This is a genomic window from Vibrio sp. R11-SG3-ISO3-SZ (assembly GCF_059834345.1).
Genome location: NZ_JCBDGX010000046.1, coordinates 1 through 45,828, shown reverse-complemented (window position 1 = coordinate 45,828; position 45,828 = coordinate 1). Strand labels below are relative to the sequence as shown.

At 49.2% G+C, this 45,828-nt stretch carries 37 protein-coding genes; 16 read left to right on the top strand and 21 right to left on the bottom strand.

The window, feature by feature from the left end:
• The first annotated feature begins 85 nt into the window (after nt 1-85).
• Entirely contained in the window at nt 86-1,375 is a 1,290-nt protein-coding gene (locus AC6R1O_RS06140; RefSeq protein ID WP_334552508.1) for an NAD(P)/FAD-dependent oxidoreductase, read from the top strand.
• Between the two features lie 65 nt (nt 1,376-1,440).
• Here AC6R1O_RS06140 and AC6R1O_RS06135 read toward each other — a convergent pair whose 3' ends face one another.
• The 5 genes from AC6R1O_RS06135 to AC6R1O_RS06115 form a co-directional block, all read right to left on the bottom strand.
• Nucleotides 1,441-1,713 carry a DUF4282 domain-containing protein gene (locus tag AC6R1O_RS06135; RefSeq protein ID WP_500630287.1) on the bottom strand — a complete coding sequence of 91 codons (273 nt, stop codon included), beginning with the start codon at nt 1,711-1,713 and terminating at the stop codon, nt 1,441-1,443.
• Between the two features lie 144 nt (nt 1,714-1,857).
• Nucleotides 1,858-2,397 carry a GNAT family N-acetyltransferase gene (locus tag AC6R1O_RS06130; protein ID WP_500632669.1) on the bottom strand — a complete coding sequence of 180 codons (540 nt, stop codon included), beginning with the start codon at nt 2,395-2,397 and terminating at the stop codon, nt 1,858-1,860.
• Nucleotides 2,398-2,430: 33 nt separating this feature from the next.
• A complete protein-coding gene (locus AC6R1O_RS06125) occupies nt 2,431-3,243 on the bottom strand; it encodes a peptidoglycan binding protein CsiV (protein WP_500656710.1) in 813 nt (270 codons plus the stop codon).
• 99 nt (nt 3,244-3,342) lie between these two features.
• A complete protein-coding gene (gene mfd, locus AC6R1O_RS06120; RefSeq protein WP_500632667.1) occupies nt 3,343-6,798 on the bottom strand; it encodes a transcription-repair coupling factor in 3,456 nt (1,151 codons plus the stop codon).
• Nucleotides 6,799-6,806: 8 nt separating this feature from the next.
• A complete protein-coding gene (locus AC6R1O_RS06115; protein WP_500632666.1) occupies nt 6,807-7,373 on the bottom strand; it encodes a PilZ domain-containing protein in 567 nt (188 codons plus the stop codon).
• Nucleotides 7,374-7,536: 163 nt separating this feature from the next.
• Between AC6R1O_RS06115 and lolC the strand changes: the two genes are divergently transcribed.
• From lolC to lolE, 3 genes are read left to right on the top strand one after another with little or no spacing between them, the layout of a single operon-like run.
• Nucleotides 7,537-8,745 (top strand): lipoprotein-releasing ABC transporter permease subunit LolC, encoded by a 1,209-nt coding sequence (lolC, locus tag AC6R1O_RS06110; RefSeq protein WP_500632665.1) that lies wholly within the window; start codon nt 7,537-7,539, stop codon nt 8,743-8,745.
• Complete coding sequence (lolD, locus tag AC6R1O_RS06105; protein ID WP_500630281.1) at nt 8,738-9,424, top strand: lipoprotein-releasing ABC transporter ATP-binding protein LolD; 687 nt, start codon at nt 8,738-8,740, stop codon at nt 9,422-9,424. The genes lolC and lolD overlap by 8 nt, the downstream gene beginning before the upstream one ends.
• Complete coding sequence (gene lolE / locus AC6R1O_RS06100) at nt 9,425-10,669, top strand: lipoprotein-releasing ABC transporter permease subunit LolE (protein WP_500632664.1); 1,245 nt, start codon at nt 9,425-9,427, stop codon at nt 10,667-10,669.
• 135 nt (nt 10,670-10,804) lie between these two features.
• Here the strand turns inward: lolE and AC6R1O_RS06095 are convergent, their stop codons facing one another.
• Entirely contained in the window at nt 10,805-11,335 is a 531-nt protein-coding gene (locus AC6R1O_RS06095) for a DUF2062 domain-containing protein (protein ID WP_334552499.1), read from the bottom strand.
• Nucleotides 11,336-11,397: 62 nt separating this feature from the next.
• On the opposite strand from AC6R1O_RS06095, the gene AC6R1O_RS06090 reads away from it, so the two are divergent.
• The 5 genes from AC6R1O_RS06090 to kdsB are packed head-to-tail and all read left to right on the top strand — an operon-like array spanning nt 11,398 to nt 17,273.
• The gene (locus tag AC6R1O_RS06090; RefSeq protein WP_500632663.1) at nt 11,398-13,572 is read left to right on the top strand and encodes a DNA internalization-related competence protein ComEC/Rec2; all 2,175 of its coding nucleotides are present in this window, start codon (nt 11,398-11,400) and stop codon (nt 13,570-13,572) included.
• A 32-nt stretch (nt 13,573-13,604) separates the two neighbouring features.
• Entirely contained in the window at nt 13,605-15,353 is a 1,749-nt protein-coding gene (gene msbA / locus AC6R1O_RS06085) for a lipid A ABC transporter ATP-binding protein/permease MsbA (RefSeq protein ID WP_500632662.1), read from the top strand.
• A gap of 3 nt (nt 15,354-15,356) precedes the next feature.
• Complete coding sequence (gene lpxK / locus AC6R1O_RS06080) at nt 15,357-16,364, top strand: tetraacyldisaccharide 4'-kinase (protein ID WP_500632661.1); 1,008 nt, start codon at nt 15,357-15,359, stop codon at nt 16,362-16,364.
• The gene (locus AC6R1O_RS06075) at nt 16,345-16,524 is read left to right on the top strand and encodes a Trm112 family protein (RefSeq protein ID WP_005474972.1); all 180 of its coding nucleotides are present in this window, start codon (nt 16,345-16,347) and stop codon (nt 16,522-16,524) included. The genes lpxK and AC6R1O_RS06075 overlap by 20 nt, the downstream gene beginning before the upstream one ends.
• Nucleotides 16,524-17,273: a 3-deoxy-manno-octulosonate cytidylyltransferase gene (gene kdsB, locus AC6R1O_RS06070; RefSeq protein WP_500632660.1), complete on the top strand. Its 750-nt coding sequence runs from the start codon at nt 16,524-16,526 to the stop codon at nt 17,271-17,273. Before AC6R1O_RS06075 ends, kdsB begins: the two co-directional genes overlap by 1 nt.
• Before the next feature lie 118 nt (nt 17,274-17,391).
• Here the strand turns inward: kdsB and AC6R1O_RS06065 are convergent, their stop codons facing one another.
• The 3 genes from AC6R1O_RS06065 to AC6R1O_RS06055 all read right to left on the bottom strand — a co-directional run bounded on the left by AC6R1O_RS06065 (nt 17,392) and on the right by AC6R1O_RS06055 (nt 22,221).
• A complete protein-coding gene (locus tag AC6R1O_RS06065; protein WP_500632659.1) occupies nt 17,392-18,936 on the bottom strand; it encodes a SpoVR family protein in 1,545 nt (514 codons plus the stop codon).
• A gap of 9 nt (nt 18,937-18,945) precedes the next feature.
• Nucleotides 18,946-20,217, bottom strand: a complete 1,272-nt coding sequence (locus AC6R1O_RS06060) for a YeaH/YhbH family protein (RefSeq protein ID WP_487901151.1) — start codon at nt 20,215-20,217, stop codon at nt 18,946-18,948.
• A gap of 69 nt (nt 20,218-20,286) precedes the next feature.
• Nucleotides 20,287-22,221 carry a PrkA family serine protein kinase gene (locus AC6R1O_RS06055; RefSeq protein WP_334552492.1) on the bottom strand — a complete coding sequence of 645 codons (1,935 nt, stop codon included), beginning with the start codon at nt 22,219-22,221 and terminating at the stop codon, nt 20,287-20,289.
• A gap of 460 nt (nt 22,222-22,681) precedes the next feature.
• Between AC6R1O_RS06055 and AC6R1O_RS06050 the strand changes: the two genes are divergently transcribed.
• Nucleotides 22,682-24,568 (top strand): methyl-accepting chemotaxis protein, encoded by a 1,887-nt coding sequence (locus AC6R1O_RS06050; protein WP_500627972.1) that lies wholly within the window; start codon nt 22,682-22,684, stop codon nt 24,566-24,568.
• Between the two features lie 102 nt (nt 24,569-24,670).
• On the opposite strand, the gene AC6R1O_RS06045 is transcribed toward AC6R1O_RS06050, so the two are convergent.
• From AC6R1O_RS06045 to pflA, 3 genes are all read right to left on the bottom strand, one after another.
• Nucleotides 24,671-25,171 carry a YfbU family protein gene (locus tag AC6R1O_RS06045; protein ID WP_500626135.1) on the bottom strand — a complete coding sequence of 167 codons (501 nt, stop codon included), beginning with the start codon at nt 25,169-25,171 and terminating at the stop codon, nt 24,671-24,673.
• A gap of 137 nt (nt 25,172-25,308) precedes the next feature.
• On the bottom strand, nt 25,309-25,974 hold the full coding sequence (locus AC6R1O_RS06040) for a hypothetical protein (protein WP_500632657.1): 666 nt from the start codon (nt 25,972-25,974) through the stop codon (nt 25,309-25,311).
• A gap of 73 nt (nt 25,975-26,047) precedes the next feature.
• Nucleotides 26,048-26,788, bottom strand: a complete 741-nt coding sequence (gene pflA, locus AC6R1O_RS06035; RefSeq protein WP_500632656.1) for a pyruvate formate lyase 1-activating protein — start codon at nt 26,786-26,788, stop codon at nt 26,048-26,050.
• A gap of 225 nt (nt 26,789-27,013) precedes the next feature.
• On the opposite strand from pflA, the gene AC6R1O_RS06030 reads away from it, so the two are divergent.
• A complete protein-coding gene (locus tag AC6R1O_RS06030) occupies nt 27,014-28,894 on the top strand; it encodes a methyl-accepting chemotaxis protein (protein ID WP_500632655.1) in 1,881 nt (626 codons plus the stop codon).
• Between the two features lie 2 nt (nt 28,895-28,896).
• Here AC6R1O_RS06030 and AC6R1O_RS06025 read toward each other — a convergent pair whose 3' ends face one another.
• From AC6R1O_RS06025 to AC6R1O_RS06015, 3 genes are all read right to left on the bottom strand, one after another.
• Nucleotides 28,897-29,898, bottom strand: coding sequence for a lipid A deacylase LpxR family protein (locus AC6R1O_RS06025; protein ID WP_500632654.1), 1,002 nt, complete (start codon nt 29,896-29,898; stop codon nt 28,897-28,899).
• Nucleotides 29,899-30,078: 180 nt separating this feature from the next.
• Complete coding sequence (pflB, locus tag AC6R1O_RS06020) at nt 30,079-32,355, bottom strand: formate C-acetyltransferase (protein ID WP_500630270.1); 2,277 nt, start codon at nt 32,353-32,355, stop codon at nt 30,079-30,081.
• A gap of 312 nt (nt 32,356-32,667) precedes the next feature.
• A complete protein-coding gene (locus tag AC6R1O_RS06015) occupies nt 32,668-34,215 on the bottom strand; it encodes a DUF3360 family protein (RefSeq protein ID WP_500633768.1) in 1,548 nt (515 codons plus the stop codon).
• Between the two features lie 780 nt (nt 34,216-34,995).
• Between AC6R1O_RS06015 and AC6R1O_RS06010 the strand changes: the two genes are divergently transcribed.
• From AC6R1O_RS06010 to AC6R1O_RS05995, 4 genes are all read left to right on the top strand, one after another.
• Complete coding sequence (locus AC6R1O_RS06010) at nt 34,996-35,766, top strand: ABC transporter ATP-binding protein (protein ID WP_500626141.1); 771 nt, start codon at nt 34,996-34,998, stop codon at nt 35,764-35,766.
• A 77-nt stretch (nt 35,767-35,843) separates the two neighbouring features.
• Nucleotides 35,844-36,614, top strand: a complete 771-nt coding sequence (locus AC6R1O_RS06005; protein WP_334552482.1) for an ABC transporter substrate-binding protein — start codon at nt 35,844-35,846, stop codon at nt 36,612-36,614.
• Between the two features lie 118 nt (nt 36,615-36,732).
• A complete protein-coding gene (locus tag AC6R1O_RS06000) occupies nt 36,733-37,473 on the top strand; it encodes an ABC transporter permease (RefSeq protein WP_334552481.1) in 741 nt (246 codons plus the stop codon).
• Nucleotides 37,474-37,476: 3 nt separating this feature from the next.
• Nucleotides 37,477-38,154: an ABC transporter permease gene (locus AC6R1O_RS05995; protein ID WP_500633769.1), complete on the top strand. Its 678-nt coding sequence runs from the start codon at nt 37,477-37,479 to the stop codon at nt 38,152-38,154.
• 91 nt (nt 38,155-38,245) lie between these two features.
• On the opposite strand, the gene AC6R1O_RS05990 is transcribed toward AC6R1O_RS05995, so the two are convergent.
• Both AC6R1O_RS05990 and AC6R1O_RS05985 read right to left on the bottom strand, forming a co-directional pair.
• Nucleotides 38,246-39,928 (bottom strand): aspartate:alanine antiporter, encoded by a 1,683-nt coding sequence (locus AC6R1O_RS05990; protein ID WP_334552479.1) that lies wholly within the window; start codon nt 39,926-39,928, stop codon nt 38,246-38,248.
• Between the two features lie 185 nt (nt 39,929-40,113).
• Nucleotides 40,114-40,380, bottom strand: a complete 267-nt coding sequence (locus AC6R1O_RS05985) for a GrxA family glutaredoxin (RefSeq protein WP_334552478.1) — start codon at nt 40,378-40,380, stop codon at nt 40,114-40,116.
• Between the two features lie 264 nt (nt 40,381-40,644).
• Here AC6R1O_RS05985 and AC6R1O_RS05980 point away from each other — a divergent pair, with 264 nt between their 5' ends.
• Nucleotides 40,645-41,895 (top strand): iron-containing alcohol dehydrogenase, encoded by a 1,251-nt coding sequence (locus AC6R1O_RS05980; protein WP_500656709.1) that lies wholly within the window; start codon nt 40,645-40,647, stop codon nt 41,893-41,895.
• A 52-nt stretch (nt 41,896-41,947) separates the two neighbouring features.
• Here the strand turns inward: AC6R1O_RS05980 and AC6R1O_RS05975 are convergent, their stop codons facing one another.
• From AC6R1O_RS05975 to AC6R1O_RS05960, 4 genes are all read right to left on the bottom strand, one after another.
• Complete coding sequence (locus tag AC6R1O_RS05975) at nt 41,948-42,802, bottom strand: MurR/RpiR family transcriptional regulator (protein WP_334552476.1); 855 nt, start codon at nt 42,800-42,802, stop codon at nt 41,948-41,950.
• 282 nt (nt 42,803-43,084) lie between these two features.
• A complete protein-coding gene (panP, locus tag AC6R1O_RS05970; protein WP_500653642.1) occupies nt 43,085-44,731 on the bottom strand; it encodes a pyridoxal-dependent aspartate 1-decarboxylase PanP in 1,647 nt (548 codons plus the stop codon).
• 160 nt (nt 44,732-44,891) lie between these two features.
• A complete protein-coding gene (locus tag AC6R1O_RS05965) occupies nt 44,892-45,404 on the bottom strand; it encodes a hypothetical protein (protein ID WP_334552474.1) in 513 nt (170 codons plus the stop codon).
• Between the two features lie 153 nt (nt 45,405-45,557).
• A partial coding sequence (locus AC6R1O_RS05960; RefSeq protein ID WP_500656708.1) for a LysO family transporter occupies nt 45,558-45,828 on the bottom strand: 271 nt, incomplete at its 5' end.

Genomic DNA, 45,828 nt, shown 5'->3' with positions numbered 1-45,828 from the left:
TGAGTAACCGCATGGCAAGAGAGAATTTTCTCGAGCTGAGTAATCGGCTCGAATCATGATTATTTATATTTAGAGGAACGTTATTGTGACACGAATTATCGTTGTAGGCGGTGGTGCAGGCGGCCTGGAGCTTGCTACCAAACTGGGTCGTACATTGGGCCGTAAAGGCCGTGCGCAAGTCACCTTGGTTGACCGTAAGGCAAGCCACTTGTGGAAACCCTTGCTGCATGAAGTTGCGACAGGTTCACTGGATGAAGGTGTGGACGCGCTAAGCTACCGTGCGCACGCCAAAAATCACCACTTTGATTTCCAAATGGGTGCGCTCAAAGACATTGACCGCGAGCGTAAAGTGATCACACTGCACGAGCTGAAAGATGAGCATGGCGAACTGCTGATGCCAACGCGTGAGCTTGAGTACGATCTTCTGGTGATGGCCATTGGTTCTACCTCCAATGACTTTAACACGCCGGGCGTGCGTGACAACTGCATCTTCCTCGATAGCCCAGAGCAAGCGCACCGTTTCCGCACCGAAATGAACAATGAATTCTTAAAGCTGCACGCGAAAAATGGTCAAGGCACCGTGGATATCGCGATCGTAGGTGCAGGTGCAACCGGTGTTGAACTTTCTGCTGAGCTGCACAATGCAGTGAAAGAGTTGCGCACTTATGGTTTTGGTGACTTGGACTCAAGCAAGCTCAACGTCAACCTTGTTGAAGCGGGTGAGCGTATTCTTCCGGCTCTGCCGCCACGCATTTCAAGTGCTGCCCATCAAGAGTTGACTAAGCTTGGCGTCAACGTGCGCACCGCGACTATGGTGACCAAAGCGGAAAAAGATGGCCTAGTGACCAAAGAGGGCGACAAAATCCCAGCGCAAATCATGGTTTGGGCTGCGGGTATCAAAGCGCCAGATTTCATTAAAGACATTGCAGGCTTAGAGACTAACCGCATCAACCAATTGGTGGTGAAAAGCACCTTGCAAACGACGCGTGACGATGACATTTTCGTGATTGGCGATCTCGCGCAATGCACGCAAGAAGACGGCTCGTTTGTGCCACCTCGTGCCCAGGCTGCACACCAAATGGCAAGCTGTGCGTTTTCCAATATTGTGGCGAAGATGAACGGCCGAGAGCTCAAGCCTTATGTCTACAAAGACAAAGGTTCACTGGTCTCTCTCAGCCGCTTCTCGACCGTTGGTAGCCTAATGGGCAACCTAACCAAAGGCTCAATGATGGTGGAAGGCCGTATCGCTCGCGTAGTTTACATTTCGCTCTACCGCCTACACCAAATGGCACTACACGGGATGTTCAAAACCGCGCTCATCATCCTCATGGGCCGCATCAACCGCGTGTTGAGACCCAACCTTAAGCTTCATTGATCAAAACAAGAAGAGCGCCGATTGGCGCTCTTCTCTTATACGGTTTTGAACTCAACGAATCAGTGTTAGACGTTTGATTCGTCTTTTGCCTCTTTTAGTGCCTGCAAATTTTCGTTGATCTTGAAGATAACAATCATCAATTCACACCAAATGCGAGCGCCAATCGCCCCACCAACCATCGTTAGCAATCCCAGCATAAAGGTTTGAAAGGTCACACCGCCGTATCCACTAAACATGGTTCCAATGCCAGAGATAATCGCAATGAGAAGCAGCAACCAGTAAAGTCCGGTGACTAGCTTTGGAGTGAGCATAGATTTAAACGAAAATATCGATTCCATTCTTAGATTTCCTTTCATAGATAAAGGGAGTAATCATGCCACAGTTTATGGCTCAACCTAGGACAAAGAGTCTGACGCCTGACACGAATTTGGCGTAAGTTATTGGCTAATCAGTAATTAACTGCTTTTATGATGAGGTTAAACTCAACCTGGAATCATTGAAAACACCACCCCCTCTTTAGGCTGGCCTTGGAAGACAAAGCGATTTTTCGCCCGAGCTTCCAGTGTTGCGCCGCACTTAATGGCGAGGTGTTGACTGGGGAGGTTGTCTGGGTCGCAGACGATTTCGACACGGGTCAGTTTGAGTTGGGCGAAGCAGAACTCCACAAGCGCATTGAGCGCTTCTTGGCCGATGCCCTTGCCTTGGAACTCATCGGCTATCCAATAACCGATACTCGCCATGTTGAAAGTGTGGTAGAGCTCATTGATGGCGACCATGCCCACCAAAGCGCCGGTTGCGCGTTGGAACACGCCAAAACCGTAGGCTTGAGATTTCACCCAGTTGAGTCGGGTTTGCAACAAGAAGGCTTCAGCGTCCTCAAGGGAGAACTCGGGGTGGCACCAGTCAATCCATTGGTGCAGGCTTGCAGAGTGCGCAACCAGATGCTGAAAAATCTCAGCATGCTCAGCGTCAATCAAGCCAAGTCGCAGGTTCGGGGTGATGATTTGGTAATCGGGTGACATAAACAACAGCCCTCACGAGGAGGACTGACAGTATTACTGCGCGACGCGGCGAACTTGGATAATCACGCCTATGAGAGGGTGATCTAAGTAGTGTGTTTCGGTACTGCGCATGCGGCGCTTTTGGTCGAAACGGTAAGACTTCAAGAAAGCCTGGGTTTCGACGGTTGGTGTGATGTCTTCCATCAAGCCCGCTTGGACCACCGCATTATCTTGCATACTATCTTGTGTGGCTTCTTGTGTGGCTTCTTGTGTGGCATCTTGTGTGGCAACGTTGGTTTGGATCGGTGCATCAAGAACCACTTCACGTACGCTTGGCGCTTTTAAATCAAGCTCGACATCGGCGTAAAGGTAATGCTCAACATACACTTGAAATGTACCGTCGAGTTCAAACAGCGGCGCTGGAATACTCTCTTCGGTTACCCCATCAATGACACTGGAGGTGGCATTACTGCCCGCAGGTGAGCCATCAACATTAAACTGATTGGAGTAATCTTTTCCTGCTTGAATGTGAAACACCGGCGCACCGAAACGGCCTTGGTCGCCTTGACGCCAAGCGGTGTGCATCAGTACATCAAAGCCCGCGTGACGTTTCAGCTTTTGCACTTGCTCACCAAGTTTATACTGTGAGTAAGGCAGTAACGTGACCTGCTTACTGGCTCTGAAACTGGCATCAGAAAATTTGCCCGCGCGCTCAAGACTGATCTCTGGCGGGTTATTCGGCCAAGATTCCGCAGTCATTTCTGGGTTGACGGCACGTTTAAAGATGATCACTTCAATATCAAATTGACGCTCGGCCCAAGAAGGCATCGCGACGAAAAAAAGCAGCAGGGTAATCAGCTTTTTCATTCCAACTCCATTGAAGAGGTAGCGTGTACCTCAAAATTGTTCATAGTCCGCAAGCGGCGCGCATTGCTGTTTCTTAATTCAAGCCCTGATGCCGAATGCTTAGGGCAGTCGATTTTGCTTGAATTCGCCTAGCATATCACTAACAAACTGAATTCGCTTGCGTCTGTCGACTAATGGTAGCGTAAACTTGAATTTGGTTGGGCCATCCATTGCGAATTTTTGCGGTTGTGATTGCAGTAGTTTAACCAGATAGACGGGGTTAATGTCAGCATCCGGATAGAACTCGATAAAACCGCCTTTTTCATGCGCTTCGATCTTCTTCACTTTAAGTTGCGCCGCTTCAATTTTTAACGCGGCTACCGAAAGCAGGTTTTTGGTGGCATCGGGCAGTGGACCAAAACGGTCTATCAGCTCAACTTTTAGCTCATCTAACTCATCTTGACTGCTGACGCTGGCGATCTGTTTGTACATCGACAGGCGCGTATTAACGTCAGGCAAGTAATCATCCGGCAGTAAGGCGGGTAGACGCATTTCCACTTCGGTTTGCTCGCGCAGTAGATCATCCAACGAAGGCTCTTTACCCTCCTTGAGCGCCTCGACCGCTTGTTCGAGCATTTCCATGTAGAGAGTAAAGCCAACCGATTGAATTTGGCCACTTTGCTCATCACCCAGCAATTCACCTGCACCGCGGATCTCTAAGTCATGGGTGGCAAGGGTGAAGCCTGCTCCTAAATCTTCCAGCGAGGCGATGGCTTCAAGACGTTTGACGGCGTCCTTGGTCATGGCTTTAGGGTGAGGGGTCAGCAAGTAGGCGTACGCTTGATGATGCGAACGTCCGACACGGCCGCGTAATTGGTGCAACTGCGCAAGACCTAGGTTGTCCGCGCGGTCCATGATGATGGTGTTGGCTGTCGGGACGTCGATACCAGTTTCAATGATGGTGGTACAGACTAAAACGTTGAAGCGCTGATGGTAGAAGTCATTCATGATGCGCTCAAGCTCGCGCTCACGCATTTGACCGTGTGCAGTAGTAATACGCGCTTCCGGGATGAGCTTTTCAAGATCCGCCGCCACTTTATCGATGGTCTCGACTTGGTTGTGCAAGAAGTACACCTGACCACCACGCATGATTTCACGCAGCACGGCCTCTCGAATCGTCGCATCGTCATTTTGACGGACGAAGGTTTTGATCGCTAAGCGTCTAGCAGGTGGCGTGGCAATGATTGACAGATCGCGCATGCCACTCATCGCCATGTTCAAGGTGCGAGGGATAGGCGTTGCGGTCAGCGTTAGGATGTCGACATCCGCGCGCATCGCTTTCATTTTCTCTTTTTGACGCACACCAAAGCGGTGCTCTTCATCGACAATCAATAGGCCTAAATCGTTGAAGACAATATCATTTGAGAGCAATTTGTGCGTTCCGACTACAATGTCTACTTTGCCATCTTTGACATCTTGTAGCACTTGCTTTTGCTCTTTGGCGGTTTTAAAGCGCGACAGCACTTCAACGCGAATCGGCAGGTTGGCAAAGCGGTCACGGAAGTTTTCAAAATGCTGCTGCGCCAGTAGGGTGGTTGGTACGAGCACCGCAACTTGCTTGGCGTTGTCCGTGGCAACAAACGCCGCACGCATGGCGACTTCGGTTTTACCAAAGCCAACGTCACCACAGACCAAACGATCCATCGCTTTGGCTTGGCACATGTCAGACAGTACCGCGTTAATCGCCATCGCTTGATCGTCGGTTTCCTCAAATGGGAAGCCCGCTTTAAACGTTGCGTATTGTTCACGGTCAAGGGCAAACTTATGCCCGGGTTTGAGCTCGCGCTTGGCATAAACATCCAGCAATTCGGCGGCAACATCACGCACTTTCTCTGCGGCTTTACGCCGTGCTTTGCTCCAAGCATCGCCACCGAGTTTATGCAGCGGCGCTCCGTCCTCGGCACCGCCAGAGTAGCGGCTAATAAGGTTAAGCGAGGCAACGGGGACGTAAAGTTTGGCTTCGTTTTGGTACTCTAGCGTCACGTATTCAGTGACCATCCCACCTGCTTCAAGGGTTTGCAGACCGATGTAGCGGCCGATCCCGTGGTCGATGTGTACCACAGGTTGACCCTCTTTCAATTCGGCTAGGTTGCGAATGACCGCATCGCTGTTGGTGACTTTGCGATCTTTGCGGCGGCGCTGTATGACGCGATCGCCCAATAAGTCGCTTTCACAGACGAGAGCGACTTGCTCATCGCCAAACAAAAAGCCATGTTCAGAGGCGCCGATGACTAAGGTATGTTTGTCCTTACTCTCTAGCGCGTCGGAAAAACTGTGCTTAAGTTCAGGGCGCAACTTGATACGTTGCAATAACTCAAGCAGTGCCTCGCGGCGACCTTCTGACTCCACCGAAAAGACAATCTTACCGCGATAGTGTTCGACGAAATGCCTCAATGCGGCTAAAGGTTCTTTGTGCTGATGCTGCACAAAGAGATCGGGTAAAGGCTCAATGTCTACATTGGCTCGGCCTTGCTTGGCGGTGATGGGCTCGACAGAGAGCTCAACTTGGGCAAGGGGTTTAAATTGGCTAAACAGTTCGTCTTTTTTCAGCCACAACTCTTGTGGCGGCAATAACGGACGCAAAGGATCGACTTTGCGCTGTTCATAACGGTAGTCGACATCGGTTAAGAAGGTATCGATGGCTTGCTCTATATTGCCCACCGTCAACAGTTGGCTACCCTCTGGTAGGTAGTCAAACAGGGTTTCGGTGTGATCGAAAAAGAGTGGCTGCCAATACTCTATCCCCGCTGGCCAAGTACCTTTAGAGACTTGCATGTAGACAGACTCGGGCTCGCGGCGCGCTTCAAAGCGCTGACGCCATCGGATGCGAAAATCTTCAATCGCGGCTTCGGTAGTGGGGAACTCATGCGCTGGTAGCAGGCGGATCTCTTTGCGCTCTTCAATCGAGCGTTGGTTCTCCGGATCGAAGGTGCGGATAGTGTCGATTTCATCATCAAAGAAATCAATTCGGTAAGGATCGCTTGAGCCCATAGGGAAGAGGTCCAAAATCGAACCACGACTCGCGTATTCGCCGGGGCCAAACACTTGCTCAACGTGGCGATAGCCGGACTTCTCCAGTTGCAGGCGCAGTTTGTCGAGTGAGTACAAGTCTCCAGTTTTGACCATCAAGGTGTGGGCAAGCAAAAACTCACGCGGCGATTGGCGCTGCAGCAAGGTGTTCACCGGCACTATGGTGATGCCCGCGTTCAGCGTTGGCATTTGGTACAGGTGCGCTATGCGATCCGAGATGATTTCTTGATGGGGCGAGAAGCTGTCGTAAGGCAAAGTTTCCCAATCGGGGAAGAGGGCGACCGACTCACGAGTAAACTGCTCGATTTCTTGTAGCAATCTCAGCGCCGTTTGTGGATCGGGCACGGCTAACAGTGTGTGGCCTGAGTGTTGATTCGCCAACTCAGCAATCGCAAGTGGTAAGCTGGCGCCCTTGAGGTTACCAATCCGTTTCTTGTCCCCAGCACCTTGTGCTGATGCTAAGTTCAATAAAGATAGTTGTGGCATAGCAGTCGTTATTTTTCTCGATTGATGGAGCGTTGGCGCAGTAGCTTTTGTTGCTGCAACAAGGCGGCTTTAATCAGCAGATCTTGGTCGCTATCACGCAATAAGTCGTATTTGACTGTAATGAGGTAGCCATTATTGTCTGCCTCGCATTGAGTGACGTGCCCGTAGCAGTAGATGGCCGCCGCTGGGCTATCTAAAAAGAGTTTCAGGCGTAACTTGCTGTTGAGCGCAAGCGCGGTTTGTGCTTGATAGCTCAACTGGCTGGCACCAAATGCGCTGGTGTGAAAACGCAGGGCTTGATCATCTTGCTGAGAGAGCATAAAGGTCAACAGTAGGTTGAGCTTTGAGTTCTGCGTGTCGAGCAGTTCAATGACATGTTTGAAATCGCTGTTTTTTAGCTCACTGCGCGCGTGATCGTTGAGTAAATCCAGATGGCTAAATTCACTCGCCACTAAAAAGGGGGCGGGAATCTCGCGCTCAAACTGGTCAAAGCAAGGAAAGTCAGCACCTGCCTCTAGAGCCTCGACATTGATGGCGAGCGCGTGATTGACGGTGAAATATTCTTGTTCTGACATGCGTTTTCCTTGCGAGTTTTTTCTGATTATCGTCATACCAGAGCGTTTATCAAGGTATGCCTTTGTTTATTCCACATTTTCACCGCCATTTTGCAATTAAACACTACAACCCACGCAGATTAATGGGTAGAGTAAACGCCATCAAACATTGATGGTTGGTTTTATGTTTCATCCAGTCTCGACCTTTATCGGGCTTCGTTATTTACGTGGACGATCGGGTGACCGGTTCAGTCGCTTCGTCTCTTATATGTCAACCGCGGGCATTACTATTGGCGTGATGTCGCTGGTGACGGTGTTGTCGGTGATGAACGGTTTTGAGTCGCAGCTTAAAAGTCGCATCCTTGGTGTTCTGCCGCAAGCCATCGTCTCGAATAGTGATGGTCATACTGTTCGTTCGGATACGCCGCCTGAGTTTGTTCGTGCGCTTTCTCCGTCTTCTACGCCGACGCCGATCGTTCAGAGTGAGGCGGTGATTCAAAGCGCAGAAAGTTTGAGTGCTGGCTTGATGGTAGGCATCGACCCGAATCTTGACCGTTCGATTGCCACGCACCTGTACGCGGGTTCGGCAGGGGAGCTGCAAACCGGGGCTTACCGCATCCTGATTGGCCAAACCTTGGCGCGAGGGTTGGATGTCTCGGTGGGTGACAGAGTGCGTCTGATGGTCACTGGCGCCAGTCAGTTTACGCCGCTTGGTCGTATTCCTAGCCAGCGTCTGTTTACGGTGGCAGGGATCTTTAACACAGGGTCAGACATCGATGGCCAACTGATGATGGTGCACATTGACGATGCCGCCAAACTGCTGCGCATGAAAAGTGATGAGATGTCAGGCTGGCGACTCTATTTCGACGACCCATTTATCGTCAGTGAGCTTGGGCAAAAGTCTCTACCAGAGCTGTGGCAGTGGCAAGATTGGCGTGATCAGCGTGGGGAACTGTTCCAAGCGGTACGAATGGAAAAAAACATGATGGGGCTGATGCTAGGCCTAATCGTTGGTGTGGCAGCATTTAACATTATTTCCGCCCTTATCATGGTGGTGATGGAAAAACAGTCGGAAGTGGCCATCTTAAAAACGCAAGGCATGCAAAATCATCACATTTTGGCTGTTTTCATGGTGCAAGGTGCAAGCAGCGGCATCATTGGCGCATTCATTGGTGGTGGCCTTGGTGTGCTGCTGGCGACGAATTTAAATGCGTTGCTTGATGCAGCGGGTATCGCGTTATTTGCGGTCGGCGGCGAGTTGCCGATCGTTATCTCCTGGCCGCAAATTCTCTTAGTGGTTTTGCTTGCGATTGCGCTTAGCCTAGCGGCGACCTTGTATCCTTCTTACCGAGCATCCTCGGTCAAACCTGCTGAGGCATTAAGATATGAGTAATCTCTTACGTTGTGAACATGTGTGTAAAACTTACCAAGAGGGCGAGTTAAGTACGCAGGTGTTAAAAGGGGTCAGCTTCGATATTGAGCGCGGCGAATTAGTGTCAATCATTGGCACATCGGGCTCGGGGAAAAGTACTTTGCTGCACATTTTGGGCGCGCTCGATGATGCTAGCGAAGGCCATGTGACATTTTTGGATCAGCCGCTCGCCGAGCTGAGCTCTAACAAGCAAGCGAAATTACGCAACCAGCATTTAGGGTTTGTTTACCAATTTCATCATCTATTGGCAGATTTCAGCGCATTAGAAAATGTCGCTATGCCACTGCTGATTGGCGGCATGCCCGTGTCAGAAGCCAAACAGAAAGCGGCCGCGCTGCTGGACAAAGTGGGCTTGACCCATCGCATCGACCATCGTCCATCGGAGTTATCCGGTGGAGAACGCCAGCGGGTGGCGATTGCGCGCGCCTTGGTCAATAGCCCCGATCTGGTCTTGGCGGATGAACCGACTGGTAACCTTGACCATAAAACGGCGCTGGCGATTTACGATTTAATGCGCGAGCTCAATCGTGAATCAGGAACGGCTTTTTTAGTCGTGACCCACGATGGTGAGCTGGCGGAAAAAATGGATCGTCAGCTGCATATGCAAGATGGTCTGCTGATCGATATTAAGGAGTCGTAAGTGTTGTCTTCTTTGTCACTGTTTATCGGTGGTCGATTCAGTCGCGCAAAACAGCGCAACAAAATGGTGTCGTTCATTTCCATCTCCTCGACCATTGGTATTGCTGTTGGCGTTGCGGTGATCATCATTGGTTTGTCTGCAATGAATGGTTTTGAACGCGAGCTAAAAAATCGCGTATTGTCGGTGATTTCTCACGGCGAGTTCGAAGGCGTGCGCGGCCCACTCAACGAGTGGCCAAACGTGATTGAGCGCGCTCAGCGACATCCGAAAGTGGAAGCAGCTGCGCCGTTTGTCAAAATGACAGCGTTGGCGGAAAAAGGCAGTGCATTAAAAGCTCTTGAGGTGCGAGGCATCGACCCCGAAGCGGAAGCGCGGATTTCCAGTTTGGCGGAATTTATTGACCCGCAAGTCTGGGCAGAGTTTAAACCTGGACAACAGCAAGCCATTATTGGGCAAGGTGTGGCGGATGCGCTCGGCGCAAAGACGGGTGACGCCATTACACTGATGATTCCTACGGGTGGTGCGAGTCGACAGGTTCAGACCCCACGTCGAGTGCGAGTGACCATCGCAGGGATGTTGCAACTGAATGGTCAAATTGACCACAGTCTGATTTTAGTTCCGCTTCAGGATGCGCAGGAATATGGCCGTTTAGATAATGCCGTGACTGGGGTAGCGCTCAAAGTGAGCGATGTCCTAGACGCAACGGCGATTGTGCGTGAAGTGGGAAATACGCTAGATGTGTATGTTTACTTGCGCAGTTGGCAGCAAAAATACGGCTTTTTGTACCGAGATATTCAATTGGTGCGCACCATTATGTATTTGGTGATGGTACTGGTGATTGGTGTAGCGAGCTTTAATATCGTCTCGACCCTGATGATGGCCGTTAAAGATCGCGCAGCCGAGATCGCGATTTTACGCACCATGGGAGCCACCGATGGATTGGTTCGTCGGATTTTTGTCTGGCAAGGTGTCTTCTCAGGCGTGCTTGGCAGTGTGATTGGCAGTATTTTTGGCGTACTCGTGGCGTGGAATTTGACCTCTCTCATCCAGGGGCTGGAGTCGCTAACGGGGCACCAATTTCTTTCTGGCGACATTTACTTTGTCGATTTCCTTCCCTCTGAACTTCACGGCTTTGATGTGGCTTTGGTCTCTTTGACGGCCATCACCCTAAGCTTACTCGCCACTTGGTATCCCGCTTCTCGGGCGGTCAAACTGCACCCTGCGAGCGTTCTCAGAGCGAAGTAGCGATGGTGTTGTGTTTGTCCTGCAAAGCGAACAGTGAGAACAGAAAAAGGACCCGCGGGTCCTTTTTTCATCTTGATTCAACACGCCTTGCATCAGAATGTGTGAATAGGGTGGGTATGCGTTGGTCTCTATCTGCTATTTTTTCAGCATTCTCGGTATTCTGAACTTTCGTTTTTGCCAACTACGGACAACTGAGTAGCGCCACAGCGCTTTGATGCCAAAATAGCCCAACATGGCGGAGACAATCCCGCAGATCAAGCAGCCGAGCAGGAATGGCGGGCCAATGGTGCTCATCTGTTGCAAGATGAACTCCCAAGAGAGTTCAAAGTGAAAGCGCTGCGGTGGGGTATGCATTACCCAAGTGCCCACTTTGTAGGCGAAGTAAAACATCACCGGCATGGTGATTGGGTTGCTGATCCAGACAAGCGCAACGGAGAGTGGCAGGTTAACGCCGCAAGCAATCGCTAACCCAGCAGACATGATCATCTGACTAGGCAGTGGGACAAAAGCCATAAACAACCCCACGGCGAAAGCACCTGCCGCTGAACGGCGATTCAAACACCACAAATTCGGGTTGTACAACACGTTGCCAAAAACCTTTAGTGCCTTTTGACGCTTGATTAACTCATGGTCAGGCATAAAGCGTTTGATGAATTTTCTTGGCATAGGGGACTATGGCTCACTATCTAATCAGTTGTTGGACTCTTGCTTCTTTTTCGGCGACCGTCATGAGCGCCGCAATTTGGCCAGCTATGCCAGATTGGATTTGGAGTGGCCTTAATGTCGGCCTCCTCGTGGTCTCTATTTGGATTCGTATGCTTCGAATCGGGTGGGGAATCAATGCCGGTCTGTTGTTAGTGATGCTTCATGGTCACTTAATTCACCAGCAAATAGAAACGCTCTTCCGTGCAGGGCCAGATATTACCATAAACGCGAAAGCTGACAGCTTTTTTAAACAAATAAGTCACGGCTTTAGAGGCGAAATTGTAGTTAGATCAATCAATGGCCAAACATTGCGCAGTTTGATGCCACTGAAAGTTCAGTTTATATCGCCAATTGCTCTGCTGCCGGGCGATGAAATCGACGTTAAAGTGCGCTTAGAGCCTGTCGTCGGCTTACTTAATGAGGTGGGGTTTGATGCTGAAAAGCAGGCGTTGTCACGCCGATGGTTAGCCACCGCGGTAGCGCCTGCGAAGACGCATTTTATCGTGCGCAGCCTGCCCACTCTTCGAGCGCATTACTATCTTTTGCTGGAGCGTGCCATAGCGCCATACTCGCAGCGCGGTTTGATTGAAGCGTTGACCTTTGGCGCTCGGCATCATTTAAGTACGGCGCAATCTGCTCAGTTGGCGCGCAGCGGGCTTGGCCATCTGATTGCCATTTCTGGTCTGCATATCGGCATCGCGTTTGGATTAGGGTGGTGGTTGGGGAGGGGGGTATTCATGCTATGGCCTAGGGCAAACGTGGCGCCGCTCATTTTGGGGCTTACTGTCGCTACTTGCTACGCTTGGCTCGCAGGTTTAACGCTACCCACTCAGCGCGCCTTACTGGCATGCTTGTTGACTGTGGGACTGCTGCTGGTCAAGCGCTATTGGCCGCTGCGGCTCAAGTGGTGTCTGGTGACTGCGATCTTGTTACTCTTTGACCCTTTCGCGCCCTTGTCTCTCAGCTTTTGGATGTCGATTCTGGCGGTGGCGATCATCTTCGTGTTTGTTTCCAGCCGCTACGCACAAACCGGTGCGCTTGGCAGTATGCTGCGCTTACAGGTTTTCTTTCTGCTTTTCATGACACCACTGACGATACTGTTTTTTGATGGCGTCAGTCGTATCGCGTTTCTCACTAATCTGGTCTGTGTGCCGCTGTTTTCGTTCATTATCATTCCTCTCACTCTGCTCGCGTTGCTGGCCCAGTTGCTATTCGATTGTTCGTTGTTGTGGCCGTTAATCAATAGGTTGTTGCAATGGGTGTCGAATGCTTTGGGTCATTGGGACTTGTGGTGGTGGGTCGAAGATGATTGGGCAATGCTGTTCGGAGTGAGCGCTCTGCTAGCGCTGGCTTCTGTCTGGGTACGCAAGCGGGTGTTGTTGCTGATTTTTGCTGTGACGGCGATGGGGCGGATAGAATTTGCTCCCAAGCCATTATGGGAGATGTGGATACTCGATGTCGGGCATGGTCTCGCCGTTGTGATTCGACAAGGCGAGACCGCGCTGGTTTATGACACGGGCAGCGCTTGGCAAGACTCGAGCTATGCGGAGCAGATCATCACGCCATTGCTTTACAAGCGGGGAATTCGCCGTGTTGACTATCTTATTCTCAGCCATATGGACTGGGATCATGCCGGTGGTTGGCAGCCATTAGTGGCAGAGTGGCAACCGACACTCATCAGCAGTCAACATGGCGTAGGCGATGTGCCCTGTCGTCAAGGTCAAACCCTACAGTGGCAGCGTTTGACGCTTGAGGTCTTATGGCCGCCAACACGAGTCTCTCGAGCGTTCAATCCGCACTCTTGTGTTATTCGAGTGAGCTCGCCAAAGGCGTCGGTATTACTGACCGGAGACATTGATGCCATTGCTGAGTGGCTATTGCTCCGAGAGCCGCAATATCTGAAGGCCGACATCCTCATAGTGCCCCATCATGGCAGCCGGACCTCGTCTTTGCCCGCGTTTATCGACGCCGTTTCACCGAGGTTGGCTTTAGCGTCGTCAGCGTATCGAGGGCGCTGGACACTGCCACACCCATTGGTGGTGGAGCGCTATCAAATTCGTGGTATTGATTGGCGTGATACCGGTACCTTTGGCCAGTTGACGGTGAAATTTTATCCAAACGAGTGGTTTGTCCGTGGGATTCGAGAGGTCAAAGGCCGGGCATGGTATAGGCAGATGCTGCGTAACGGAGTAGAATGACCGCAATATTGTAAGAAAAATAAAGCCTTTCTATGTCACAACACCAAGATGAAACCACCTGGACCACGTTTAAACGATTGTGGACATACATTCGCCTGTACAAAGCGGGTCTCCTGGTCGCGATCATTGCGCTTGTCATTAATGCCTTTGCGGACACCTACATGATCTCCTTGCTCAAGCCTTTGCTCGATGAAGGGTTTGGTGATGCAGACTCCAACTTTTTGCGCACGCTACCGTTTATCATTTTGGGGATGATGGTGCTCAGGGGCTTGAGTGGATTCGTCTCAACCTACTGTTTGAGTTGGGTATCGGGCAATGTGGTGATGCTGATGCGTCGCCGTATCTTTGCTCAGTTTATGCATATGCCGGTGTCGTTTTTTGATAAAGAGTCGACCGGTGGTTTACTGTCTCGTATTACCTATGACTCCGAGCAGGTGGCAGGTGCAACCAGCCGTGCGTTAGTCAGTATCGTGCGTGAAGGCGCGAGTATTATTGGTTTACTTGTCCTAATGTTTTGGAACAGTTGGCAGTTATCTTTAGTCTTGTTTGTCGTCGCTCCCGTGGTGGCATGGGGGATTGGCGTGGTCTCCAAACGTTTTCGCCGTATTTCAAAAAATATGCAAGATGCGATGGGCAACGTTACCTCTTCGGCGGAGCAGATGCTGAAAGGCCACAAAGTCGTATTGAGTTATGGCGGTCAGGATGTGGAAACCAAGCGTTTTGACGAAGTGAGTAATCGCATGCGCCAACAGACGATGAAGCTTGTCGCTGCTCAAGCGATCGCCAATCCGGTGATTCAAGTGATCGCGTCGATGGCATTGGTGGTGGTGCTGTTTTTGGCTAGCGTCGATTCGATTCGTGCTGACCTGACGCCGGGCACCTTTACGGTCATCTTCTCTGCCATGTTTGGCTTGATGCGCCCTCTGAAATCTCTCACTAACGTCACCTCAGAATTTCAGCGCGGTATGGCGGCAAGCCAAACCTTGTTTGGCCTGATGGATCTTGAGACTGAGAAAGATACCGGTCAATACAGCACGGATAAAGTCCGCGGTGATATTGAAGTGAAAGACGTCACCTTCACCTACGGTGGCAAAGAGAAACCGGCACTCAGCCAAGTGAGCTTTTCTATCCCGCAGGGTAAGACGGTAGCGCTGGTGGGTCGCTCGGGTTCAGGCAAAAGTACCATTGCCAATCTCTTTACCCGTTTTTACGACGTTGATTCAGGCACCATCTTGCTCGATGAGCACGACATCCGCGATTACAGCCTAAGCAATCTGCGCAGTCACTTTGCCCTTGTGTCGCAAAATGTGCACTTGTTCAATGACACCATTGCCAACAACATTGCTTATGCGGCGAAAGACAAATACAGCCGCGAGCAAATCGAAGAAGCCGCGCGTCTGGCGTACGCGATGGATTTCATTGAAGGCATGGATGACGGATTAGATACTGTGATTGGTGAAAACGGAACTAGCTTGTCAGGCGGTCAACGTCAACGTATCGCGATTGCGCGAGCGTTGCTGCGTGATGCCCCTGTACTGATCTTGGATGAGGCCACATCGGCGCTAGATACTGAGTCTGAGAAGGCAATCCAGTCCGCACTCGATGAACTGCAGAAAAACAAAACGGTGTTGGTGATTGCGCACCGACTGTCGACCATTGAAAATGCGGATGAAATCCTGGTTGTTGATGAGGGTGAAATTGTTGAGCGTGGCTCACACGCTGAGCTGTTGTCCCAAGACGGTGCGTATGCGCAGCTTCACCGTATTCAATTTGGTGCTTAATCGGTGATTGAGCAGATTTGGTTTGGTCAACACCCCCTTCGTTGGTTAGCCTGGCCGCTTCTATGGCCGCTAAGTCGTTTGTTTGCGGTTATCAGTCAGCGCCGACGTCAGCAGTTCGAGTCTGGCGTTAAACAGAGCTATCGAGCGCCAGTGCCTGTAGTGGTGGTGGGTAATATCACCGCCGGTGGCAATGGCAAAACGCCGGTCGTGATCTGGCTGGTTGAGACCTTACAAGCGCTCGGTTTCACGCCGGGTGTGGTGTCACGGGGCTACGGCGCGAAAGCGCCGTCTTATCCGTTGATGGTGGACGCTTCAACGCTAACCCAGCATTGTGGTGATGAACCTAAGCTTATTTATCAGCGCACCGGTGCGCCGGTTGCTGTGTCACCGGTTCGGTCTGAGGCAGTAAAAGCCTTATTACCACAAGGCGTGGATATCATCATTACCGACGATGGGTTGCAGCATTACGCCTTACAAAGAGACATAGAGTTGGTGGTTGTGGATGGTGCTCGCCGTTTTGGTAACGAACAACTTTTGCCGTTAGGGCCGCTGCGCGAATCGACCGCTCGATTGCAAAGTGTTGATGCCATCATTACCAACGGGGGCAATGCTCACCCGGGTGAAGCATCGATGCAATTGGTGCCAGACCTTGCCGTCAACCTAACAACCGGAGAGCGTCGCGCAGTCGGCGAACTTGGGCGCTTAATCGCGATGGCTGGAATTGGTCATCCACCACGATTTTTCAATACCTTAGCCCAGCTCGGTGCGCAGGTGACTATGAGCCAAGGCTTTGCCGATCACAAAGATTTCTCCGCCGATGAATTAATCGCGTTGGCTGCAAAAGGCGACGCTTTGATCATGACAGAAAAAGATGCCGTAAAATGTACGCAATTTGCGCAGGACAACTGGTGGTATTTGCCCGTGTCTGCCAAATTTGAGCCACAGGATGCCGCGTACATCATCAATAAAATTAAAGAGGTGAAAGAGCAGTATGGACCATCGTCTTCTTGAAATCGTTGCTTGCCCAGTGTGCAAAGGAAAGCTGACGTTCGACAAAGATAAACAAGAGCTAATTTGTAAATTGGATCGACTTGCTTACCCAATTAAAGAGGGCATTCCTGTCCTGCTCGAACCTGAAGCTCGCCAAATGAGCATGGATGAGGGTCGCTAATGGCTTTTACTGTCGTTATACCTGCGCGCTATCAATCTAGCCGCTTACCGGGTAAGCCTATTGCCGATATCGCTGGTAAGCCTATGGTGCAACGCGTTTACGAGCAAGCCATTCAAGCGGGTGCCGAGCGAGTGATCGTTGCGACCGATGATGAACGAGTTGAGCAAGCCGTGCGAGCCTTTGGTGGTGATGTGTGCATGACGTCAGACAAGCACGAATCAGGCACCGAGCGCTTAGCGGAAGTGGTTGAACAGATGGGCATTGCTGACGATCACATTATCGTCAATGTTCAAGGTGATGAGCCTTTGATACCGCCATCGATCATTTCTCAAGTGGCCGATAACCTTGCCCGTTGCAACGCGCCAATGGCCACGTTGGCGGTAGAGATCCGTGATGAAGAGGAAGTGTTCAATCCCAATGCGGTGAAAGTGGTGGTAGACCAGCAAGGTTTTGCCCTTTACTTTAGCCGGGCGACGATTCCTTGGGATCGTGACCACTTTGCTAGCGGTAATGCCGATGCCAAACAGCCTCTACTGCGTCATATCGGTATTTATGCCTATCGTGCGGGATTCATCAATACCTATGTCAATTGGCAGCCTACGCCACTAGAGCGTATTGAGTGCTTAGAGCAGCTTCGTGTGCTCTGGTATGGAGAAAAAATCCATGTCGATGTTGCCAAAGAAGCGCCGGCCGCTGGAGTGGATACACCACACGATCTTGATGTCGTCAGACGTCATTTTAGTGCTTAAGTGCGCATCCAACTAACACCATAGAATATTAAGGCCCAGAAACGGACAGGTTTCTGGGCCTTTTGCTTTATGCGTGGTAGGTTGCTTTTATACGTAACAGGATGTCCGCGCACAGCGTTTAGATTTTCGTGTCGTAGTCGTTGCGCTTAGGACAGGTGCCGAGAATCTCACGTCGCCCAGTCTCCTTCACCTCTTCGAGTACCACATCGAATCCCCATAGACGGTAGACATGTTTGAGCACTTCCTCGTAGCTCTCATCGAGTGGAATACGGTCATGAGGCACGTATTGCAGGGTTAATGAGCGGTCCCCACGCACGTCAACGTTATACACTTGGATATTGGGCTCAAGGTTGCTCAAGTTGTATTGCGCCGCGAGCTTTTCACGAATGGCGCGGTAGCCAATATCGTTGTGAATCGCGGTGACTTCAATAAAGTTTTTCCTATCATCATCGGTGATGGAGAACAGCTTAAAGTCGCGGATCACTTTCGGCGATAGGTATTGGCTGATGAAGCTTTCGTCTTTAAAGTTGTGCATCGCAAAGTGCACCGCTTCTAGCCAATCGCTGCCCGCTAGCTCTGGGAACCACTCTTTGTCCTCATCCGTAGGCGCTTCACAAATGCGACGTATATCCCTAAACATCGCAAAGCCGAGTGCGTAGGGATTGATACCACTAAAATAGGGGCTGTTATAGGGCGGCTGAGCCACCACACTGGTGTGGCTATGAAGAAACTCTAAGATAAAGCGTTCGCTGACCAAACCTTCATCGTACATGTGGTTGAGAATGGTGTAGTGCCAGAAGGTTGCCCAGCCTTCGTTCATCACTTGGGTTTGCTTTTGCGGGTAGAAGTATTGGCTAATTTTACGCACGATGCGCACGATCTCACGTTGCCATGGCTCTAGCAGCGGGGCGTGCTTTTCAATGAAATAGAGAATGTTCTCTTGTGGCTCCGACGGGAAGAGTAGTTTGCTTTTCTCTTGCTCCACCTTGTTTTTGGGTACTGTGCGCCACAGGTCATTGACTTGAGATTGCAGATACGCTTCACGCTCCTCTTGGCGCATTTTTTCTTCGGCAATCGAGATCTTTTCCGGACGTTTGTAACGATCTACGCCAAAATTCATCAAGGCGTGGCACGAGTCGAGCAACTCTTCGACTTCTTTGACGCCATACTTTTGTTCGCACTCGGCAATGTAGTTTTTCGCAAACAGCAAATAGTCAATGATTGAACTGGCATCAGTCCAAGTTTGGAACAGATAGTTGCCTTTAAAAAAGGAGTTGTGCCCGTAGCAGGCGTGCGCCATCACTAGGGCTTGCATGGTAACGGTATTTTCCTCCATCAAGTAGGCGATACATGGGTCAGAGTTGATCACGATTTCGTACGCCAGCCCCATTTGACCGTGTTTATAGCCTTGCTCGGTTTGAATGAACTTTTTACCAAACGACCAGTGGTTGTAATTGATGGGCATACCAATACTCGAATAGGCGTCCATCATCTGCTCTGAGGTGATCACTTCAATCTGATTGGGGTAGGTGTCGAGTCGATAATGTTCAGCGACGCGTTTGATCTCCATGTGATAACGTTCAATGAGATCGAATGTCCAATCAGGACCATCGGGCAGTCTATTTGCGTTTGATTTGGCACACTTTTTTGCTTTCGTCGTCATAGCGCCTCCCTATGCATGCTCTTTGCGAAACAACTCTCTAAACACCGGGAAGATATCTTCGACGCTGCGAATGTTCTTCATCGCAAAGTTGTCAAAGCTGTTTTCCAGCTTCTCATATTCGTGCCAAAGCGTTTGGTGTGAACGGCGAGTTATTTCAATGTACGAATAGTACTGACACTCAGGTAATAACTGTTTGGTGAGCAATTCTCGACAGCGAGGTGAGTCGTCTGCCCAGTTATCGCCATCCGATGCTTGCGCGGCATAAATGTTCCATTCAGCGGTTGGGAATCGGTCTTTGATGATCTCGTCCATCAGCTTCAACGCACTAGACACGATGGTGCCGCCGGTCTCTTGCGAATAGAAGAACTCGTGTTCATCCACTTCTTTGGCTTGGGTGTGGTGACGGATAAAGACCACTTCGACGTTTTCATAGGTGCGAGTCAAGAACAGGTAGAGCAGCACATAAAAGCGTTTGGCAATGTCTTTGGTGGCTTGGTCCATCGAGCCTGACACATCCATCAAACAGAACATCACCGCTTGGCTAGATGGAATCGGACGTCGTTCGTAATTTTTGAAGCGAAGATCAAAGGTATCGATAAAGGGCACGGTGTCGATTTTTTTACGCAGTGCGGCGATTTCGTCCTGCAGGCGCTTCTCTTCAAGCAGCTGGGCAGGCTCACTCATCTTGACTTCATCGAGCGCCGCTTCGAGCTCTCTTAGCATGCGACGTTTGCCCGCGGTCATGGCTGTACGGCGAGCAAGGGATTGCTGCAAAGATTTCACAATCGCGATGTTGGCGGGAACACCAGCGGTTTGATAGCCTGCGCGATGGGTTTTCCATTCGGTGATTTTGTTGATTTGGTTTTTTTCAAGGTTTGGTAGTTCCAAATCCTCAAACAGAATATCAAGATACTCATCTTTGGAGATTTGAAACACAAAATCGTCTTGGCCTTCGCCGTCGGGACTGGCTTCACCTTCTCCTGAACCGCCGCCTTGACCACCCCCTTTCGGGCGCTCGATTTTATCGCCGGTGATAAATTGATCGTTACCTGGGTGAACGCGTTCTTTCAATCCCCCTTTACCTTGATGAAACACAGGTTCGCTGATGTCTTTGTGTGGAATAGAGACGTCTTCACCAGAGTCCGTATTCGTAATAGAACGTCGATTCACGGCATCTGCTACGGACTCTTTGATCTGCTCTTTATGACGGCGAATAAAGCGCTGGCGGTTTACCGCGCTTTTATTCTTACCGTTCAGTCGTCGGTCAATAAATTGCGCCATGAGTTCCCCCTCAATTGCGTTAACGTCGTCAATACGCCCCTTGGATTGAATCACCAAGGGGCGATGTGCTTAAGACGATTTACGTACGCGTAGATACCACTCAGAAAGCAAACGAACTTGGCGTTCGGTATAGCCTTTTTCCATCATACGAGCGACAAAGTCGTCGTGTTTCTTCTGATCTTCAGAAGAGGTTTTAGCGTTAAACGAAATGACAGGGAGCAACTCTTCGGTGTTAGAGAACATTTTCTTCTCGATAACGGTGCGAAGTTTCTCGTAGCTCGTCCAGACCGGATTTTTACCTTCGTTGTTGGCGCGAGCGCGGAGCACGAAGTTCACGATCTCATTACGGAAATCTTTTGGATTACTGATGCCTGCCGTCTTCTCAATTTTCTCCAGTTCGTTATTGAGCGCTGAGCGGTCAAACAATTGGCCGGTTTCAGGGTCGCGGTACTCTTGGTCTTGAATCCAGAAATCAGCATAGGTCACGTAGCGATCAAAGATGTTTTGACCGTACTCCGAGTAAGACTCGAGATAGGCGGTCTGGATCTCTTTGCCGATAAATTCGACGTAGCGTGGTACTAAGTAACCTTTCAAGAACTCAAGGTATCGCTCAGCGGTCTCTTGAGGGAACTGCTCACGCTCAATTTGCTGCTCAATCACATAGAAGAGGTGAACAGGGTTCGCAGCGACTTCCGCGCTGTCGAAGTTGAACACGCGCGAGAGGATCTTGAACGCAAAACGGGTCGAGAGACCAGACATCCCCTCATCAACACCGGCGAAGTCACGGTATTCCTGATAGCTTTTTGCTTTCGGATCAGTGTCTTTAAGGGTTTCCCCGTCGTAGACGCGCATTTTTGAGAAAATAGACGAGTTCTCTGGCTCTTTGAGGCGCGATAGAATACTGAACTGTGATAGCAATTCGAGCGTGCTGGGTGAGCACGGTGCTTTGGCAAGCTCGGAGTGATCAAGCAGTTTCTGGTAGATTTTCACCTCTTCAGACACGCGCAGACAGTAAGGAACTTTGACAATGTAGACACGGTCTAAGAACGCCTCATTGTTTTTGTTATTGCGGAAGGTCTGCCATTCGGATTCGTTGGAGTGCGCGAGAATCATGCCATCAAACGGCAGCGCAGATAGCCCCTCAGTACCGTTATAGTTGCCTTCTTGCGTTGCGGTAAGCAGCGGGTGAAGCACTTTGATTGGCGCTTTAAACATCTCAACGAATTCCATTAAGCCTTGGTTTGCACGACACAAGGCACCGGAATAGCTGTAAGCATCGGGATCGTCTTGGGAGAAGTGTTCTAACTGACGAATATCGACTTTACCGACCAGTGATGAAATGTCTTGGTTGTTTTCATCGCCGGGCTCAGTTTTGGCAATCGCACGTTGGTCCAAAATGGATGGGCGCACTTTCACAACTTTAAATTTGGAGATGTCACCGCCGAATTCATGTAGGCGCTTGGCTGCCCAAGGCGACATGATGGAGCGTAGGTAGCGGTTTTCGATGCCATACTCTTTTTTCAGAAGCTCACCATCTTCATTGACGTCAAACAGACAGAATGGATGGTCGTTGACTGGGCTACGGACACCGTTGGCAGAGAGTACGTAAATGGGCATCTGTTGCATCAAGGCTTTAAGTTTCTCCGCGAGTGACGATTTACCACCGCCCACAGGGCCGAGTAGGTAAAGAATCTGTTTGCGCTCTTCGAGACCTTGCGCCGCATGCTTGAGGTAGGAGACGATTTGCTCGATGGCTTCCTCCATACCGTAAAAATCTTTGAATGTTTCATAACGAGAAATCATCCGGTTGGAGAAAATACGGCTGAGACGGGGGTCTTTCGCTGTATCGATTACTTGTGGCTCACCAATAGCCATCAATAGACGTTCAGCCGCGTTTGCGTAAGCACTTTTGTCGTCCTTACACAGGCTAAGGAATTCTTGCAGTGATAACTCCTCATCCTTGGAGGCTTCGTAGCGTGCTTGGAAATGGTCGAAAATACTCATAATGAAATCCCCTCTGAACCTGTCAAAATGACATTAAACCCGCATTGAAAAGCGTTTCCTCTCTTCCTATAAGACTAGCCCGTATTTGGAATTCTGCTTAAAAAATATGTGTTTAATTGCAAATTGTGATTTTGGGCAGATTCAGCCGCTCTCTTTTCCGACAAGTCCAAAGTGGTGAAATAATCAAGGCGTGAATCATTAATATTTACGACCTATCGATGAGGGGAATGCGTCAGGAAAAGCGCTGGTAAAACTCACCATCTAAACAGAGCGTTAGCCGCTCTTGAGTGTCAACCTTGTGATGAAGGCAGCAAATTAAAACAAAAAGAGTGCGCTCGCTTCCACAAACAAAACACTTTTTTCAAGGCTTTCGACGTGCGTCATGATTTATTTCTATGCGCAAAATATAATGACTGAGATGATCCCATCGCAATCACATTAGAATGAAAGTAACTGCTATATGTTCAATAAAATTTCGTTAAAAAATAAACTCGCGATTTCAGCGAGTGTTGCCATTGTAGTCGGGGGGCTCTTGGTGGAAGCGATCTCTTTTCGTTCCTCATTGGAACGGTTGGATTTTGAGGTCGAGCAGCGCCTAGAGAGTACCGTCTCATCTTACAATCAGTACGTGACAGACTGGATAGGGTCGAAGGGGCGAGCCCTGACGTCTTTATCTCAAGAGTCGGAGAAGGGCGCCATTGTGACCCATCTCAAGCAGTTGCGTGACTCCGCGGCGTTTGACAACGTTTTTCTCGCCTACGCCGATGGTTCGCAGGACAACGCCAATGGAGTGGTACTGCCGCCGGGTAATAATGACCCGCGCAAATGGGGTTGGTATCAGAACGCAGTAAAGCAGCCATCGAAAGTGTTTATGGATAATCCTACCGTCGCTGCGGCAACCGGCGCGAACGTGGTGTCGCTGGGTAAGGCGTTGACGCTGCATGGCGAACAAGTGGTGTTGGGCGCGGATGTTGAAATTACCGATATCCTCACTAGTATGGAGCATGTCATTTTGCCGGGTGAAGGCTACATGTTTATTGCCAACGCGCAAGGCAACGTCTTTGTCCACGCCGATACCAAACTGCTCAATAAACCTATTTCTCAACTAGGCCTTAATATCGATGCGGTTAAGCAAGCAACGCAACGTAGCCAAGTTTCGATGCAAGTCATCAACGGTCAAGAATCGGTCTTGTTTGCACGCAATATTCAAGGCACTGAGTTGTCGACGGTAGTCGTGCTCAATTACGATTCCCTTGTTGCGCCACTGACTAGCGCAGTTTGGGGGCAGCTATTGGTGACCTTAGTGGTCGTGATTGTCTGTGTTGCGCTGTTTAACTGGTTGTGCAACATCTTATTCCGCCCTCTCAACAACGTTTCTAACGCACTCGAGCAAATTGCAAACGGGAGTGGTGACCTTACCCAGCGTATCAAGGTGGAGTCACAAGACGAGGTGGGTCGCTTAGCGAATAACTTTAATACCTTTGTTGGTAGCTTGCAGTCGCTTATTGGCCACATCCGTGAGCAGTCACACCAGCTCAAAGATCAATCAGAACAGAGTGCGTTACGTGGTCAAGATGCAGTGAAAGATATTCACCTGCAACAGCAAGAGATCACCATGGTGGCCACTGCGGTCACCCAGCTCGCCAGTGCGACCCATGAAATTGCTTCTCATGCAGAGCAAACCGCTCAGGCAGCTCACGAATCGACGCAAAGTACCGATAACGGTTATGCGCTGGTGGCGGATACCAAAGGTTCAATCAACAAACTGGCGGCGGAGCTCGATAGTGCAGGATTGGTTGTCAGTGAATTGGATAGACACGCACAAGAGATTTCCACTGTGTTGCAAACCATTCAGGGAATCGCTGAGCAGACCAACTTACTTGCGTTGAACGCGGCGATTGAAGCTGCGCGTGCAGGTGAACAAGGTCGCGGGTTTGCCGTTGTTGCCGATGAAGTACGTGTGTTGTCTCAACGCACACACTCCTCGACTGAAGAGATCAAACACACCATCGATGTACTGCAAGGTACAACGAATAAAGCGGTTTCGATTATGAAGAGCAGCGCAGCGCTCGCCGCTCACTCGGTACAAGACGCGGATCGCGCTGCGAGTGCGTTGGAAGAAATCAAAACCGCGGGTGCACTCATCAGTGACATGGCGACACAAATCGCCACTGCGGCAGAAGAGCAAACGCATGTGACGAGTGAGATTACGCAAAATATCACGTCCATCAAGAATGTGGCGGACCAGTTAGTGGCAGGTGCGGATACCAGCTCGAAAGAGGCGTATCAGGTGAAAGCCAATGCGGAAGCGCTCACCTCGAAAGTGGCCATGTTTAAGCTGAGCTAATCGGCTAACCAACTAAAAAGGGGCGTACGCGCCCCTTTTCTGTTTCTCTATGTCTCGCTATGCTCTAGTCGCTGGTTGCGCGAGAGCAGTATCGTGCTTGTCTTACGCGCGGAAGATCTGTTTTAGCTCGTTAGCGCAGAGATGGTACTGACGAGGACAGTTGCGCCAAGTGGTCAACATGCGGCGATATTTCTCTAGCATCGGCATCTGCGCATTAAAGTAGTGATCACCTTTATCAAACTGTGGGTAGAGACCTTCAGAGTCCGTTAGGAAACGCACATAGTTGACGAGCTGCGCTTCTGAAGCGATGTCAAAGCCTAGGAACGTAAGACGGCGTTGGTCGACATCTTTTTGCTCTTGCGCCTCTAGCATGCGGTAGGATTCCTGCATGGCATGGTACATTTCCATGATGTCGATAATCTCACGACAGTGTGCTTCGCTCAAACAGCCAAAGTTCTTGTTCAGCTCGTTCATTTGTAGCTCGTAGCCACGTTCAACGATCACCTGCAAACGCTGGTATTTCGCGGCGTTTTCTGGGTCCATTTGTGACATCAAGTAGTATTGGTTTGAAAGAATCAAACGTTGAGCGTTTGTCATTTCCATGCTGGCCTCACTTAAAGAATCTAATACATTTTTAATGTGCTTAGGTTATCCGTTCATTACAGGATGAAACATGATCTCAACACAGGTTTGTGATGAAAAATGATCAGATTTAAACAAAAACGGGGCTTTTTTACCGATTACTTTTTGTGGTAGTGGTTATAAATGTAGTCTCTATCGGAGAACACGCGTAGCCACTCAGGTTTGAATACCGCGAACATTGCCGCGGCCATACCGTTTAATAGCCCTTCTGGAAAAGCGAGGAGAGGTAGGAAGACCAAATAGTGTTCGACGATGGTCGGCCAATCGTGAGGGCCAAGCCACCAATGATGTACGGCGTTGATGAGTAGGTGAGCGCTGCCTGTGACGGCGCCGTTTAGAAAGCCAGCAACGAAAATAAAGACAAAGATATTACGTGGCAAAAAGCGATAACTGACTAAAAACACCCCGTGGCTTATCACGATTGGACACAATACCGAGAAGAGCAAATAGCTAGGGAGCATCGTGAGGGGTAATTCGCCAAACAGAGTCACGGCAAGGGCGGTGAACAGGCCGATGGCGTAAGCACTTCGCCATCCGTAGAGTAGCGATAATGTGGTTAAGCCCAGAAAGTGAATGGAGAGACCTGCTTTAACGCCTGCTTGCGCAGACCACAGCAAGGCCAGCGCGGCGACCACCGCAAAGGTAAAGTGTTGGAAGCCTGATTCATTGCGCAGTTTGGGCAGCAGTACAGTGCGAACATCTCGCCATATCAGCCCGAAACTGGCGAGAGCGATAAACCAAAGATAGAGTTCACTGAGTGCCACATTATCCCCAAAAAAATACCAACCATGCCTGCGTTATGGTTGGTATTTTTTCTGAATTAGGAAACAAATAAAACTAATATTTTACATTTGAGTGATATTGCTCAAGGATGCCAACAATCTTATCCATGGTTTCCTTTGATGGCGGGTTGACACCTTCAAGGGGGTAATCAAGACCGAGCGCTTCCCATTTGTGCGCGCCAAGTTTGTGGTATGGCAGCAGTTCGATTTTCTCGATGTTGTCCATATCCTTGATAAAGTCACCGAGCATGTGTGCGGCTTCTTCATCGTCGGTATAACCCGGGACAATCACGTAACGAATCCAGGTTTTCTGGCCGATTTTGTGTAGGTAACGAGCAAAGTCGAGGGTACGTTTGTTGGAGACGCCGATGAAATCATGGTGAATTTCATCTTTCATGTGTTTCAGATCGAGCATCACCAAATCGGTCGCATCGAGTACCTCATCAATCACCTCTGTGTGCTTACGGATGTAGCCATTGGTATCCAGGCAGGTATGAATGCCTTCGGCTTGTGCGGCACGGAAGAAATCGCGCACAAACTCAGGCTGAAGCATGGCTTCACCACCTGAGCAGGTGACGCCACCACCCGATGCATTCATAAAGTGACGATAACTTTTCGCTTCTTTGATGATCTCTTCAACGGTCACTTCTTTCCCATCATGGGTATCCCAAGTATCTCGGTTGTGGCAATACATGCAGCGCATTAGGCAGCCTTGCATAAACACAATGAAACGAATACCGGGACCATCAACAGTACCACATGATTCGAAAGAATGAATTCGACCAGTTGTAGACATGAGCTCATCTCTTATAAGTGATTTGTTCGTTATTTTATTACAAATGGTAGGGTTTATATAGTGAATTAGCCATTTAATAGAGAGTTTTTATAAATAGCGAAATTGTGCTTTTTTCGTCTAAAATGTATGTTATAAAAAAGTAAATAATGATAATAAAATCAAAATAAGTAGTGGAATTCAACAGGTCAGTGCTCTACACATTCACCTGATGTTAAAGGACTTTTTATGGACAGGCTTGCACTATCACAAAAACAGAGAGGGATTCTCTTTCTTGCAGTGTTGACGATTGGATTTGTTGCACTGGCACTTTTTACCTCTTCCAGATTGAGCGAAATGAGCCGCCAATACCACGCCAGTGGGGATATTGCGGTTGGCTCGCTTTCGATTTATCAAACTCAAGCAAAAATACTGACTCTGAGTAGCAACTTAGACAATTTGAGCGGTGCTCAAGTCGACAGCGTGAAAGGGGATATTCAGACCATCGTTCAGGATGTGGAGGCCAACATTGGCTTTCTTCAATCCCTCGGTTTTCGCCAAGAGAGCCAACAGCTTGAGCAGGACATTGCCGATTTTGAAGCCGCCGTCACGCCTTGGTTAACCATCAAACAAGAGCTGGGGTTCACTATTGATGAAGGCAAATTGGGTGAGCTTGGGCAATTGGCCACCATCATAGAACAAAAAATCGCCGAGACAGGTATGGTGACGCTCAACTCGGACTTTCAGGCGATGATCAAATCGCAGCAGAACTATTTGCTGCAACCCAATGAAGAGAACTTAAAGCTGTTCAATCGCGCGATGGGCAGCTTTGAAAGTATGTCGAACGTTTATGCGATGTTGGACTTGTATGAAAAAGAGATTGAACAATATAAAGAGACCTTTATTCGTGTCGCCGAGCTATCCGAGCAAGCCGGTGCGATTGAGCAGCAGTTACTGACCACAAAAGAACGCCTCGCTGACTTGATTGCCGCCATTACATCGCAACTTGGCGGAGTGAGTATGAGATATCAAAGCAGCGCGGAAAAAACCTCTGACCAAACCTTGTGGTCGATTATGGCGGCGTGCGTGGTATTGGCGTTATTTACCATTCTTATCTTTGTCTTGCAGAGCTCGTCGCAATCTCGCTTGGTGAATACGACACAGAAGATTTTGCGCAAGCTTTCTAAAGGGGATTTGTCGAGTCGAATGGCTCTCACGAATAACCCAAAAGATGAATTCAACCAACTGGCGAGCAGTATCAATGAAAGTTGTGAAAATCTCGGCTCGTTGGTGAAAGCGGTGCAAAGTAACAGCGATGCGTTATCCGGTAACGCTGCTGAGTTGAACCAGGGCTTGGATTTACTCGCCCACCACCAAAGCGAAGTATTGGGCCAGACGCAGTTGCTCGCCTCTGCCACGGAAGAAGTGAGCGTGACGACCCACGAAGTGTCCAATTCATTGGAGTTTGTCTCGGATTTAAGTCGTCAGTCCAATCAAGCGGCCGAAGAGGGGGCGCAGGTCATTCGAGCCGCGATTGGGTCCCTAGAGGAAGTCGGCGGCATTTTGACCTCGGCGGCCAGCCATATTAAACAACTTGAGGAAGCCTCCTCGAAAGTTGACTCTGTAATGGTGATCATTAACGGTATCGCGGAGCAAACTAACCTCTTGGCGCTTAATGCAGCGATAGAAGCGGCTCGAGCGGGCGAGCAAGGTCGCGGCTTTGCGGTGGTCGCCGATGAAGTGCGCAGCTTAGCAGTGCGAACTGTGGACGCGGTGGGTGAGATCTCGGAAACCATCGATACGATGAAAAAAGAGAGCGCAGAGGTGATTCAATATATAGGGAAATCGGAAGTGACGATGCAGTCGGGCCAGCAGCGAGGTCATGAAGCGATGACAGCACTACGCACTATTACCGAAAAAGCCGACGAAGCATCGCATCAAACAGAGGTGATTTTCTCATCCATCAAAGAGTTGGCGACCACCAGTCAATCGATGGCCGACAGCATGACGCAAATCTCTTCGGCGATGAAAGAGTTAGAAGAAAATAACGCCCAGCTCAAATCCGTCAGTCAGGTGGTAGAAGAGCGCGCCAGCAGCCTAAACCAAGACTGCCAACGCTTTACCGTCTGACGCTAGAAAAACGTGTAGAAATTGATGCCCCCGGCGCCGTAGATGGAATCGGGGGCTTCTTTATAATCGGGGGTTTTGACGGTGGTCGCTAAGGTCGCGCCAAAGCTCTGATTATACCAGGCAACGCCAGCAACGGCGGTCGCTTGCACCTTGTCTAAGGTGACATCGTATAGCGATGGATCGCTAACATCGGGATTATGACGGATGCCTGGTCTATCCCCTTCAATGGTGATGTCATTGAAGCGGTAGCGAGCTTCAATGCCGGCAAAAACAAACCATCCCTGCTTTGACCCACCCAGCATACCAGCGCGAAATGGATTCTCATTGTCAATATTGGCAGCCCCTAAGCTGCCCGATAGATCTTGTCCCCAACGCAGCATGACACCGGTTGACACATCACTACGAAAATCACCGACGTTGGCTTCTGAAACGCTCGATACTTCCCACTCGGTGTTAGCCAACAGCGGCTCGCGCCATAGGTTGATGTGGGTCAGGTAACCGACACTCCCAGCAAACCCTTCATCCACTTGGTTTGCCCAACCGTTAGGATCATCAGAGCCCGTGATGCTGTGGACGAATTTTTGTGCCTCTTCCGACAGTGAGTTTTCACCCACGGTGCCCAAGGTCAGGTTAAAGCGCTGAGCTTGCATTGGATGGAGACTGATGTAATTGAACTCGGTGTGAAGATAACCCGCATAAGGGCGATCGTTTTGTAGGGGCTCAACGGCTTCAATATCCGATGGCGTATACATTTTGTGAGCTAGGGTAACTTCCCATTTGTCCAAAGAGGCGGCGCCCCAAAAAGACAAACTTAGCGGCCCGACCCACGAAGGCGGGCGAATCCCTGCGGAGGTGTAAGTGAGGAAAATGCCATTGGTATAGTCTTGATCAACACCAAATACCCCGTCGTTGTCGAGTGAAAAGGCGAGGGTTGACTGCTCTGAAGCCAGTGCAGTGGTGGAGAGAAGAAGCAACGAAAAAGGGAGATAGGAAGAGCGAGCCATAGTGTTCTGTTTTGACGAATAGTGCAGATGATAGTACCGCAATTCGCTAAGGCCACTATAGGAATTCACTGATTGATGTGGGGAAATGTGCGCAAACTCTAAAGCTTACCGAGGAACGATAAGTACAAAAAATGCAGCCCCGCACTAGGCGGGGCTGCATCAATCATTCAACAGCGTCTCTTATAGAGATTCTGTAAATGTACGTGCGATTACGTCAGCTTGTTGCTCTGCAGTTAGAGAGTTAAAGCGTACAGCGTAACCAGAAACACGGATAGTTAGCTGAGGGTATTTCTCAGGGTGCTTAACTGCGTCTTCTAGAGTGTCACGGTTAAGAACGTTCACGTTCAAGTGCTGACCACCTTCGATGCCCGCTTCATGGTGGAAGTAACCATCCATTAGACCTGCAAGGTTAGCGCGCTGTGAACCTTCGTCTTTACCTAGTGCGTTAGGCACGATAGAGAAGGTGTAAGAGATACCATCTTTCGCGTGAGCAAACGGCAGTTTACCTACAGATGTTAGAGATGCGACCGCTCCTTTCTCATCACGACCGTGCATTGGGTTTGCACCTGGAGCAAACGGAGCACCTGCGCGACGACCATCTGGCGTGTTACCTGTCTTCTTACCGTACACAACGTTAGAAGTGATAGTAAGGATAGACTGAGTAGGAACGGCATCACGGTAAGTCTTAAGCTTACGGATCTTGTTCATGAACACTTCAACAAGCTCACAAGCGATGTCATCAACGCGTGAATCGTTGTTACCGAATTTGGGGTAGTCGCCTTCGATTTCGAAGTCGATCGCTACGCCATCTTCGTCACGGATTGGTTTCACTTTCGCGTACTTGATTGCAGATAGTGAGTCAGCCGCGATAGATAGACCCGCGATACCACAAGCCATAGTACGGTACACGTCACGATCGTGTAGCGCCATCAGTGCAGACTCGTAAGAGTACTTGTCGTGCATGAAGTGGATTGCGTTTAGTGCAGCTACATACTGCTTAGCTAGCCAATCCATGAAGTGGTCTAGGCTGTTCCACACTTCGTCGAAGCTTAGGACTTCTGAAGTGATCTTCGGCATGACTGGACCAACTTGCATTTTCAGCTTCTCATCAACACCACCGTTGATTGCGTAAAGCATGGTTTTTGCAAGGTTTGCACGAGCGCCGAAGAACTGCATTTGCTTACCAACAACCATTGGAGATACACAACATGCGATTGCGTAGTCATCTGATTCCATGTCTGGACGCATTAGGTCGTCGTTTTCGTACTGGATTGAAGAGGTATCGATAGACACTTTCGCACAGAACTTCTTGAAGCCTTCAGGTAGCTGCTCAGACCAAAGAACCGTGATGTTTGGCTCTGGAGAAGGACCCATAGTGTATAGAGAGTTAAGGAAACGGAAGTTCGTACGTGTTACTAGCGTACGGCCGTCAAGACCCATACCACCCATAGATTCTGTTGCCCAGATTGGGTCGCCAGAGAATAGGTCATCGTACTCAGGAGTACGTAGGAAACGAACCATACGTAGTTTCATTACGAAGTGGTCGATCATTTCCTGAGCTTGTTCTTCAGTGATCTTACCTGCAGCAATATCACGCTCAATGAAGATGTCTAGGAACGTCGAAGTACGACCTAGAGACATCGCTGCGCCGTTTTGAGACTTAACCGCTGCTAGGTAGCCGAAGTAAGTCCACTGTACCGCTTCTTGTGCAGTTTCTGCTGGGCGAGAGATATCGTAACCGTACTTAGCAGCCATTTCTTTCATTTGGCCAAGTGCACGGTGTTGCTCTGCGATCTCTTCGCGAAGCTGCATTGTCATTTGAAGATCTTCGCCATTCTCGAACTTCTCTTGTAGAGAAGCAAATTGAGCTAGCTTGTCTTTCATTAGGAAGTCGATACCGTATAGCGCAACGCGACGGTAGTCACCGATGATACGACCACGGCCGTATGCGTCAGGAAGACCAGTCAGAACACCTGATTTACGACATTTTAGGATGTCAGGCGTGTAGATATCGAAAACACCTGCGTTGTGTGTTTTACGGTATTCAGTGTAGATTTTTGAGATTGCTGGATCGAGTTCACGACCGTAAACTTTACAAGAACCTTCAACCATGCGGATACCACCGTTAGGGATGATAGCGCGCTTAAGAGGAGCGTCAGTTTGAAGACCAACGATAGTTTCAAGATCTTTTTCGATGTAGCCTGCGTCGTGAGCAGTGATGGTAGAGATAACGTCAGTATCGAAATCAACAGGAGCGTGCGTTGAGTTTTCGATCTTGATACCTTCCATTACTTTAGCCCAAAGCTTGTTTGTCGCTTCAGTACCTTCAGAAACTAGGAAAGATTCGTCGCCTTCGTATGGGGCATAGTTTTTCTGAATGAAATCACGAACGTTTACTTCGTTTTGCCAGTCACCCGCTGCAAAACCTTCCCAAGCTTTAGCAAATTGCTCTGCCATGACATACCTACCTTTTTAGTAGTAAAAACACGTACTGTTCTGAATTAATAGTCAACGTGTTGACCTTTCAGCATCCTCATTACTGAGGCAGTACACTCTAATGAATAACAATAGGTATAGTCTTAAACCAAAGGAACGCAAAGGACAGGAAAACTATAACTATTGTCACTAAAAGTAATATGGTTATTTCTTACTGTAGTTTCAAGGTTAACTTAAAAAAATCTTACAAACCTTAAACTAAATCAATAAATGCTAAAAAAAGTTGATAAAAATGGGGTGGCTTTTTAAGCCACCCACACAAATGTTGAATCTTTATAGCCAGGCTGGAATTCCGTACTGAGCTTCCAACATACCTACTGCTAGCATAGCAACAAGACAGATAACAAACACGCCTACTGGGATAATAATTTTGTCTGCGAACGACAAACGAGACGCACGCTCTTTATCACCAATGAGACCGTTGTTATCTAGGAACATAGTCAGTGCCCATGCCAACACAGGGTTAGCGACAACAGACGCGAAGATACAGATACCGGCTGCTTGTGAATCTTTAGTGTCTTTAACCATCTGCATGCCTGCTTCAAGAAGTGGCAAGAATACGCCCACTAATAGTGCAACACGCATCACCGGTGGCCACACCGCGACGTCCATTGGGAAACCAAGAATCGCAACGATGATACACAGTGATCCAAGCAAGATGGCACCCCCTGGGATAGGACGCTTAGCGATCGCTGCTGGGATCATGTAGGTACCCCAAGAAGAGGTAATGTTACCACCACCAACGGCAGTACCGACCATCTGGCGGACTGAACACATGGTCATGGTGTCGTCCACATCCATTAAGACTTTTTCTGTCTTACGAGGGTAGTTCAGCTCTTGGAAGATACGGTGACCAAGGAAGTCAGGCGACCACATCGCGACAGCCAAAATCGCAAAAGGCAGAGACGCGATAAAGTGTTCAAGATTTGGTAGACCTAGCATCCAACCTTGCTCAGTGCTGCCCCACCAGTAAACAGGGTTAAGGTTTGGCAGACCCATCTCGGTTTCAAAGGTTAAGTCGAAGCCCGCGCCCAGACCTAGAGCAATCAAAAGCCCGGTAAAGGCACACACGGGAATCGCCAACCAGCGCATGTTGATTTTTGCTAGGAAAGCGTAAATACCGATGGTGATACCCAATACAATCAGACCCACATAGCCCATGCTACCTGCCGCAACATCAGCAGATTGGAGCCCTGTTGCCCACGACTGAATGGAACCGATCTGGCTCATGGTACCGGTAAAGCCCAAGAAGATAAGCAAGCCGCCGGCGGTGCCTTCTGAGGTGAGGTTGACGAGCTTGGAGCCACCTTTAAAGTAGCTGAGTAGCAAGCCGAATACACCTAAAAGAATCGCAAGTGCAAGAGGGTGAGCACCGGCAAGGGCAATCGAACCGATCAATGGAATCATCGGACCGTGGTTACCCGCAAGGTTCGCTCGTGGGTTTAAGAAGCCGGATGAAATAATACAGAACAGTAGGGCTGGGATGAGCATTTCCACACGAGCCACTTCGATGGCGAACTCTTTACCTAGGTTCACGTGCTCCCATGCGGCGGATAGGCCGTCTGCCCAAGACATCATTACCGCTGAGTACATTGCAATAATGCCAATGGTACCTGCAAGTGCAGGGACTAAGTCTTCCAGCTCGAAACGGAAGTCGCGACCCGGAAGGTTAAGACCAAAACGACGAGGCTTCATAATTTGAAGCTCGTGGTCTAGATAATCTGAACGGGTTGCAAACTCAGAGGCAGGGCGGTGCAGCTCCTGGTAGCTCTTGTTTTCGATATCCGAATCAGAGTGCGGTTTGTTCACTGCGTCTGACATAGATTCCTCATATTTCAAAATGTTGATAATTCCAAAAGCTACTCGATAGTGATGATTGTCGATAGCTCATAATCTTGCAATTTGGCTTGCTGCGCTGCTCTTACCTTGTAGCTCGAACATTATGTGCCTAAGCATAGACAAAAGAAAAGGCAGTAAGTCAGTCAAATTAGGCTTTTATGGATGAGGCGAGTTTAACGTGCTAACCCCTTAGAGTGATTGATTTAGATCACTTTAAGAAAGAATGTGAAAGAAAACTACACAACGCCGCATATGCACGTAAGTTACTGTTCATACGCCTGAAAATTAATTTCACATTGCTATTTTTACTAGATATACAACCATTTGCGTCGTGTATGTTTCAGATAAAATTATCAATTACTTGAAGTGGATCTTCTTTTTATAAAATTGTTAAAGGGTCGGGTTGGATATAGTGATGGCGAGATATTTCATTTATGCGTATAAACAAGGTGAATAATCTAAAAGTTGAATAAAAAGTCATATTTTGTAACTTAATATCCCACAATGTCAGGTTAATAATTTGTTGCATGTTGTCCGGACTAGTGCTAGTTTGTAGCGAATGTGGGCCATAGCCCGAGCAGTCAACCGGATTGACGTGAACGTTTTCGTTTAGGGGGCACAGTTTTTGCTTTCACAGAGGCAAGTGTCGTTCTCAATTTCGCCGCTGAATGGTTTTTATCAACACAGATGAGCCATAGCTGCGCGAGCGCCGACTCGGAATCGTCATTCGGACAAGAAAAAGAATACAGGGAGTTTGCGCGCATGAAAGATGTACCCGCGCTGGATATTAAAGAACTGCACAAAACATTTGGACAAAATGAGGTCCTAAAAGGCATTTCGCTTGAGGCACACAAAGGGGATGTGATTTCCATCATTGGCTCTTCCGGTTCAGGAAAGAGTACCTTCCTACGTTGTATCAACCTGTTAGAAACGCCTACCGCTGGCGAGATATGGGTAAATGGTGAACTGATTCAGATGAAGCACAATCGTCAGGGGGAAGCCGTTCCCGCCAACGAAAAGCAAGTGCAACGTATTCGATCTCGTCTCGCCATGGTCTTCCAAGGGTTCAATCTGTGGTCTCATATGACGGTACTGGAAAACGTAATTGAAGCGCCAGTGCACGTCCTTGGTGTCCCTAAAGCTCAAGCGATTGAAAACGCAGAAATGCTGCTAAAGAAAGTGGGTCTTTACGAGCGAAAGGACTATTACCCAGGTCACTTATCTGGCGGCCAGCAGCAACGTGCGGCGATTGCCCGTGCATTGGCCGTTGATCCGGAAGTGATGCTATTTGACGAACCGACGTCAGCACTCGATCCCGAGCTTGTTGGTGAAGTTCTCGGGGTTATGAGAGATTTGGCAGAAGAAGGGCGCACCATGTTAGTTGTTACTCACGAAATGGCGTTTGCTCGCGATGTATCAAATCATGTCATGTTTTTGCATCAAGGATTGGTGGAAGAACAAGGAGACCCAGCTAAACTGTTTACCAACCCAGACTCAAAACGTCTAAAGCAGTTTATCTCGTCTATCTATTAAGGCTTCTTTAATCAAAACAGTCTTTATTATAAGGACACAACAATAAACACAACATACAAAATCACAGGAGTATGGAAATGAAAAAGTGGTTAGTCGTTGCAGCATTGGCTGCGACAGCAGCAACTGGTGTGGCTCAGGCAAAAGAATGGAAAACCGTTCGTTTTGGTATTGAGGGTGCCTATCCTCCGTTTAGCTGGACAGAATCTGATGGTTCTCTCAAAGGCTTCGACGTTGATATGGCCAACGCGCTGTGTGAAGAGATGAAAGTTGAGTGTAAGATCGTACCGCAAGACTGGGACGGCATTATCCCATCTCTGCTAGCACGTAAATACGATGCGATCATCGCTGCGATGTCGATTACAGAAGAGCGTAAAAAGAAAGTGGACTTCACTGGCAAATACGCACAAATCCCAAACAAATTTATCGCTAAGAAAGGCGCAGGTCTTGATTTCGATAGCCTAAGCGGCGCTAAAATCGGTGTTCAGCGTGCAACAACGCACGACAAGTACCTGACAGACAACTACGGTGACCAAGTCGAAATCGTGCGTTACGGTTCATTTGATGAAGCGTACCTTGATCTTGCCAACGGCCGTATCGTTGCAGTACTAGGTGATGCTTCAGCATTGGAAGAAGGCGTTCTGAATAAAGCGGGTGGCGAAGGCTACGAATTCGTTGGTCCTTCTTTGACTGATCCAAAATGGTTTGGTGACGGCATGGGCATTGCCGTTCGTAAACAAGATAAAGATCTAACGCAAAAACTCGACGCAGCTATCCTGTCTCTACGTGAGAAAGGTGTGTACCAAGAGATTGCGGCTAAGTACTTTAACTACGACGTTTACGGTCAGTAATTCTCCTTCGACCGCTGGTGCTCGTTCCTTGATGTAGCCAGCGGTCGATCTCTTTCTATAGCCAGCTCAATGATTCTATTGATGTAGGAAATTGAGTTTAGGGATCAGGAACTCACCTATGCTGGATTTACAAGGATACGAAGCCTCTATATTGAAAGGGGCCGTGGTGACCATCGAGGTCGCCTTATTGTCACTGCTTCTTGCCATGATTTTAGGCATGCTGGGTGCTTTGGCGAAACTCGCCCCTTATCGCTGGGCAAGAGCTATCGCCACTCTCTATACAACGGTTATCCGTGGTATTCCCGATTTAGTCTTAATGATGCTGATTTTCTTCGGCGGACAGATTCTATTAAACAACAGTCTCTACTCGATCAACGAAACCTTGAATGGTTGGTTTGCCGCGAGTGATCCAAACCACGAGTGGACGTCTTATTTACCTGATTACATCGACGTTAGCCCGTTTATCGCTGGCGTGATGACCATAGGCTTCATCTTCGGTGCTTACATGGCGGAGACATTTCGTGGCGCCATCATGGCGGTAGATAAGGGCGAGATGGAAGCGGCAAAAGCATACGGCATGAGCTCGGTGCTCGCCTTTCGCCGGATCTTACTCCCTCAGATGATACGCCACGCTTTACCGGGCTTTGGTAACAACTGGCTGGTATTGCTTAAAACCACAGCCTTGGTTTCTATTATCGGCCTGGAAGATATGGTGCGCGTGAGCTCGCTCGCCGCAGGCTCAACCAAAATGCCGTTCACTTTTTACATGGCGGTCGCGGTGATTTTTCTCTTTTTCACCAGTGTGTCGACTGGGCTACTTAAAGTCGTCGAGCGCAAATTCAGTATTCATACGAGGTAGGGCATGGATTTTTCATTGATTATTGATAGCTTGCCTATCTACCTAGATGGTTTGTGGACGACAACGTGGTTGGTGGGACTCGCTCTCGTTATTGGTTTGTGTGTCGCTATCCCGCTGGGTATTGCGCGAAATAGCCAACATTATTGGTTGGTCGGGCCAAGTTGGGCGTTTATTTATTTCTTCCGTGGCACGCCGCTGTTGGTTCAGCTCTACCTAATTTATTACGGTATGGATCAGTTTTTCCCAGTGAAAGATACTCTATGGGAAAATGCTTGGTTTTGTGCGTTGGTTGCCTTTGTGCTCAATACTTCGGCGTACACCGCTGAAATCATTCGCGGTGCAATCAACGGGCTGCCGAAAGGCGAGGTGGAAGCGGCTAAAGCGTATGGTATGGGCACCTTTTTGACTTACCGTCGTATCATTCTGCCGAGCGCATTGCGCCGAGCTCTGCCAGCCTACAGTAACGAAGTGATCTTTATGCTGCATGGAAGCGCTGTGGCCGGTATTGTCACCATCTTAGATTTGACGGGCGCTGCGCGTCTGGTGAATTCTCGCTACTACGCGCCGTTTGAATCCTTCCTCACGGCTGGCCTGTTCTACATGGCACTGACCTTCGTGATTCTTTGGGTTTTCAAAATGGCAGAAAAACGTTTCTTAGCGTACCTGAGACCGCTGAGTTAACCTATCTTGTAAATGAAAAAATGGCTTCCATCTGGAAGCCATTTTTGTATTCAACGCAAAATCGAATCAACGCAAAATCGAACTCTGGGTACTAAGACAAAATGATAAGCACCGTGCCGGCCAGCGTCATCAAGATATTGGCGATGGCGTAGGTACCTGCGTAGCCCAGTGCAGGGATAGTTGATTTGGCGTAGTCATTCACGATGTCCATCGCTGGCGCACAGGTACGCGCGCCGATGATGGCGCCAAACAGCAGCGCACGGTTCATTTTCAAGATATAGGCGCCAACCAGATACGCCAAAGCCACCGGCACTACGCTGACTAAAAACGCCAAACCGAGCACTTGAGGACCCACTTGCGTGAGGTGATCAAACATTTTGCTACCGGCACTGAGGCCAATCCCCACCATAAAGATCATCAGTCCCAAGTCTTTGACCATGTTGAGTGCGCCTTGCGGAACGTAGCCAAACGTTGGGTGGTTGGCACGCAAAAAGCCGAGAGTGATCCCCGAAAGCAGCAAGCCAACGGCATTCCCCAAGCCGAACGACACTTGGCCAAAGGTCATGGTGACCAAACCAAACATAATGCCAAGAATGAAGAAGCTACAAAACGCGAGCAAATCCGCCATTTGGCTATGAATAGAGATAAAGCCGATTTTTTCCGCCAGCCCTTGGACGCGGCTGCGCTCACCACTGACTTGGATAATGTCACCTTTAGCAAGCACAATATCCAAATCCATCGGCATCTCAATTTGAGCGCGAACCACTCGGTTTAGGAAACAGCCATACTCAGAAAGATTGAGGTCAGAGAGACGCTTCCCCGCAATCGCATCGCTTTTGACTACGATCTCTTCTTCAACGATGCGCAGATCGAGCAAGTTACGATCAAACACTTCTTTACCATGGCGGAAACTAGGATCAAGACGTGCGTGACTATCGGGAAAGCCAACCAGTGCAATCTCATCGCCCTCTTGCAGAATCGCATCCCCATCAGGGTGGGCAAGGATGCCATTGCGACGAATGCGCTCGATGTAACAACCCGTTTGGCGATAGATACCCAACTCACGCAAGTTCTTGCCATCGGTCCAATCAATCAGCTCCGGGCCGACTCGGTAGGCGCGAATAATCGGCAGGTACACTTTTCGTTGCCCAGAACCGCCCAATCCGCGCTCTTGTGCGATTTGCTGAGCAGAGTCAGACAGATTCTGTTTTTGCAGCTTCGGCAGTAGCTTGGCAAAGAAGATCATGCTGATAAGGCCAATCAAATAGGCCATCGCATAACCGACGGAGAGGTTTTCTAGCACCAAGGCGAAATCCATATTCTTGGGCAATTCCGCCAATCCTGAATTGAGCGCATCTTGCGCACCGACCAATACGGGTGTTGAGGTCAGCGCTCCTGCCATCATGCCGGCGGCCAAGCCATAGTTGAGGCCCATATAGTGGCTAGCAAAATAGGTAATACTGAGCGCGGCTGACAACACCACCATACTCAAGATGAAGTAGTGCTTGCCGTCGCGAAAGAATATGCCGAAGAAGTTGGGGCCTGCCTCAATACCTACACAGTAGATAAACAACATAAAGCCGATGGTCAGTGCGTCAGCATTAAACATGAAACCTAAATGACCCATGATCAAAGAGGTAATCAAAACGCCAATCGAGTTACCAAGATGGAAGTTGCCAAATCGAATTTTACCAATCGCTAAACCGATCGCTAATACGACGAAAATCAATAAGATAGGGTTTTGTTCTAACAAGAGTACGACGTCAATGTTCACGGGCTATATCTGTGCGCTGCCGAGGAGTAAGTTAAGTGTGCGAATTGTAGCGAAATATTTCAAAAAGATAAGTGAATTTTTTGAGAGTTTACTCATCGTTGACATTAGACAAAGTAATGTAAAACGCACGCACAAAAAAACCGCGATATTCGCGGTTTTCGTACAACAGTGTGAGTGGGTGACGTTTAAGCGTCAAACAAACCCAAGTGCTCTTTTGCGTATGCTTCGAAATCATCGCAACCACCGATGTGCTCTTGATCGATAAAGATCTGTGGCACAGTTTCCACTGGCTTGCCGACGGTTTTCTCTAGGTCAGCTTTGGAAATGCCTTCTGCGTGAATATCCACGTAGCGGTAGTTGAAGTCGTCACGCTTTGCTTTTAGCGTTTCTGCGTGTTCTTTTGCACGAACACAGTATGGGCAAGCTGGGCGACCAAAAATAACGACGAACATATCTTTCTCCTTTGATTTTAATCGTGCCACTATGCCCGAATCGTTATAGGAAATAAAGTGGCATTTACCTCTTGGGTTAATAGGGCAGACCTATTGATTGTGTTTTAAACATTTTACTTTTTTGCGACGTACAAGGTGTGGTCTTTATCGAGAAAACCATGATTAATTTAAGGTTAAATAAGCAAGTTTGCACTAGCTCAACGTTATTTCTGGGGAGACAGTGCACTCTGTATCCAGTAATGGAATGAATCAAGGAGTCGGCCAATGTTTCAGTTTATGACTTCAACACGGATCGTGTTTGGTGAAGGGGCGTTTGAGTCGTCGCTTTCGCTTATCAACCAGTTTGGCTACAGCGTGCTTCTGGTCACCGGTAAAAACCTCAATCGGTGCGGGCCGCTACTGCATCACCTCAAAAGTCAAAAACTTCGCTACCAACACGTTGCCGTGAGCGGCGAACCCAACATCACCATGATTGAAGAAACCGCGACGGTCGGCCGCCGTTTTAAACCTGACTTGGTGGTGGCGATGGGCGGTGGCAGTGTGATTGATGTCGGCAAAGCGCTGGCGGCGGTGATTCCAAATCAAGGCGATGTGTATGATTATGTCGAGGTGGTGGGCCGAAACGTTCCGCTCAAAACCAAGCCTTTACCTTTTATTGCGATCCCAACCACAGCGAGTACCGGCTCTGAAGTAACGCGTAATGCCGTACTGCGCTCAGGTCAAGAACAAGTGAAGGTGAGTCTACGCAGCCCGGACATGCTGGCGGATGTCGCGATTGTCGATCCGACTTTAACCTATGGGATGGACCCTTACCGCTCTGGGCGAGGTGCAATGGATGCGTTCACGCGTCTGATGGAAGCCTATGTGTGTGGCATGCCTAACCCGCTCACCGATATGATCTGTGAAGAGGGGTTAAGACGGTTGAGCCACTCTGTGCTGCCAGCGTGCTTGGAGGACGACCATAAAGCGCGGGCCGACATCTCGTTTGCCGCTATGCTCGGCGGTATGGCCAGTACCAATGCCAAGCTCGGTGCAGCGCACGGATTGGCGTCAGCGCTTGGAGGCAAACTGGATGCGCCACACAGCGTGATCACCGCGCGCTTGGCTCCTTATGTGATGGCGGAAAACATTCAAGCCGCGATGGAATCCCAGCGTACAGACGTACTCGAAAGGTTCACCAAAGTCGCGCAATTGCTGACGGGGCGAGTGAATGCGCATCGAGAAGACGCGATCTTATGGGTCAATATGATGCTCGAAAAATTGAACATCCCAGAGTTGAGTCAATTTGGGGTTTGCTCGACAGCGTTTGATGTGGTCGCGGCGGATGCGCTGAAATCAACGTCAATCAAAGGCAATCCGCTACCACTGACCAAAGAGCGACTGATGGCGATTTTAGGCCAAGTGTGCCAATGCCAAGGTGAGTGTACCGAGCACAGTTCGGTGGGCGAGGACGCGCGGGCTTCTATCGTCTTTACCAGTCATGATATAGAACCATCGCGGCTACAAAAATCCTAATAATAACGGCGCTCATTGAGCGCCGTTATGGATTCTTGCCAGTGGAAGATCTCTAGAACTGAGAAAGCTTGTCGTAGCGAGAGTCTTTCAATACGTCTTTGACGCGACGTAGGTTTTCTCTAAATCCGGTACCGCGGCGCAGCGTAAAGCCAGTCGCAAGGACGTCAATCACAGTCATTTGAACCACGCGGCTAGCCATTGGCATGTACACGTCGGTGTCTTCAGGGATGTCGAGCGTGATAGAGAGTGAGCTGGCTTTATCAAGCGGGGAGTCCTTCGCGGTAATCGCGATGACCGTCGCACCGTTTTCGCGCGCTAGGTTGGCGATCTCTACCTGACTTTTTGTACGGCCAGTGTGTGAAATCAACACGATGACATCGTTGTCTGTACAGTTGATGCAGCTCATGCGTTGCATCACGATATCTTCAAAGCAGGTGATCGGGATGTTGAAACGGATGAATTTGTTTTGAGCATCTTTCGCCACAGCAGACGATGCCCCTAAACCAAAGAAAGAGATGCGCTTCGCTTGTGTCAGAAGGTCGACGGCACGATTGACCTGCATAGCGTCAAGGCTGTTTTTAGCGACATCCAAACAGGCCATCGTGGACTCAAAAATTTTGTGCGTGTAGGCATCTGGGCCGTCGTCTTCTTCGACGTTGCGATTGACATAAGGTGTACCGTTCGCAAGGCTCTGAGCCAAGTGCAGTTTAAAGTCGGGGAAACCTTTGGTGTCCAGGCGGCGGCAGAAGCGGTTGACGGTCGGCTCACTGACATCGGCCATTTTGGCCAACGTCGCGATGCTGGAATGAATCGCTGTCTGAGGGGAAGCCATGATGACTTCGGCGACTTTGCGTTCAGACTTGCTAAAATTTTCCAGGTTCTTCTGAATTTTTTCTAATGTGTTCATAGTGTTCACGAGGGTATGTAGAACATCTAACTGGATATACCTGATTTTCATAGTGTAGAGAACAACTTGTTCGCTAAAGGTAATGACAATCCAGCGCCATAAGCTCAGTATAAACCTAAGCCGAACGTTTAAGGCAGTGTTTCCGTCATACAAATGATGAGAATATGACAAGCCTCAAACTAAATTTTGTTTAAACTACGGAAATACGCTTAAACCCCGACCAAAAATCGCATTTTCGATCGGGTGTTGATAAATGAATTACAGCTTTTCAGAAAGAAAATTTCATCTGGTGAGAATGTTTTCGGCAAGGGCATCGATTTGCGCCATTAAGTTTGGCGCTTGTGTTGCGATATGACGCTGCTCTTCCAACACGGATTTCAGAATATCACAATGCGTGAGCGGGTTCGCCAGAACCACACGAAATACGATGGTGTGCTCACGATTCCAACGCTCAGGATTGAGTCGTGTTCGTGAAACGAAGGATTTGCCGGTTTCACGCTGGCGCTTCTGGATAAACTTAGTGAGCTCGTTAAGCAAATTATTCAGCTCATGGGTTTGAGCGTCATTGGCTTGTTCTAGCGCCGCGCGCACCTTCTCAGGTAGATAACGGTAGGTGAGTAAGCACAGCTCAGGTTCAGAGACTAATTCGAAATCACGTTGCTGCTGAATTAAGTCCGCAAAGAATTTCGCTTTCTCGATGCTTTGATCGATCAGCAGTTCATAACCGGGACGGCTGATAATATGCATAGCCGCATAAACGAGCATGGCCATACCTGAGCGTGAACCTTCTAATGTATGGCTACCGAGATCTTTGGAGCCCTTGCGCAGTATGTACTGTGCGTGGTGCTCGATGGATTTCATCGCATCTGGCTGCTTAAACAGCACCATGCCCGCGCCCATTGGAATGTAGAGCTGTTTATGTGCATCTATGGTGACTGAGTCGGCCAACTCAATACCATCGAGTAGGTGACGATGGTTGTTCGACATCAATGTTGCACCGCCCCAAGCGGCATCGACATGGAAATGACAGCCTTCTTCTTGGCAGATCAGCGCCACTTCACGTAGAGGATCGATATTGCCCGTTTCTGTGGTGCCTGCAACGCCGACAACGGCAAATGGCTTGATGCGTTTAGCTTTGAGCTCAGCAATTTGATGTTTCAAATCTTGTGGGCAGATCTTGTTATCCGGCCCAGTCTTCACCGAGACCAAACCATCTTGACCAATCCCGAGGACATCCGCCGCTTTTTTCAACGAGTAGTGGCCTCGTTCAGAAACCAAAATTGCGAGCCCTTCATAGCCATAGTGCTTCATGGCTTTAAATAGGCCTTCTTTTTCGACGCCAGTGAAGGCACCGTCAGGGCGTAGCGCATTGTTTCTCGCCACCCACAGCGCGGTGATGTTCGCGACGGTGCCGCCCGAGCAAAACGCACCTAGAGAGTGGTTTGCGCTGTGCATCCAAGTCGCATAAAAGTCGTCACTGCGATGGTAAATCAGGCGATGGAGCATGCCGAGCACTTGCCTCTCAAGGGGCGTAAATGCTTTGGACGTCTCGATTTTGACCAAGTTCTGATTGAGTGCAATCATGATCTTGGAGAGTGGCATCAGGAAATAGGGCAGAGCAGAGGTCATATGACCAATAAAGCTCGGTGCTGATGTATGAACAGATTGAGAGACGAGCGTGTCGAGCAAATGCTGTGTGTGGTCTGAGACAAACTCAGGTTGCTCTGGGATAGAGGCGTTGGAGAAGTCTTTCTCTATGTCGAGTAGAGGTTTTTCTTCCGCAACGATGTGCTCTCGCAAAAACTTGTTCAAGTTTCGCGATAGTTCCTCTTCTATCTTGGTGAGTGTTGAGTCTGGCCCTTCAGGTACTGTAAAGATTCGAAGTAAGCTTTCGAAACTCACATCTGCCGTTTTGTGTTCCGATACCATACAGCTACATTGCTCTAATATTTTTTGTTGCAAGCGCGACAATCTAAACGAAAACGGGCACAAAGTCCCGTTTTAATTGATGGATCTCAGTTTGCATCACTCAGTCACAGATGCCGGTAATAGCGTGAATGTTAACGAGTGAGTACAGACGAGATTCGGTTTACTGACAATCAATCGATTCAAGCGCTTGAATCGATTGATTGTAGCGCTTGAGCGCTGCATCAATTTTGGTTGGGTGGCTCAGTAAATCGGCAAACGCAGAGCGTAGCTCGTAGTTTTTCTCGTGCGGCTTGGCTTGGCGATCATTAAACGTCACGCTCGCTAATTGGCCTAGCTCGTCACTGCGCGAGGTCAGTACCTTGATGTCTTTTTGATCAAGCTGCAACCACGCTTCTACTGGCTGCGCAGTCGCCACTTTTGAGGCGTCATGCTCTAGATAGTATTTCACCGCAGCGCGATTAAGCTCAAAGTGATGCTGGCGCCCTTGTAGGAACCACTCACTGACTTCGGTCAACTCTGGGTATTGCTCTGAGGTAAGCTGAGACAAATCTTCATACCAATGCAAAGACGCATCGATATAAGCGTCGTATTTTTTTTCTAGGCAAGCGTTGTCTGCTGCCAACGCGAAATGGGAGGTAGCAGCGAGTGCGAGGGCGACAATGGTGCGTTTCATAAGCATTCCTTTAAAGACGTATTCTTTGGGCCAACTTCTTTGATTGGCCTTTCATCTCGGCATCGTCATCATTAGGTGCCGAACGGGTTTCCTTCACTCGGATGGACGAAGCAAAGGGACAATATAGTGGATTGTTTCTGGCATTCCTGCGATCTAACCTGCAAGTGAGACAAAGAACAGCATCATGACCGGGACTAATAGGCTAAGAATAAAGCCACTGACAATCGCTACAGGCACGCAGCGCACGCCGCCGGTGGTTTGGATGACTGGCAAGGTGAAGTCCATCGCCGTTGCACCCGCGTAGCCGATTGCCGTACAAGGTTTAGTACGAATAAAGAGGGGGATCAGCACCAATGCAATCAATTCTCGCAGCAACTCAATCATAAAGGACGCGCCGCCGTAGATAGGGCCAAAGGCGTCCCCC

Excerpts from the sequence above, each read along its gene's own strand:
- AC6R1O_RS06135 (WP_500630287.1), bottom strand. The coding sequence starts at position 1,713 with ATGGAATCGATATTTTCGTTTAAATCTATGCTCACTCCAAAGCTAGTC.
- AC6R1O_RS06130 (WP_500632669.1), bottom strand. The coding sequence starts at position 2,397 with ATGTCACCCGATTACCAAATCATCACCCCGAACCTGCGACTTGGCTTG.
- AC6R1O_RS06125 (WP_500656710.1), bottom strand. The coding sequence starts at position 3,243 with ATGAAAAAGCTGATTACCCTGCTGCTTTTTTTCGTCGCGATGCCTTCT.
- mfd (WP_500632667.1), bottom strand. The coding sequence starts at position 6,798 with ATGCCACAACTATCTTTATTGAACTTAGCATCAGCACAAGGTGCTGGG.
- AC6R1O_RS06115 (WP_500632666.1), bottom strand. The coding sequence starts at position 7,373 with ATGTCAGAACAAGAATATTTCACCGTCAATCACGCGCTCGCCATCAAT.
- lolC (WP_500632665.1), top strand. The coding sequence starts at position 7,537 with ATGTTTCATCCAGTCTCGACCTTTATCGGGCTTCGTTATTTACGTGGA.
- lolD (WP_500630281.1), top strand. The coding sequence starts at position 8,738 with ATGAGTAATCTCTTACGTTGTGAACATGTGTGTAAAACTTACCAAGAG.
- AC6R1O_RS06095 (WP_334552499.1), bottom strand. The coding sequence starts at position 11,335 with ATGCCAAGAAAATTCATCAAACGCTTTATGCCTGACCATGAGTTAATC.
- AC6R1O_RS06090 (WP_500632663.1), top strand. The coding sequence starts at position 11,398 with ATGAGCGCCGCAATTTGGCCAGCTATGCCAGATTGGATTTGGAGTGGC.
- msbA (WP_500632662.1), top strand. The coding sequence starts at position 13,605 with ATGTCACAACACCAAGATGAAACCACCTGGACCACGTTTAAACGATTG.
- AC6R1O_RS06075 (WP_005474972.1), top strand. The coding sequence starts at position 16,345 with ATGGACCATCGTCTTCTTGAAATCGTTGCTTGCCCAGTGTGCAAAGGA.
- kdsB (WP_500632660.1), top strand. The coding sequence starts at position 16,524 with ATGGCTTTTACTGTCGTTATACCTGCGCGCTATCAATCTAGCCGCTTA.
- AC6R1O_RS06065 (WP_500632659.1), bottom strand. The coding sequence starts at position 18,936 with ATGACGACGAAAGCAAAAAAGTGTGCCAAATCAAACGCAAATAGACTG.
- AC6R1O_RS06060 (WP_487901151.1), bottom strand. The coding sequence starts at position 20,217 with ATGGCGCAATTTATTGACCGACGACTGAACGGTAAGAATAAAAGCGCG.
- AC6R1O_RS06055 (WP_334552492.1), bottom strand. The coding sequence starts at position 22,221 with ATGAGTATTTTCGACCATTTCCAAGCACGCTACGAAGCCTCCAAGGAT.
- AC6R1O_RS06050 (WP_500627972.1), top strand. The coding sequence starts at position 22,682 with ATGTTCAATAAAATTTCGTTAAAAAATAAACTCGCGATTTCAGCGAGT.
- AC6R1O_RS06045 (WP_500626135.1), bottom strand. The coding sequence starts at position 25,171 with ATGGAAATGACAAACGCTCAACGTTTGATTCTTTCAAACCAATACTAC.
- pflA (WP_500632656.1), bottom strand. The coding sequence starts at position 26,788 with ATGTCTACAACTGGTCGAATTCATTCTTTCGAATCATGTGGTACTGTT.
- AC6R1O_RS06030 (WP_500632655.1), top strand. The coding sequence starts at position 27,014 with ATGGACAGGCTTGCACTATCACAAAAACAGAGAGGGATTCTCTTTCTT.
- AC6R1O_RS06025 (WP_500632654.1), bottom strand. The coding sequence starts at position 29,898 with ATGGCTCGCTCTTCCTATCTCCCTTTTTCGTTGCTTCTTCTCTCCACC.
- pflB (WP_500630270.1), bottom strand. The coding sequence starts at position 32,355 with ATGGCAGAGCAATTTGCTAAAGCTTGGGAAGGTTTTGCAGCGGGTGAC.
- AC6R1O_RS06015 (WP_500633768.1), bottom strand. The coding sequence starts at position 34,215 with ATGTCAGACGCAGTGAACAAACCGCACTCTGATTCGGATATCGAAAAC.
- AC6R1O_RS06010 (WP_500626141.1), top strand. The coding sequence starts at position 34,996 with ATGAAAGATGTACCCGCGCTGGATATTAAAGAACTGCACAAAACATTT.
- AC6R1O_RS06005 (WP_334552482.1), top strand. The coding sequence starts at position 35,844 with ATGAAAAAGTGGTTAGTCGTTGCAGCATTGGCTGCGACAGCAGCAACT.
- AC6R1O_RS06000 (WP_334552481.1), top strand. The coding sequence starts at position 36,733 with ATGCTGGATTTACAAGGATACGAAGCCTCTATATTGAAAGGGGCCGTG.
- AC6R1O_RS05995 (WP_500633769.1), top strand. The coding sequence starts at position 37,477 with ATGGATTTTTCATTGATTATTGATAGCTTGCCTATCTACCTAGATGGT.
- AC6R1O_RS05985 (WP_334552478.1), bottom strand. The coding sequence starts at position 40,380 with ATGTTCGTCGTTATTTTTGGTCGCCCAGCTTGCCCATACTGTGTTCGT.
- AC6R1O_RS05980 (WP_500656709.1), top strand. The coding sequence starts at position 40,645 with ATGTTTCAGTTTATGACTTCAACACGGATCGTGTTTGGTGAAGGGGCG.
- AC6R1O_RS05975 (WP_334552476.1), bottom strand. The coding sequence starts at position 42,802 with ATGAACACATTAGAAAAAATTCAGAAGAACCTGGAAAATTTTAGCAAG.
- panP (WP_500653642.1), bottom strand. The coding sequence starts at position 44,731 with ATGGTATCGGAACACAAAACGGCAGATGTGAGTTTCGAAAGCTTACTT.
- AC6R1O_RS05965 (WP_334552474.1), bottom strand. The coding sequence starts at position 45,404 with ATGAAACGCACCATTGTCGCCCTCGCACTCGCTGCTACCTCCCATTTC.